This window comes from Actinophytocola sp. NPDC049390 (assembly GCF_044466355.1).
Classification (GTDB): Bacteria; Actinomycetota; Actinomycetes; order Mycobacteriales; family Pseudonocardiaceae; genus Actinophytocola.
On the sequence record NZ_JBITMQ010000011.1, the window covers coordinates 131348 to 187433 of the forward strand.

At 70.4% G+C, this 56086-nt stretch carries 55 protein-coding genes, 1 tRNA gene and 1 pseudogene (2 of these 57 cut by a window edge); 40 read left to right on the top strand and 17 right to left on the bottom strand.

The annotated features are described in order from the left end of the window. Together ACIBVP_RS28520 and ACIBVP_RS28525 are read right to left on the bottom strand one after the other, a co-directional pair. Positions 1 to 979: the 5' portion of a carboxypeptidase-like regulatory domain-containing protein gene (locus tag ACIBVP_RS28520; RefSeq protein ID WP_396109431.1), read on the bottom strand. It extends 728 nt beyond the left edge of the window; only the first 979 of its 1707 coding nucleotides appear in the window; the start codon lies at positions 977 to 979; its stop codon lies off the left edge, out of view. 147 nt (positions 980 to 1126) lie between these two features. Next, positions 1127 to 2590, bottom strand: a complete 1464-nt coding sequence (locus tag ACIBVP_RS28525) for a S10 family peptidase (RefSeq protein ID WP_396109432.1) — start codon at positions 2588 to 2590, stop codon at positions 1127 to 1129. Positions 2591 to 2613: 23 nt separating this feature from the next. Between ACIBVP_RS28525 and ACIBVP_RS28530 the strand changes: the two genes are divergently transcribed. The 15 genes from ACIBVP_RS28530 to ACIBVP_RS28600 all read left to right on the top strand — a co-directional run bounded on the left by ACIBVP_RS28530 (position 2614) and on the right by ACIBVP_RS28600 (position 13006). Then, complete coding sequence (locus tag ACIBVP_RS28530; RefSeq protein ID WP_396109433.1) at positions 2614 to 3330, top strand: uracil-DNA glycosylase; 717 nt, start codon at positions 2614 to 2616, stop codon at positions 3328 to 3330. Positions 3331 to 3461: 131 nt separating this feature from the next. Beyond that, positions 3462 to 3938: an HAD domain-containing protein gene (locus ACIBVP_RS28535; protein ID WP_396109434.1), complete on the top strand. Its 477-nt coding sequence runs from the start codon at positions 3462 to 3464 to the stop codon at positions 3936 to 3938. Between the two features lie 59 nt (positions 3939 to 3997). After that, positions 3998 to 4651: a DUF4129 domain-containing protein gene (locus tag ACIBVP_RS28540; RefSeq protein WP_396109435.1), complete on the top strand. Its 654-nt coding sequence runs from the start codon at positions 3998 to 4000 to the stop codon at positions 4649 to 4651. Next, complete coding sequence (locus ACIBVP_RS28545; RefSeq protein ID WP_396109436.1) at positions 4648 to 5097, top strand: hypothetical protein; 450 nt, start codon at positions 4648 to 4650, stop codon at positions 5095 to 5097. Before ACIBVP_RS28540 ends, ACIBVP_RS28545 begins: the two co-directional genes overlap by 4 nt. Beyond that, positions 5094 to 6068 carry an AAA family ATPase gene (locus ACIBVP_RS28550; RefSeq protein ID WP_396109437.1) on the top strand — a complete coding sequence of 325 codons (975 nt, stop codon included), beginning with the start codon at positions 5094 to 5096 and terminating at the stop codon, positions 6066 to 6068. The genes ACIBVP_RS28545 and ACIBVP_RS28550 overlap by 4 nt, the downstream gene beginning before the upstream one ends. Beyond that, positions 6065 to 7438, top strand: a complete 1374-nt coding sequence (locus tag ACIBVP_RS28555) for a DUF58 domain-containing protein (RefSeq protein WP_396109438.1) — start codon at positions 6065 to 6067, stop codon at positions 7436 to 7438. Before ACIBVP_RS28550 ends, ACIBVP_RS28555 begins: the two co-directional genes overlap by 4 nt. Further along, positions 7435 to 7947, top strand: a complete 513-nt coding sequence (locus ACIBVP_RS28560) for a hypothetical protein (RefSeq protein WP_396109439.1) — start codon at positions 7435 to 7437, stop codon at positions 7945 to 7947. The genes ACIBVP_RS28555 and ACIBVP_RS28560 overlap by 4 nt, the downstream gene beginning before the upstream one ends. Before the next feature lie 79 nt (positions 7948 to 8026). Continuing rightward, positions 8027 to 9352 carry an NAD(P)/FAD-dependent oxidoreductase gene (locus ACIBVP_RS28565; protein ID WP_396109440.1) on the top strand — a complete coding sequence of 442 codons (1326 nt, stop codon included), beginning with the start codon at positions 8027 to 8029 and terminating at the stop codon, positions 9350 to 9352. A gap of 144 nt (positions 9353 to 9496) precedes the next feature. Next, positions 9497 to 9570, top strand: a tRNA-Leu gene (locus tag ACIBVP_RS28570). Between the two features lie 245 nt (positions 9571 to 9815). Beyond that, a complete protein-coding gene (locus ACIBVP_RS28575; protein WP_396109441.1) occupies positions 9816 to 10142 on the top strand; it encodes an ArsR/SmtB family transcription factor in 327 nt (108 codons plus the stop codon). Beyond that, on the top strand, positions 10139 to 10576 hold the full coding sequence (locus ACIBVP_RS28580; protein ID WP_396109442.1) for an SRPBCC domain-containing protein: 438 nt from the start codon (positions 10139 to 10141) through the stop codon (positions 10574 to 10576). Before ACIBVP_RS28575 ends, ACIBVP_RS28580 begins: the two co-directional genes overlap by 4 nt. Beyond that, the gene (locus tag ACIBVP_RS28585) at positions 10573 to 11058 is read left to right on the top strand and encodes a pyridoxamine 5'-phosphate oxidase family protein (RefSeq protein WP_396109443.1); all 486 of its coding nucleotides are present in this window, start codon (positions 10573 to 10575) and stop codon (positions 11056 to 11058) included. The genes ACIBVP_RS28580 and ACIBVP_RS28585 overlap by 4 nt, the downstream gene beginning before the upstream one ends. Further along, entirely contained in the window at positions 11055 to 11708 is a 654-nt protein-coding gene (locus tag ACIBVP_RS28590) for a DUF899 domain-containing protein (RefSeq protein WP_396109666.1), read from the top strand. The genes ACIBVP_RS28585 and ACIBVP_RS28590 overlap by 4 nt, the downstream gene beginning before the upstream one ends. A 41-nt stretch (positions 11709 to 11749) precedes the next feature. Next, entirely contained in the window at positions 11750 to 12562 is an 813-nt protein-coding gene (locus ACIBVP_RS28595) for an alpha/beta fold hydrolase (protein ID WP_396109444.1), read from the top strand. 33 nt (positions 12563 to 12595) lie between these two features. After that, positions 12596 to 13006 carry a PPOX class F420-dependent oxidoreductase gene (locus ACIBVP_RS28600; protein WP_396109445.1) on the top strand — a complete coding sequence of 137 codons (411 nt, stop codon included), beginning with the start codon at positions 12596 to 12598 and terminating at the stop codon, positions 13004 to 13006. A gap of 11 nt (positions 13007 to 13017) precedes the next feature. On the opposite strand, the gene ACIBVP_RS28605 is transcribed toward ACIBVP_RS28600, so the two are convergent. The 3 genes from ACIBVP_RS28605 to ACIBVP_RS28615 all read right to left on the bottom strand — a co-directional run bounded on the left by ACIBVP_RS28605 (position 13018) and on the right by ACIBVP_RS28615 (position 17065). Continuing rightward, the gene (locus ACIBVP_RS28605; RefSeq protein ID WP_396109446.1) at positions 13018 to 13875 is read right to left on the bottom strand and encodes a hypothetical protein; all 858 of its coding nucleotides are present in this window, start codon (positions 13873 to 13875) and stop codon (positions 13018 to 13020) included. A gap of 70 nt (positions 13876 to 13945) precedes the next feature. Continuing rightward, on the bottom strand, positions 13946 to 15940 hold the full coding sequence (locus ACIBVP_RS28610; RefSeq protein WP_396109447.1) for an SDR family oxidoreductase: 1995 nt from the start codon (positions 15938 to 15940) through the stop codon (positions 13946 to 13948). A 15-nt stretch (positions 15941 to 15955) separates the two neighbouring features. Continuing rightward, on the bottom strand, positions 15956 to 17065 hold the full coding sequence (locus ACIBVP_RS28615) for a polysaccharide deacetylase (protein ID WP_396109448.1): 1110 nt from the start codon (positions 17063 to 17065) through the stop codon (positions 15956 to 15958). A gap of 214 nt (positions 17066 to 17279) precedes the next feature. On the opposite strand from ACIBVP_RS28615, the gene ACIBVP_RS28620 reads away from it, so the two are divergent. Then, a complete protein-coding gene (locus tag ACIBVP_RS28620) occupies positions 17280 to 18083 on the top strand; it encodes a Bax inhibitor-1/YccA family protein (RefSeq protein WP_396109449.1) in 804 nt (267 codons plus the stop codon). A gap of 3 nt (positions 18084 to 18086) precedes the next feature. Here ACIBVP_RS28620 and ACIBVP_RS28625 read toward each other — a convergent pair whose 3' ends face one another. Then, positions 18087 to 19067, bottom strand: a complete 981-nt coding sequence (locus ACIBVP_RS28625; protein ID WP_396109450.1) for a DUF5937 family protein — start codon at positions 19065 to 19067, stop codon at positions 18087 to 18089. A 55-nt stretch (positions 19068 to 19122) separates the two neighbouring features. Here ACIBVP_RS28625 and ACIBVP_RS28630 point away from each other — a divergent pair, with 55 nt between their 5' ends. The 19 genes from ACIBVP_RS28630 to ACIBVP_RS28720 all read left to right on the top strand — a co-directional run bounded on the left by ACIBVP_RS28630 (position 19123) and on the right by ACIBVP_RS28720 (position 41133). Then, complete coding sequence (locus tag ACIBVP_RS28630; RefSeq protein WP_396109451.1) at positions 19123 to 20340, top strand: MFS transporter; 1218 nt, start codon at positions 19123 to 19125, stop codon at positions 20338 to 20340. A 520-nt stretch (positions 20341 to 20860) separates the two neighbouring features. Beyond that, a complete protein-coding gene (locus ACIBVP_RS28635; RefSeq protein WP_396109452.1) occupies positions 20861 to 21223 on the top strand; it encodes an NADH-quinone oxidoreductase subunit A in 363 nt (120 codons plus the stop codon). A 15-nt stretch (positions 21224 to 21238) separates the two neighbouring features. Further along, complete coding sequence (locus ACIBVP_RS28640) at positions 21239 to 21787, top strand: NuoB/complex I 20 kDa subunit family protein (protein WP_396109453.1); 549 nt, start codon at positions 21239 to 21241, stop codon at positions 21785 to 21787. Positions 21788 to 21848: 61 nt separating this feature from the next. Next, positions 21849 to 22640 carry an NADH-quinone oxidoreductase subunit C gene (locus ACIBVP_RS28645; RefSeq protein WP_396109454.1) on the top strand — a complete coding sequence of 264 codons (792 nt, stop codon included), beginning with the start codon at positions 21849 to 21851 and terminating at the stop codon, positions 22638 to 22640. A 34-nt stretch (positions 22641 to 22674) separates the two neighbouring features. Beyond that, a complete protein-coding gene (locus ACIBVP_RS28650) occupies positions 22675 to 24048 on the top strand; it encodes an NADH-quinone oxidoreductase subunit D (RefSeq protein WP_396109455.1) in 1374 nt (457 codons plus the stop codon). 60 nt (positions 24049 to 24108) lie between these two features. After that, positions 24109 to 24993 (top strand): NADH-quinone oxidoreductase subunit NuoE, encoded by an 885-nt coding sequence (nuoE, locus tag ACIBVP_RS28655; RefSeq protein ID WP_396109456.1) that lies wholly within the window; start codon positions 24109 to 24111, stop codon positions 24991 to 24993. Then, positions 24990 to 26300 (top strand): NADH-quinone oxidoreductase subunit NuoF, encoded by a 1311-nt coding sequence (gene nuoF / locus ACIBVP_RS28660; RefSeq protein WP_396109457.1) that lies wholly within the window; start codon positions 24990 to 24992, stop codon positions 26298 to 26300. Before nuoE ends, nuoF begins: the two co-directional genes overlap by 4 nt. Beyond that, the gene (locus ACIBVP_RS28665; RefSeq protein ID WP_396109458.1) at positions 26297 to 28789 is read left to right on the top strand and encodes an NADH-quinone oxidoreductase subunit G; all 2493 of its coding nucleotides are present in this window, start codon (positions 26297 to 26299) and stop codon (positions 28787 to 28789) included. The genes nuoF and ACIBVP_RS28665 overlap by 4 nt, the downstream gene beginning before the upstream one ends. Positions 28790 to 28793: 4 nt before the next feature. After that, a complete protein-coding gene (gene nuoH, locus ACIBVP_RS28670) occupies positions 28794 to 30107 on the top strand; it encodes an NADH-quinone oxidoreductase subunit NuoH (RefSeq protein ID WP_396109459.1) in 1314 nt (437 codons plus the stop codon). Beyond that, a complete protein-coding gene (gene nuoI, locus ACIBVP_RS28675) occupies positions 30094 to 30642 on the top strand; it encodes an NADH-quinone oxidoreductase subunit NuoI (RefSeq protein ID WP_396109460.1) in 549 nt (182 codons plus the stop codon). The genes nuoH and nuoI overlap by 14 nt, the downstream gene beginning before the upstream one ends. Further along, complete coding sequence (locus ACIBVP_RS28680) at positions 30639 to 31484, top strand: NADH-quinone oxidoreductase subunit J (protein ID WP_396109461.1); 846 nt, start codon at positions 30639 to 30641, stop codon at positions 31482 to 31484. Before nuoI ends, ACIBVP_RS28680 begins: the two co-directional genes overlap by 4 nt. After that, entirely contained in the window at positions 31481 to 31780 is a 300-nt protein-coding gene (gene nuoK, locus ACIBVP_RS28685) for an NADH-quinone oxidoreductase subunit NuoK (protein ID WP_075127779.1), read from the top strand. Before ACIBVP_RS28680 ends, nuoK begins: the two co-directional genes overlap by 4 nt. 28 nt (positions 31781 to 31808) lie before the next feature. Further along, complete coding sequence (nuoL, locus tag ACIBVP_RS28690) at positions 31809 to 33755, top strand: NADH-quinone oxidoreductase subunit L (RefSeq protein WP_396109667.1); 1947 nt, start codon at positions 31809 to 31811, stop codon at positions 33753 to 33755. A 20-nt stretch (positions 33756 to 33775) separates the two neighbouring features. Further along, positions 33776 to 35365, top strand: a complete 1590-nt coding sequence (locus ACIBVP_RS28695; RefSeq protein ID WP_396109462.1) for an NADH-quinone oxidoreductase subunit M — start codon at positions 33776 to 33778, stop codon at positions 35363 to 35365. A 10-nt stretch (positions 35366 to 35375) separates the two neighbouring features. Beyond that, a complete protein-coding gene (gene nuoN / locus ACIBVP_RS28700) occupies positions 35376 to 36974 on the top strand; it encodes an NADH-quinone oxidoreductase subunit NuoN (protein ID WP_396109668.1) in 1599 nt (532 codons plus the stop codon). Positions 36975 to 37040: 66 nt separating this feature from the next. After that, a complete protein-coding gene (locus ACIBVP_RS28705) occupies positions 37041 to 37403 on the top strand; it encodes a VOC family protein (protein ID WP_396109463.1) in 363 nt (120 codons plus the stop codon). A gap of 94 nt (positions 37404 to 37497) precedes the next feature. Next, positions 37498 to 38523, top strand: a complete 1026-nt coding sequence (locus ACIBVP_RS28710) for a polyprenyl synthetase family protein (RefSeq protein ID WP_396109464.1) — start codon at positions 37498 to 37500, stop codon at positions 38521 to 38523. Positions 38524 to 38668: 145 nt separating this feature from the next. Next, entirely contained in the window at positions 38669 to 40291 is a 1623-nt protein-coding gene (locus tag ACIBVP_RS28715) for a hypothetical protein (protein WP_396109465.1), read from the top strand. Between the two features lie 119 nt (positions 40292 to 40410). Continuing rightward, positions 40411 to 41133 carry a hypothetical protein gene (locus ACIBVP_RS28720; RefSeq protein WP_396109466.1) on the top strand — a complete coding sequence of 241 codons (723 nt, stop codon included), beginning with the start codon at positions 40411 to 40413 and terminating at the stop codon, positions 41131 to 41133. A gap of 36 nt (positions 41134 to 41169) precedes the next feature. On the opposite strand, the gene ACIBVP_RS28725 is transcribed toward ACIBVP_RS28720, so the two are convergent. The 4 genes from ACIBVP_RS28725 to ACIBVP_RS28740 form a co-directional block, all read right to left on the bottom strand. Further along, the gene (locus ACIBVP_RS28725; RefSeq protein WP_396109467.1) at positions 41170 to 42234 is read right to left on the bottom strand and encodes a 2-oxoacid:ferredoxin oxidoreductase subunit beta; all 1065 of its coding nucleotides are present in this window, start codon (positions 42232 to 42234) and stop codon (positions 41170 to 41172) included. Continuing rightward, on the bottom strand, positions 42231 to 44114 hold the full coding sequence (locus ACIBVP_RS28730; protein WP_396109468.1) for a 2-oxoacid:acceptor oxidoreductase subunit alpha: 1884 nt from the start codon (positions 44112 to 44114) through the stop codon (positions 42231 to 42233). The genes ACIBVP_RS28725 and ACIBVP_RS28730 overlap by 4 nt, the downstream gene beginning before the upstream one ends. 134 nt (positions 44115 to 44248) lie before the next feature. Next, on the bottom strand, positions 44249 to 44995 hold the full coding sequence (locus ACIBVP_RS28735; protein ID WP_396109469.1) for an enoyl-CoA hydratase: 747 nt from the start codon (positions 44993 to 44995) through the stop codon (positions 44249 to 44251). Positions 44996 to 45053: 58 nt separating this feature from the next. Further along, a complete protein-coding gene (locus ACIBVP_RS28740) occupies positions 45054 to 45503 on the bottom strand; it encodes an Lrp/AsnC family transcriptional regulator (RefSeq protein ID WP_396109470.1) in 450 nt (149 codons plus the stop codon). 75 nt (positions 45504 to 45578) lie between these two features. Between ACIBVP_RS28740 and ddaH the strand changes: the two genes are divergently transcribed. The 3 genes from ddaH (at position 45579) to ACIBVP_RS28755 (ending at position 47885) form a co-directional block, all read left to right on the top strand. Then, positions 45579 to 46400 carry a dimethylargininase gene (gene ddaH, locus ACIBVP_RS28745; RefSeq protein ID WP_396109471.1) on the top strand — a complete coding sequence of 274 codons (822 nt, stop codon included), beginning with the start codon at positions 45579 to 45581 and terminating at the stop codon, positions 46398 to 46400. A 331-nt stretch (positions 46401 to 46731) separates the two neighbouring features. Continuing rightward, positions 46732 to 47271 (top strand): chloramphenicol phosphotransferase CPT, encoded by a 540-nt coding sequence (cpt, locus tag ACIBVP_RS28750; protein ID WP_396109472.1) that lies wholly within the window; start codon positions 46732 to 46734, stop codon positions 47269 to 47271. A 47-nt stretch (positions 47272 to 47318) separates the two neighbouring features. Next, positions 47319 to 47885, top strand: a complete 567-nt coding sequence (locus tag ACIBVP_RS28755; RefSeq protein WP_396109473.1) for a dihydrofolate reductase family protein — start codon at positions 47319 to 47321, stop codon at positions 47883 to 47885. Here the strand turns inward: ACIBVP_RS28755 and ACIBVP_RS28760 are convergent. Genes ACIBVP_RS28760 through ACIBVP_RS28785 form a run of 6 tightly spaced genes read right to left on the bottom strand, consistent with a single transcriptional unit; the run spans position 47870 to position 54056 of the window. Next, positions 47870 to 48112 (bottom strand): hypothetical protein, encoded by a 243-nt coding sequence (locus ACIBVP_RS28760; protein WP_396109474.1) that lies wholly within the window; start codon positions 48110 to 48112, stop codon positions 47870 to 47872. The genes ACIBVP_RS28755 and ACIBVP_RS28760 overlap by 16 nt on opposite strands. Then, entirely contained in the window at positions 48097 to 50994 is a 2898-nt protein-coding gene (locus tag ACIBVP_RS28765; protein ID WP_396109475.1) for a BTAD domain-containing putative transcriptional regulator, read from the bottom strand. The genes ACIBVP_RS28760 and ACIBVP_RS28765 overlap by 16 nt, the downstream gene beginning before the upstream one ends. 9 nt (positions 50995 to 51003) lie before the next feature. Beyond that, complete coding sequence (locus ACIBVP_RS28770; protein WP_396109476.1) at positions 51004 to 51324, bottom strand: hypothetical protein; 321 nt, start codon at positions 51322 to 51324, stop codon at positions 51004 to 51006. A 28-nt stretch (positions 51325 to 51352) separates the two neighbouring features. Then, the gene (locus ACIBVP_RS28775; protein ID WP_396109477.1) at positions 51353 to 52582 is read right to left on the bottom strand and encodes an amidase domain-containing protein; all 1230 of its coding nucleotides are present in this window, start codon (positions 52580 to 52582) and stop codon (positions 51353 to 51355) included. A 33-nt stretch (positions 52583 to 52615) separates the two neighbouring features. Continuing rightward, positions 52616 to 53728, bottom strand: coding sequence for a polymorphic toxin type 44 domain-containing protein (locus ACIBVP_RS28780; protein WP_396109478.1), 1113 nt, complete (start codon positions 53726 to 53728; stop codon positions 52616 to 52618). A 10-nt stretch (positions 53729 to 53738) separates the two neighbouring features. After that, a complete protein-coding gene (locus tag ACIBVP_RS28785) occupies positions 53739 to 54056 on the bottom strand; it encodes a hypothetical protein (RefSeq protein WP_396109479.1) in 318 nt (105 codons plus the stop codon). A gap of 121 nt (positions 54057 to 54177) precedes the next feature. Between ACIBVP_RS28785 and ACIBVP_RS28790 the strand changes: the two genes are divergently transcribed. Together ACIBVP_RS28790 and ACIBVP_RS28795 are read left to right on the top strand one after the other, a co-directional pair. Further along, on the top strand, positions 54178 to 54738 hold the full coding sequence (locus ACIBVP_RS28790; protein ID WP_396109480.1) for a helix-turn-helix domain-containing protein: 561 nt from the start codon (positions 54178 to 54180) through the stop codon (positions 54736 to 54738). Continuing rightward, positions 54735 to 55790: pseudogene (locus ACIBVP_RS28795) on the top strand (MFS transporter); the annotation flags it as partial. The gene ACIBVP_RS28790 and the pseudogene ACIBVP_RS28795, both read left to right, overlap by 4 nt. 27 nt (positions 55791 to 55817) lie before the next feature. On the opposite strand, the gene ACIBVP_RS28800 reads toward ACIBVP_RS28795, so the two are convergent. Beyond that, a protein-coding gene (locus ACIBVP_RS28800; RefSeq protein WP_396109481.1) for a TetR/AcrR family transcriptional regulator crosses the window boundary here: on the bottom strand, positions 55818 to 56086 show its 3' end. The gene runs 271 nt beyond the window's last position; only the last 269 of its 540 coding nucleotides appear in the window; its start codon lies off the right edge, out of view; it ends in the stop codon at positions 55818 to 55820.

Consider the following 56086-nt stretch of genomic DNA (forward strand, 5'->3'; position numbering starts at 1 on the left):
CCACGATCCCGGTCAGTGGCAGGTCCCCGCTGTTCGTGAGTGTCACGTGGACGACGGGCGCCTCGTCCTTGCCGTAGGTCTCCTTGGCGAACTCGAGGTCCACGACGAGGTCGGTGACCGGGCGCACAGCGCGAACCAGCATGCCGTCCACACCGGACTCGCCGACAACGACCGTGCGGTAGCCGATGTCCAGGCCGTTCGGTGCGGTGCCGTCCATGGCGTAGATGCCGGTGGGCATTCGCGGGATCGAGAACGTGCCGTCCGCGCCGGTGGTCACCGTGAACCTGCTCTCCTGGTGCTGGTCGTTCTGCCAGGTGAGGGTGACGCCCGCGAGCGCCTCGCTGGTGTCGAAGCGGTTGTCGCCGTCCCGGTCGTCGAAGGCCGTCCCGTTCGCGTGGGCGAACCTGGGCGTGACGGGCACGGTGAACTCGAAGAACTTCGTGGCACCGCTGTCGTCCCAGACCGCCAGCCGCAGGCGTGCCGTGGTGATGTCCGGGTTGGCCATCGTGCCGACGAACTTCATCGTGACGGTCGCGCCCGCCGCGATCGGTATGTCGCGGATGAGGTCGCCGATGTCCCGCGGCCGAACGAGATCCGGATCGTCAAGGGTCCACACGCTCGCGCCGACCGTGTCCGCGGCGGCGCCGTTGTTCTTGACGGTGACCGTGACCCGCATGTTCTCGCCGGTCACGTAGGACGGCTTGTCGAAGGTCGCGGACACCGTGAACTCGTCGACGGACACCGTCGCGACGTCCTCGCGTGGTGCCTCGGGTTCCGTTGCCGGCGACTCCGTTCCCGGTGCGGTCGTCCCGGGTGCCGACGTTGTCGTCTCGGTTGTCGTCTCGGTCGTAGTCCCGGTCGTCGTCTCCGTGGTCGTCTCCGTCGACGACTCGGACGACGGTGGTGCCGACGGGGACGTGGTTTCGGCCGGGTCGGCGGCGGCGACCGGGGCCGTGATCAGTACGGCCGCGACAGCCACGCCCAACGCGCGTAAGGGACGCAACACAAGTAACCACCCCAGTGTGCTCAGGGGCGGCCGGATGCCCAGGCCTGTCGACGGTCCCCGCGCCGCGCGAACGGAGCGGGGACCGCGACCGCCATGCGTGACGAATTCGTGGAGTTTAGCTCAGCGGTTCGACGCGGCGCGGACGAAGTCCGCGAGGTCGTCGGACTGCTTGAGCCGGGACGGTTCGTGGGCGTACATCATGTGACCCGCCTCGTAGTAGGCGACCTCGATGTTGGCGCGCAGGTCGGCGGGCAGCTGCAGGTGGGCCAGCACGTGCTCGGTGGCGAAGTACGGCGTCGCGCCGTCGTGGTAGCCCGACGCCACGTGGACCTTCAGGTACGGGTTGGCGCGCATCGCGGCACCGAGCTTGTCGGTGACCGTCACGTGCGAGTTCTCGAACTCCTTGTACGACCATGCCTCGTGCGTCGAGAGGCTCAGCACCTCGTACGGCAGGTCGTTCGGGTACTCCAGTTCGGTGCGCACGTAGTGGTTGAACGCGGCCGTGTACGCACCCATCAACGCGGTGGACGCCGGGTCGTCCTCCCAGTGCTCGCGGCCGTAGTCGGGGTCCCAGCCGGTGAACCGGCCGTCGAGCCTGCCGACGACCTGGCGGCGGTCGCGCAGCAGCTCGGTGTAGAACCGGACGTGCTCGACGCGCATGTCGACGCGGTCGACGTAGTCCTCGGAAAGCCCGGTCAGCGCCGCGTAACGGGCCACGGTCGCCGCGCGGTCCTCTTCGGACAGTCGGCTGCCCTGGGCCAGCGCCCACGGGTAGTCGCGGTGCGCGAACTCCTCCGCGTCGGCGAGCACGTCGGTGAGCGTGCGGTCGCCGTGCAGGCCGTGGTAGTGCGCGATCGCGGCGTACGTCGGCAGGAACGTCACGAACGGGAGGTCGTTGCCGGTGGTGAAGTCCAGCGACGCGAAATCGAGCACGGCGGAGACGAGGATGAGCCCGTTGAGGTACATGCCGTGGCGCTGCTGCAGGTGTTGCGCCAGGCCGCCCGCGCGGGTCGTGCCGTAGGACTCGCCCGCCACGAACTTCGGCGACAGCCACCGGCCGTTGCGCGTCGTCCACAGGCGGATCACCTCGCCGACGGACTCGATGTCGGCCTCGAAACCGTGGTAGTCGGCGGGTTTCTCGCTCTTCGTGGCACGCGAGTAGCCGGTGCCGACCGGGTCGATGAACACCAGGTCGCTGTGCGCCAGCAGCGACTCGGCGTTGTCGGCCAGCCCGTACGGCGGCGGCTCGAGCGCACCGGCGTCCCCGGAGAGGACGCGGCGCGGGCCGAGCAGCCCCAGGTGCAGCCAGACGCTGGACGAGCCGGGCCCGCCGTTGAACGCGAACGTCACCGGCCGGGTCGCGGGGTCGGCGCCGTCCAGTGTGTACGCGGTGAGGAACACCTCGGCCTTGGGCAGGTGCCCGTCGAACTTGCCGTCGGTGAGCACTTCCTTGCGCAGCACGACCCGGCCGGTCGTGGCCGTGTAGTCGAGCTTCGCGCTGCCGGTGGAGAGGGTGTGGGAGGTGCTGACGAGGTCGTCGGTCGGTTCCGGCGGAGTGCGTTCCTCGCCCTGAGTGTCTGCCATGGCCGCACCCTACGCTGGAAAACATGCCCGATCTCGCGGATTTGGATCACCGGGTCACCACCTGCCGGCGGTGCCCGCGCCTCGTCGCGTGGCGCGAGGAGGTGGCCAGGGTGAAGCGCGCGTCCTTCGCCGACTGGGACTACTGGGGCCGCCCGGTTCCCGGCTTCGGCCCGGCGGACGCGTCGATCGCGATCGTCGGTCTCGCACCCGCCGCGCACGGCGCGAACCGCACCGGCCGCATGTTCACCGGCGACCGATCGGGTGATGTGCTGTACGCCGCCCTGCACGCGGTCGGCCTCGCGTCACAGCCGACGTCGACGCACATCGACGACGGGCTCGAGCTGTACGGCGTGCGGATCACCGCGCCGGTGAAGTGCGCGCCACCGGAGAACAAGCCGACGCCGACCGAACGCGACAACTGCCGGCCGTGGCTCGCCGAGGAGCTGTCGCTGCTGGCGCCGACACTGCGGGTGATCGTGGTGCTCGGCGCGTTCGGGTGGCAGGCGTTGCTGCCGGTGCTCGCCGCGGCCGGGTGGCGGATCCCGGCGCCGCGGCCGAAGTTCGGGCACGGGGTGACCGTGCCGCTGGAAGGCCCGGCGCCGTTGACGCTGCTGGGCTGCTACCACGTGAGCCAGCAGAACACGTTCACCGGCAGGCTCACCCCGGCGATGGTGGAAGCCGTCCTGACGAAGGCGAAGGAGATCGCGGCCGCCCATGACGACGTTCGTCACGAAGAGTGAAGCAATCGCCTCGCTTCTGACCTGCTCCAGGTTGACGATCCCGACGTCCTGGCGATGTCGATGGTCGTACTGATCGGCGATGTTCTCGACGCTGTCGCGGCCTGTGCTCCCGCACGAGACGCGGTCCAGCCGTGAGCGGGTTGTTGTTCCTCGACATCGACGGGGTGCTGAACCCGTGGGCGGCGGCCGGGTGCCCGGCGGGCTACGCCGAGCGCCGGTGGCGGCGCAGGAAGGCCTGGCTGTCGGCGGCGCACGGGCCTGCCCTGCTGGCGCTGGCCGCGCGCACCGGGCTCCAGCTGGTCTGGGCCACCAGCTGGGGTGACGACGCGAACCGCCTGGTCGGCAAGGCCATCGGGTTGCCGACGCTGCCGGTCGTCACCTTCGCCGGGCCGCATGCCGACACCGGGCCGGACTGGAAGTTCACCGCCGTCGGGCGGTTCGCCTACGGGCGGCCGCTCGCCTGGTTCGACGACGACTTCGAGTTGCGGGCCGGTGCGCGGGAACGGTTCCTGGCCCGGCGGGACCAGCCCACCCTGCTGGTCCCCGTCGACCCCGCGAGCGGGTTGACCGCCGCCCACCTCGACGTCGTCGCGGGGTGGCGGGCCTAGGTATCGATCCGAACAAGGGCGGTTCACGGGTGCGCGCCGGTCCGGCATGCTTGTTCGGCATGGGGGGCAACCGGACGGCCTTGCTGTTCGCCGCCGCCGCGTCGTTGCTGGTCGTGGTGGTCGCGGCGCGTGGGAGTTCGCCCGTGCCCAGCGAGGTCAACGACTTCCACATCAGTCCGGGGCTGCCCGGTGTGCTGCTCTCGCCGGCCAACGTGGGCGCGCGGGGAAGCCCCGACACCGCCGTGGACCCGGCTCTCGTGGCGAAGATCATCGTGGGGTTGCTGGTCGTCCTGTGTGTGATGGCGGTCGTGTTCTCGGTGCTGAGCTTCCTGCGCGGCAGGCGGCTGCTCGGTGTGGGCCAGGTGGTCGAGGCCGTCGAGGCGCCCGCGGTGGACTCCGTGCCCCGGCTGCGGCTCAAGGACGCCGTCGTGCAGGCACGCGACATCCTCGCCAGGGACGGCGGGCGGCCTCGGGACGCGGTGATCGAGGCCTGGGTGACGCTCGAGAACGCCGCCGAGCACACCCGCCGACCGCACGAGACTGCCACCGAGTTCACCGTCGCCCTGCTGGCGGAGGAGAAGGCCGACGAGGCGGCGCTCCGTGAGCTGCGCACGCTCTACCAGCGCGCCCGCTTCGGTCACGGCGACGTCGACCCCGGCAGCGCCGCGCGTGCCCGTGCCGCGCTCGAGCGGATCCTGGCCACGATCCGATGACGCTGCGCCGCGCTCTGATCCTGACCGTCGTGGTGACGGCCGCCGTGGTGGCCGCCGCCATGTTCGGGATGACCGTGCCGCTGGGCTGGGCCCTCCTCATGGCTCTGCCCGCGGCCGCGCTCACGTTCGCCGGGTGCCTGCTCGCGGGCACCTTCGACGCCGACTGGACCGCGGCGCCCGACCCGCCGTCCGCGAGCGTCACCCTGCACGCCACCTTCCTGACCGAACGCCTTGAGCGGTCCGCGCTCGACCAGTACCGCTTCACGTCCCGGGTGCAGCCGCGCCTGCGCCGGGTCGCGCAGTCCGTGCTCGGGCCCGACCTGAACACCCCGGCGGCCAAGGAGCGGCTGGGTGCCGACCTGCACCGGCTGCTCACCGCACCGGACGCCCAACTGCCGCCGCCGAAGACGTTCGCCGCGCTGATGCGGCACCTGGAGGAGCTGTGACCACCCTGACCATCACCGACATCCGCACCGAGGCCGACGCGGTGCGCAGCGCCGTCGGCACGGTCGTCGTCGGCCGGGACCGGACGTTGCGGCTCGCGCTCGCGGCCGTGCTCGCCGGCGGGCACGTGCTGTTCGAGGACGTGCCCGGCCTCGGCAAGACGTTGATGGCCCGCAGCCTCGCCCAGGCGCTCGGCCTGGAGTTCCGGCGCATCCAGTGCACGCCCGACCTGCAGCCCGCGGACATCACCGGCTCGTTCGTCTACGACCCGGCTGACCGCGAGTTCACCTTCCGCGAAGGGCCCGTGTTCGCCGGGCTGCTGCTCGCCGACGAGATCAACCGCACGCCGCCGAAGACGCAGGCCGCGCTGCTGGAGGCCATGCAGGAGAAGCAGGTCACCGTCGAGGGCCGCACGTTCGCCCTGCCCCGGCCGTTCCACGTGCTCGCCACGTCGAACCCGGTCGAGTACGAGGGCACCTACCCGCTGCCCGAAGCCCAGCTGGACCGGTTCCTGCTGCGCCTGGACATCGGCTACCCGCCCGCCGAGGAGGAGGCCGAGGTGCTGCGGCGGCGCATCGCCCGGCAGCGCGAGGAGACGGTGCTGGCGCCGGTCATCGACGCCTCCCGGCTCGCCGACCTGCAGGCCGCGCTCGAACGGGTCGACGTCGACGACGACGTGCTGCGCTACTGCGTCGACCTCGCGGGCGCCACCCGAACGCACCGCGCGGTCGAGGTCGGCGCCTCGCCACGCGGCTCGCAGGCGTTGCTGCTGGTGGGCAGGGCCCTCGCGGTGCTCGACGGCCGCGAGTACGTGCTGCCGGAGGACGTCAAGGAGTGCGCGGTCGCCGCGCTCGCGCACCGGCTGACGCTGCGTCCCGAGACGTGGGGCAGCGGTGTGACCGCCACGCAGGTCGTGACCGAACTGCTGGGTCAGGTCCCGGGCCCGGCCACCACCCGGCCGGACCCGGCGTGACCACCGGGGCGCCCCCGCGGCCCCGCGAACCGAAGGCCGTCACCTGGCTGAAGGCGCGCCGCGCGGCCAGGAACGAGGGCTGGCGCCGTACCGACGCGCTGGTCCGCGCGCTCGTGTGCGGGGTCGGGCTGATGCTCGTCGGGCTGGTCATGCACCGCGTCGAGCTGGCGCTGATCGGGTTGCCCCTGGTGATCAGCCTGCTGCTCACGCGCACTCCGTCCGGCAACCCGTCGATCGTCTCGAAGGCACGTCCCGACACGGTCGACGCGGGCAACGACGCGGTGGTCGGCGTGACCGTCCGGCCGGGCAACGACGCCGTGTTCACCGCGTTGCGCATGCCGCTGCCCACCACGCCGGGCGTCGGCCCGGTGCACCTGCTGCCCGCCACCGACGGCGAGGTGCGCACCAGGGTCACGTGGAACGCCTGGGGCCACGGCATCTACCTGCGGCCCGACCACCTGTTCGCGGGCCACGACGGCCTGCACGTGTTCGGGCCGGTCGTCGGCGTCGTCGGGCAGCACACGGTCCTGCCGCCGATCGAGCCGCTGCCACCCGGCCCGCTGCCGCCGCGTGCGGCAGGCCTGGTCGGCGCCCACCGGTCGCCCCGGCCCGGCGACGGCATGGAGCTGCGGGACATCCGCCCGTTCCAGTCCGGTGACCGGCTCCGCCGCGTGGACTGGCGGGTGTCGCTGCGCGCGTCCGCGGCGGCGGGCGGCACGCTCGTGCCCGGCACGCTGCACGTCCGCGAACGGCACGCCGAGGCCGACGCCGACCTGCTCCTGGCGCTGGACACGCGTCTCGACGTGGGCCGGGACGTCGCCGAGTGGAACGCCGAGCCGGTCGGCATGGACGTGCGGAAGGGCGGCAGCCTCGACCTCGGGGTGCGCGCGGCCAGCTCGATCGCGGCGGCGCACCTGCGGCACGGCGACCGCGTCGGCCTCATCGACCTCGGGCACCCGCGCGGCGGTGTGCCCGTCGGGTCCGGCCGCAGGCAGCTGCAGCGGATCCGCCACCAGCTCGTGCACTCGTCGCGCCGCGTCGCGGGCAGCGGCGAAGCGGTGCTCAACCACGCGCAGGTGCCGCCGGGGGCGACGGTCGTGGTGCTGTCCCCGTTCCTCGACGACCTGCTCGTGGACCTGACCGTGCGGCTCACCCGCCGCGGCCGGCTGGTGCTCGCCGTGGACCTGATGCCCGCCGAGCTGGCGCCGGACCGGACGACGCCGTGGGGCGCGGGCGTGGTGTCGATCCTGCGTGCCGAGCACCGGATGCGGCTGCGTGCGCTGGAGGAGCACGGGGTCGTGGTGGTGCCGTGGGACGGTGGCGGGCAGATCGCGGCGCTCCTGCGGCAGCTGAGGGGGCGGCGACGGTGAAACCGGACGCGCTCGTCGTCGGCAGAGGTATCCCCGCCTGGCTGCTGCGTGTGGTGATCCTCGTGGTCGGCGCGGCCATCGGGGCGTTGCCGCTGTCCGAGGGCACCACGACCGGCACGCTCTTCGTGCTGCTGCCCGCCGTGCTGGCGTCGGCCTACGCGCCCGCGTCGCCCGCACCCGCGGCCGTGGTCGTCGTGGCGGCGGTGCTGCTCGCGCTCGGGGACGGCGGCCCGCTGCGGGCCGAGGTGCTGATCATGGTGCCGCTGGTGCACCTGTTCCACGTGACGTGCGGGATCGCGGGTTTCCTGCCCGCGTCCGGCCGCGTGCACGCGGGCGCGCTGCGGTCGACGGCCCTGCGGTTCCTGATGGTCCAGGCGGTGACGGCGGTGGTGGCCGTCGCCGTCGCGGTGCTGCCGGAGGGGCGGACCCAGCCGGTGGTCGAGGTGCTCGCGTTGGCCGGGCTCGCCGGGGTTGCGCTGCTCGTCGTGTGGTTCCAGCGCACGGAATGACCTGTGCGGGGCAACACAGCGAGCACTGTCACAGCCGGGGCGGTGGGCGTCCGGGATGCTCGGATGACACCATAGAGATATGGCGCGAGGACTTTCGCAACCGAAGCGGATCGTGATATTGGGCGGCGGGTACGTCGGCCTGTACACGGCTCTGGGTCTCCAGCGGAAGCTCAAGGGCAACGAGGCGTCCGTGACGGTCATCGACCCGCAGCCGCACATGACCTACCAGCCGTTCCTGCCCGAGGCCGCCGCCGGTGCGATCGAGCCGCGGCACGTGGTGGTGCCGCTGCGCAAGACGCTCAAGCGCTGCCACGTGCTGACCGCGCGCGTCACGCAGATCTCCCACGCGAACCGCTGCGTCGAGATCGAGGCGCCGGACGGGCACCACGAGCAGGTCGAGTACGACATCCTCGTCGTCGCGCTCGGGTCGGTCGCGCGCCTGATGCCGATCCCCGGACTCGCCGAGCAGGGCATCGCGTTCAAGACCATCGGCGAGGCGATCTTCCTGCGCAACCACGTCATGTCCAAGCTGGACGCGGCGGCGAGCACAGTGGACCACGAGCTGCGCCGCAAGCTGCTGACGTTCACGTTCGTCGGCGGCGGGTTCGCGGGCATCGAGGCGCTGGCCGAGCTGGAGGACATGGCCCGGTTCGCGACCAGGTACTACGAGAACATCGAGCCGTCGGACCTGCGGTGGGTGCTCGTCGAGGCGGCGGGCCGGATCCTGCCCGAGGTCCGCGAGAGCCTCGGCGTCTACACGGTGCTGCAGCTGGAGAAGCGCGGCATCGAGGTCTACCTGTCCACGCTGGCGAAGTCGTTCGAGCACGGGCACGTGATGCTCTCGGACGGCACCGAGTTCGACAGCGACACGATCGTGTGGACCGCGGGCGTGAAGGCCAACCCCGTGCTGGCCACTTCGGACCTCCCGCTCGACGAGCGCGGCCGTCTCAAGGCGACACCGACGCTGCAGGTCGAAGGCCTGCCGGAGGTGTGGACCGCGGGGGACAACGCGGCCGTGCCGGACCTGTCGCGCGTGGACGAGGACCCGACCGCGCTGTGCGCCCCGAACGCGCAGCACGCGGTCCGCCAGGCGAACCGGATGGCGAAGAACATCGTGGCCGTGCTGCGGGACAAGCAGCCGGTCGATTACTTCCACAAGAATGTGGGGTCGGTGGCGAGCCTGGGCCTGCACAAGGGCGTCGCGGACGTCTACAACGTGAAGGCCAAGGGCTTCATCGCGTGGGGCATGCACCGCGGCTATCACGTCGCGCGAGTCCCCACGTTCAACCGGAAATTCCGTGTGGTAGCCGACTGGTTACTGAGTGGACTGTTACGCCGCGAGGTCATCTCGATGGGCCAGATCAACAATCCGCGCGCCGAGTTCGATCGCGTGTCACGGAGCTGACCAGCGCGATTTCGGTGGACACCGCCAGGTAGCCTTACCCAGCCCGGCCTGGGTAGCGCCAACTGGCGTATCCCGGATTGGGCCAGCGGAAGGATTTTCCGAAAACCGCTCCGTAGCCGTGTGATCACGTCCTAGGCTGCGGCTGCCCCCGTAGCCCAACTGGCAGAGGCAGCCCCCTTAAAAGGGGTGGAGTGCCGGTTCGAATCCGGTCGGGGGCACAGCGTTTCTCAACGTTTTCTCGCCCGTTTCTCGCGACTCACCGCAATTGCGCTGACACGCACTGTGTTCCCATTCCGCGTGCTTTTTTGTGGCAACGTTTGCATCCTTGCAGGTGAGAGCGTGTGCGAACACTGTGGACGCATGATCGATCGCGTTCCGCGACCAGGAAAGCGCTAACCCCGGGGGCTTGACAGCGCTCGTACAGTCAACCTGTTGGTTAATTAACCAGAAGGTTGAGTACCAAGTGGACCAGTTGAGCAGTACGTTCGCCGCCCTGGCGGACCCCACGCGGCGCGCCATCCTGGCGCGGCTCGCGAACGGCGAGGCGACGGTCACCGAGCTGGCCGAGCCGTTCGCGATGAGCCTGCCCGCCGTCTCGAAGCACCTGAAGGTCCTCGAACAGGCGGGGCTGATCTCGCGGACCCGCACCGCGCAGTGGCGGCCGTGCCGGCTGGAGGCGGCGCCGCTGAAGGAGGCGACGGGGTGGCTCGCCGAGTACCGGGCGTTCTGGGAGAGCGGCTTCGACCGGCTGGACGACCACCTCCGCGGACTGCAGGGGAAGGACCGATGACCGACCTGACGATCACCCGGCTGTTCGACGCGCCACGCGACCTCGTGTTCGCGGCGTGGACGAACCCCGACCACCTCGCGCAATGGTGGGGGCCGACGGGCTTCCGCGCCTCGTCCTGCACCGTCCGCCTCGAAGAGGGCGGCCGGTGGCGGACCTGCATCACCGACGGCGCGGCCGAGTACTGGGCCAGCGGCGTCTACCACGAGATCCTCCCGCCGGAGCGGCTGGTGTTCAGCTTCTCCTGGGAGGAGCCGAAGGGCACGCGCGAGCACGACACGCTCGTGACGGTGACCTTCTCCGACCGTGACGGCAAGACCGAGATGACCTTCCACCAGGCGATCTTCCGCACGGCCGACGAACGCGACGGTCACGTGGGCGGCTGGCAGGAGTGCTTCGCCGACCTCGCGGAACACCTCAAGGAGAGCACCGTATGACGATCACCCTGGAGCAGGGCGACCTCCGCCTGCTCGACACCGACATCGCCCGGCGCAGGCTGGCGGCGATCAGCCCGCTGCGGCTCGCGTACACCGCGCTGGACGGCACGCCGCGCGTCCTGCCCGTGCAGTTCCTCTGGAACGGGGAGGAGGTCGTGATGGGCGGGTTCGCGCCGTCGGCCCGCGGTCGCGCGCTGCGTGCCAACCCGAGGGTCGCGCTCACGCTGGACACCGACGACCAGCCGCCCGAGGTCCTGCTCCTGCGTGGTGACGCGCAGGTCACCGAGGTGCGCGGCGTGGTGTCGGAGTACGAGACGTACATGCGCGCGGGCATGCCCGCCGAGGCGGCGGACGCGTACTTCGCGGAGCTGGGGGCCCGGGAGGTGGTCATGGAGCGCATCGCGGTCCGGCCGGTCTGGGCCGCCGTCATGGACTTCCAGACGCGGTTCCCGGCCGCCATGCCCGAATGGCTGCGGTCATGAACGCCGCGCTGCCCGAGGTCGTGTCGCAGGAGGAGTGGGCCTCGGCGCGGGAGAAGCTGCTGGTCGAGGAGAAGGCCGCGCTGCGGGCCCTGGACAGGGTGAACGCGCAGCGCCGTCGTCTGCCGATGGTCCGCTGGGACACCTCGTACGTGTTCCGGTCCGTCGACGGCGAGGCGAGCCTGCTCGACCTGTTCGACGGCCGCCGCCAGCTGATCACCTACCACTACATGATGTTCCCGGGTGACCCGCACCGCTGTTCCGGCTGCGCGTTCCTGGTCGACAACATGCCGAGGCAGCAGGAGGCGCTGCACAACCGCGACGTGTCGCTGGTGGTGACCGCGCCCGCGCCGCTGTCGGAGAGCGAGCCGTTCCGGGAGCGGATGGGCTGGACCGTGCCCTGGTACTCGACGCACGGCTCGACCTTCACGGCCGACTGCGGCGCGGGCCAGGGGTTCGGGGTGAGCGTCTTCCTGCGTGACGGGGACGACGTGTACCGGACCTACTACACCACCGGACGCGGCGGTGACCTGCTGGTCGGCACCCTGCGTTACCTGGACCTGACCCCGTTCGGCAGGCAGGAGGCGTGGGAGGAGTCGGGCCGCGGGACCGACGGCCCGGGAAGTTGGTGGCGACTCCACGACGAGTACTGAGTTACTGTTAATCCGGGTAACACTCAGTGCGGAGGTGGCGTATGGCCCGGCAACCCATCGAGGTCGCGTTCGAGCGGCGGGGCAACGGCGATCCGCTGGTGCTGCTCCACGGCATCGGGCACCGCTGGCAGGCGTGGGAGCCGGTGATCGACACCCTGGCGCGGCGGCACGACGTGATCGCCATCGACCTGCCGGGGTTCGGCAGGTCGCCGCTGCTGCCGGAGGGCCGCGGGTACGACATGGCGAGCGCGGTGCAGGCCTGCGCCGACATCTTCGAGGACATGGGGCTCGGCCGCCCGCACGTGGCCGGGAACTCGCTCGGCGCGGTGATCAGCATCGAGCTGGCCTCCCGCGGACTGGTGTCCTCGGCGACGGCGCTGGCCCCCGCGGGCTTCTGGACGGCCCGTGACCGGGCGTGGGCGCTGCGGGTGCTGACGATGATCAGGAGGAGCGGCCGGACACCGTCGTGGCTGCTGAACCCGATGATCCGCAACCGCCTGTTCCGGATGGCGGCGGGTTGCCTGCTGTACGGCCACCCCTCCCGGATGACCGCCGAGATCATGCTCGCCGACCTGGTGTCGATGGTGGGCGCGGGGGGCTTCGACCTGGTGGCGGCCGCCGGCCGGGACTACGTCTACCGCTCACCCGCGCCCACCGTGCCGCTGACGGTGGCATGGGGCACCCGTGACCGCATCCTGTGGCCCCGGCAAGCGCGCCGTGCCGCGGCGCTCTTGCCGCGGGCGCGGCACGTGTGGCTGCACCGCGCGGGCCACGTGCCGATGATCGACGCGCCGGAGCAGGTCGCGTCGCTGATCCTGGAGACCTGCGCGTCGGTCACCGCGCGTGCCGCTTGATCTCGGGTGCGGTCGAGGTTGCACGATGGGCGCATGGATGATCGACTGCGTGCGCTGCTGACGGACCGCAACCAGGGCGTACTGACCACGCTGAAGCGCGACGGACGGCCGCAGCTGTCCAATGTGAGCTACACGTTCGCGGACGGCGTCGTGCGGATGTCCGTGACCGCCGGGCGCGCGAAGACCAGGAACCTGCTGCGTGACCCGCGGGCCAGCTTCTACGTGTGCGCGCCGGACTTCCGGTCGTACGTGGTGGCGGAGGGCACCGCCGAGCTGACCCCGGTCGCGATGGCGCCGGACGACGCCACTGTGGACGAACTGGTGGACGTGTACCGGACCGTCGCGGGGGAGCACCCCGACTGGGACGAGTACCGGGCGGCGATGGTCGCCGACAAGCGGCTGGTGGTCCGGATCCCGGTGGACCGCCTGTACGGCATGGCCTGACGCGTTGGGCGTCAGCGTTTCGCGTGCTGGCGTTGCGGTGGGACGGCGCCCTTGTCCTGCGGCGCGGCCGGTGGGGTGTCGGCTTCGGCCTCGCCGTCCACCGGCTCCATGAGCGAGCTGGTCCGGTCCAGCAGCTCCTTCGTCTCCCGCAACCGGCCGCTCAGCTGCTCGCGGACCGTTGTCAGCTGCCTGACCTGCGCCAGCGCCGCGTCGATCCGGCGGCGGGACTCCTCGTCGGCGGCCGCCAGCTTCGCAGTCACCTCGTTGTCGGTGTCGTTCTGCGCCTTCTCCAGCTCCCGGCGCAGCGCGTCGCGTTTCGCGGTCATCGACTCCGAGAACTCGCGGTCGATGCGGATCCGGTCGCGTTCCGCCGCCTTGTCGATGGCCTCCTGGCGGCGTTCCGCCTCGGTGGTCATCTTCTCCGCCTGCACCTTGGCCGACGCGAGCATCGTCTTGTGCGTGCGGTTCAGCTCAGCGTGCTGTTCCTCCAGGGCGCGCAGCATCTGCCGGTAGTGGTCACGGACCTCCGCGGACGCCTTCTCCGCGACCGCCCACGTCTCCTCCGCCGCGGCCTTCGCCCGCGCCCGCACCTCCGTCGCCTCGGACTTCGCCACGGCGAGCAGGCGTGCGGCGCTTTCCTCGTCGGCCTGGGTCTCCAGGCGTTCGGTCAGCGCGGCTGTCTCGCGGCGCGCGATCTCCAGCTCACCGCGCAGTTCCGCGACTTGCGCGACGGCCTCGTCGCGCTCCGCCGCGAGGCGTGCCATGGCGGCGTTCAGCTCCGCGACGCGCTGTCTGACCTCACCACGGTCGAAACCGTGGCGCGCCACGGTGAAACCATCTTCTGGGGCGTGGTCATCGACGGCAGCCATGACAAAACCGTACTCGGGTGACCGCGTACCGCAACAGATCGGAATCCGGCCGGGTCCTATGTGGACGAGGTCACCAGTGGAAGCCCCTCGTCAGGCGAGCCAGCGCCATGGCCGCCGCGCCGAGGTGACGGTCACCCTTGCCGATCTTCATGCGGCCGGACCCGCCGGCCGCCGCCGAGTCGGGGAAGATCCGGTAGCCCTGGTAGGCGATCGCGTCGACCAGGCCGGGGGCGACGGTGTACGCGGCCGAGATCATCCGGCCGGTCGGCGTCCCGATGTGCTTGGGGCGCTCGAGCAGCGCGGCCATCACCATGTCCGCCGCCTGCTCCGGCGACTTCGTCGGGAACGCGTCGTAGATCTTGGTCGGCCGGATCATCGGCGTCCTGACCAGCGGCATGTGTACCGTCGTGAACGTGATCCCGGCGCCGTGGGTCTCCGTCGCGACGATCTTGGAGAAGTAGTCCAGCGCGGCCTTCGACGCCACGTACGCCGAGAACCGCGGTGCGATGCCCTGCACGCCGATCGACGACACGTTCACGACGTGGCCGAACCGGCGCTCGATCATGTGCGGCAGCAGCGCGAGGATCAACCGGACCGCGCCGAAGTAGTTGATGGCCATCGCGCGCTCGTAGTCGTGCATGCGGTCGTACGACAGCTGCACGGACCGCCGGATCGACCGGCCCGCGTTGTTCACCAGCATGTCGATGCCCGGCTGCTCCACCAGCATCTGCGCGACCGTCTTCGCCACCGACTCGTCGTCGGTGAGGTCGCACGGGTACACGAACGCCTGCCCGCCAGCGGCGGCGATCTCGGCCCGGACCTCCTCGAGCTCCGTCTGCCGCCGCGCCACCAGCAGCGGCACACCGCCTGCCTCGGCGACCTTCAGCGCGGTCGCCCGCCCGATGCCCGACGACGCGCCGGTGATCACCACACGCCTGCCGTCCAGCTCACCGCGCTGCCCGTGCCTGCGCGCCCGGAACGGGTCGAGGTGCTCGCGCCAGTACCGCCACAGGACGTCCGCGTAGTCCGTGAGCGGCGGGGTGTCGATGTCGGTGTCGGCGAGCGCGAGGCGGGTCTCGGTCGAGTCGAACACCGGCTCGAACGTCAGCGTCGTCAGCAGCACCGGAGGGATGCCCAGCCGGTCGAGCACGGCGTCCCGCGCGATCGTCACGCCCGGCACGTGCTCGGCCAGCTTCACCAGGTTGACCAGCGGCTTCGCCAGGCCCTTGCCCAACTCCACGGTCGAGACCGGGGCGCCCGCGGCCCTGGCGAACACGTCGTAGACCTCGCGCGCGGACTGCGGCGACGGGTTGACCAGGTGGAACGCGCGACCGTCCATGCCAGGGGCGGTCACCAGGTGCGCCATGGCCTTCGCCACGTAGTCGACCGGCACGATGTTGGTGTCGCCGATGTCGGGGAACACCACCGGCACGGTCGGCAGCGCGGCCAGCCGCTGCAGCGCCGGGAAGAAGTAGTACGGCCCGTCGATCTTGTCCATCTCGCCGGTGACCGAGTTGCCGACCACGATCGCGGGCCGGTACACCCGCCACGGCACGTCGGTCTGCGTGCGGACCAGGCGCTCGGACTCGAACTTCGTGCGGTGGTACGGGGTGACGAGCCGCTGGCCCGCGTCGAACATCTCCTCGGTGAACCGGCCGCGGTAGTCGCCGGCGACGGCCACCGACGACACGTGGTGCAGGCAGCCGACGTCCAGCGCGGCCGCCAGGTCGAGCACGTGCCTGGTGCCGTCGACGTTCGCGGCGATGCTCACGTCGTCGTCGGCCGCGATGTCGTACAGCGCGGCGAGGTGCACGAGGTGGTCGATCGTCCCGGTCAGCTCGGCGACCTGCTCGTCGCCGATGCCGAGCCGCTCGGCACGCACGTCACCGATCAGGTTGCGGACCTTGTCGGCGGCGGGCCAGTCCAGCGCCACCTCGGCGAGCTTGTCCTGCGAGCGCTCCCGCACCAGCACCCAGACCCGTTCGGTGTCGGGCCTGGCCAGGATCTCCGCGACGAAGTGCCGCCCGATCAGACCGGTCGCGCCGGTCACCAGGTAGGTCGCCATGCCAAGCTCCTTCCGCTACGACACCTGAGCGTGCGGCTTGCTCCGGTAGGTGTCCAGCACCTTCGGGTCCTGCAGGGTCATCCACTCGATGACCTCGGTGTAGGTCGCGCACACCGTCTGCGGGCGCACGCACACCTCGTTCATGAACTGTTCCGTTGCCCGGCTGAACGCGCCACCCGACCAGTCGTTGAAGTGGTTCCCGACGGTCAGCGGCGCGCGGTTGGTGTTGAACGCCGCCTGGTACGCGGCCCGGTAGGTGTCGAGGGTGACCGCGGTGAACTCCGCGTCACGCGCGGGCTCGTCCTTCGCGCCGTTCAGCGAGTACCAGAGGTTGTAGTCCATCATGATCACCTTCTTGCCGGACAGCGCGGGCACCCGGACCACCGGCACCCAGAACTCCCACACGCCGTCCCGCAGCTCCGGCCAGGCGACGCCCTCCGTGGTGATGCTGGTGTCGTAGGTCATCCCGTGCTCGGTCATGGTGGGGAAGAACGCGTCCGGGTCGCCCTCCAGACACGGCACGCGGCCGCCCTTGATCGCGTCGTCCGGCAGCGCCAGACCCTTGGGCGCCGCGTCGCGCACGATCGAGAAGAACTGGTCGAGTTCGTTGTCCCAGTCGGCCCGCGACCAGCGGGCGCCGCTCGGCTCGTTGCCCGCGCAGAAGTGCCCGTTGTAGTGGGTGCCGATCTCGTGGCCCTGCTGGTAGGCGGTGTTGAGGTCGTCGATCCTCGTGGCCACCTCGGTGTCGGTGCCGCCGAAGCTGATCGACGCGCGGCCCGCGCCGTGGCCGGGGCCGGTGTACGCGCCACGCAGGCTGTCCGGCAGCAGGTAGATGCCCGACAGGAAGCCGGTGACGTGCGCGTTCACCTTCTCGGCGAGGGGGAGGATGCGCTGCCAGTGCGCGTGCGACCCGGCGCCGTCGAAGGAGAACAGGACGAACTGCGGCGGCTTCTCTCCGGGCTCGAGTTCGCGCATCCACTCCGGTGGTGACGGCTTGCCCTGTGCGACGGGTGCCTCGTCCTCGGGTGCCGGGCGGTCCGGGCCGACGGTGCCGAGTACCAGCAGGACCAGGAACGTCAGCGCGAGTGCGACTCCGGTGACGATCGGCCCCGAGCGCCGGCTCATGGCGTCCTCCTGTGATCCTCTGTAAGGCTAACGGAGAGTAGTGCCACAGGTGGGGGACGCTGGCTCGGGTGAGTCCTTGACAGTTAGTGTTTGGCCTGGGTTGGGCATAACGATCACGTCAAAACGGGTAAAGTCGCTTTTACTCGCCGGGAACGGACCGGCATGGTTGTGCGTTGAACCCGGTGCAGGAGCCATACAGGCCCAGGAGGAACAGGTGCGTTCTACCAGTAATCCCGCGTTCCGGAACTTGCCTCAGGGCGGGTTCGGCGGCGGCTACGCGGGCTTCCAGACCCAGCCGCAGGCGAACATGCCGGGATACGGCGGCTACCAGGCACCGCCGACCACGGGTGAGCGCCCGATGACGGTCGACGACGTGGTCACCAAGACCGCGTTGACGCTCGGCGTCGCACTGGTCACCGGCATCATCACCGCCGTCGCGGTGCTGAGCGGTGCCATCAGCCCGTTCCCGCCGATGATCATCGGCCTGATCGTCGGCCTCGTGCTGTCGCTCGTCATCATCTTCAAGCAGATGCCGAAGCCGGGCCTGGTGCTCGGGTACTCGGCCGCTGAGGGTGTCTTCCTCGGTGCCATCACCGGCGTCTTCGAGGCGCTCGTCCCCGGCATCGCGCTGCAGGCCATCCTCGGCACCGCGCTGGTGTTCATCGTCATGCTCGTCGTCTACAAGACGGGCGCCGTCCGCGTCACGCCGAAGCTGACCAAGTGGATCATCGGTGCCACGGTCGCGGCCGCGGGCCTGATGCTGATCAACCTGATCATGTCGCTGTTCGGCGTGAACATGGGCCTGCGTGACGGCAGCACCCTCGCGATCATCTTCTCGATCGTCGTGATCGGCATCGCGGCGTTCAACTTCCTGCTCGACTTCGACATGGCCGACCAGATGATCCGCACCGGCATGCCCGCCAAGTTCGCGTGGCTCGCCGCGTTCGGTCTCATGACCACGCTGGTCTGGCTGTACCTGGAGATCCTGCGCCTGCTGTACTACTTGAACCAGGACTGAGACTCATCCCGGGAAGGGGCGTTCCGCCGTGCGGGCGGGGCGCCCCTTCCGCGCGTCCGGGGTGAGCAGGTGTTCGGCCACCTCGGACCGCGCGTAGAGGACGAACCGCCCGGCCCGGTGCGCCGACACCAGGCCCGCCGCCTTCAGTGCGGTCAGGTGCTGGCTGACCCCACCCGCCGTGAGCCCGGTCCGCGCGGCGAGGGCGGTGGTGGACGCCGGGTTGTCCAGCTCGGCGAGCAGCCGCGCCCGGCTCGCTCCGAACACCCCGACCAGCGCTGCCGACGGCGCGGTGTGCCGTTCGGTCCAGAGGTCCCCGACTCCGCGGGGCGGGTACCGCAGCGTCGGCTGCCACCCGGGCACGGTGATCGAGAAGACCCGCGGCCACACGAACGCCGACGGCACCAGCAACAGCCCCTTGCCGCGCAGCCCGCGCCGCCCCGACACCCGGCGGTGCTCGATGAACAGGCGCTCGTCCCGCCACGTCACGGCCGGGTTGAGGTCGGCGAACAACGCGGACGCGCCGCCGGTGGTGAGCCGCCGGGCCCGGTACTGGACGTCCGCCTCGAGCAACGTCCGCACCCGCGGCCAGAACGGCGCGAGCACGCGGTCCCAGTACCCCTCGATCACCTCGGCCAGCTCGCCCGTGTCGGGCACGGCCGGGATCTCCGGGATCGCGGCCACCTCCCGCGCCACCTGCTCGTCCGGGGTCGCACGCACGGTCGCCAGCTCGTCCGCCAGCTCCGGCAGGGGCGCGGTGGGCGGTGGGCAGAGGAACGCGGGGATCACGTGCGCGGGCACGAGGTCGTGGAGCAGGCGCCAGTCGTACCCCTTGAGCCGATCGCGCGCCTGTGCCAGCCACGGCGCGTGCACGTCGTGTCCGACACCGCCCTTGAGCTGCCACACCGAGGCGACGACCTCCCACAGGGGCGAGAAGGCGAACCGTGTGTAGGCGACGTCCGCCGCGGTGAACGACAGCTCCAGCATTCAGCAGAGACTAAATCAATCGGCGTTCCGCGGCGACGCCGCGAGGCTCGTGCCCGTGAACAGAGACTTCCGGCTCCTCTTCACCGCGGCCGCGGTGAGCCGCCTCGGCACGTCGATCACCTACGTGGCGATGCCGTTGATCGCCGTGACGGCGCTGCGGGCGTCGCCCGGTGAGGTCGGCCTGCTGGCGACCCTGAGCACGGTCGCGTTCCTGGTGATCGGCCTGCCCGCGGGCGCGTGGACCGACCGGCTCCGCAGGCGAGGCGTGCTGATCACCGCGGACCTGGCCAGGGCGGCGGTGCTGCTGTCGGTCCCGGTCGCGGGGTGGCTGGGTGCGCTGACGATGGGACAGCTGTACGTGGTCGTGCTGCTGACGGGCATCGGAACGGTGTTCTTCGACGTGGCGAACCAGTCGTACCTGCCGCAGGTGGTCGGCCGCACCGCGCTGCTGGCGGCGAACACGCGGCTGGTGAGCATGGACGCCGTGAACAACATCGCGGGCCGGGGCGTGGCCGGGTTCGTGGTGGCGCTGGTGACGGCCCCGGCGGCGCTGCTGCTCGACGCCGCGAGCTACGTCGTGTCGGCGTGGTGCGTGTGGCGGATCCACCACCGCGAGCCGCGACCGTCGCGGCCGGAGGGCCGGGGGCTCGTGCGTGAGGGCGTGGTGTTCGTGGCCACGCATCCGGTGCTGCGGGCGCTGGCGGTGGCGGGCGCGGTGAGCAACCTGGGAATCGTGCTGGTGCTGACGATGCTGCCGGTGGTCCTGGTCGACGAGTTGGGCCTGGGCGCGGGCGTGCTGGGGCTGTTCCTCGCGTCGGGTGGCGTGGGGATGCTGGTGGGGTCGTTGCTGGCCAGGGGGTTGGCGGCACGGTTCGGTGCCGGGCGCGTGGTGCTGCTGGCGAACGTGGTGGTCGCGCCGTTCGGGTTCGGGATGTCGTTCGTCGGCCACGGGCCCGCGCTTTGGCTGGCGGGCGTGACGTGGCTGGCGGTGACCACGAAGGTCGGGGTGGACAACGTGCTGAGCGTGAGCTTCCGGCAGCAGGTGACCCCGGACGCGCTGCTGGGGCGCGTGATGGCGACGTTCCGGTTCCTGCTGACCGGCGCGCTGGCGGTGGCGGCGGGGCTCGCCGGGGTGCTGGGCGAGTGGTGGGGGCCGAGGTCGGCGCTGGTGGCGGGCGGGTGCGCGCTGGCGTGCGTCTGGCTCCCGGCGCTGCTGTCCCCGCTCCGCCACATGCGAGAACTGGCGCCCGTCCCGCAGAAGGCCACGTCCTGAACGCAACCCCCGGCGTGCCGAAGGACCCCTTCACCACGCGAGGGGAGCGCCTCCGCGGCCGACGAGCCACCGCGTCGAGATCGACAACGGCCTCCGGCCCCCGGACTCCAGCGTACCGGCGGGCACCGACAAAACCGGCCGCCACCTGCGGAGTTGTCCACAGGACCGTGGCCTCCGGCCCCCGAAATCCAGCCTGGCGGCGGCCACCGACGGAACCGGCCGGCCGGGGCGCGGTCATCCACAGGGCGTAACCGCGCATCCCGTGTCACAGCGCCGTTTTCACGAGTCCTACACTGAGACCCGCCTTGTGAAGCGCTTCACTACAAGCACGCGGGAGCTTGTGAAGATTTTCACAAGCATGGGGTTAGGTATGCCTAACCAGCGACGCCGTCGGCGAGACCCATAGGGTGCCCGACGAGCGGTGTCGATGGTGAGCTCCGCTCACGGGGAAAGGACGGCGAAGGTGTCACTCGCAGCTGTCAGCACATCTGTAGCACAGAACGAGAACGTGTCAGCAGGTTTGGGGAGCTATCTCCCGCTGCTTCTGCTCTTCGTACTGGCGGCCGGCTTCGCGGTGTTCTCCGCCGTGCTCGGTCCGCTGGTGGGGCCGAAGCGGTACAACCGCGCCAAGCTCTCGGCCTACGAGTGCGGTATCGAGCCGTCACCGCAGCCGGTGGTCGGCGGCGGACGTGTGCCGGTGGCGTACTACCTGACGGCGATGCTCTTCATCCTGTTCGACATCGAGATGGTGTTCCTCTACCCGTTCGCCGTCTCCGCGGACGCGCTCGGGTTGTTCGGGCTGGTGGAGATCTTCTTGTTCATCGCGACGCTCGGCTTCGCCTACGCCTACGTGTGGCGGCGCGGCGGGCTCGACTGGAACTGACGGGGAGGCGGACCAATGGGACTCGAAGAACGGCTTCCCAACGGCATCCTCTTGGCCAGCCTCGAGAAGCTGGTCAACTGGGGCCGCAAGAACTCGCTGTGGCCGGCCACCTTCGGCCTGGCCTGCTGCGCGATCGAGATGATGACGACCGGCGCCCCGCGCTACGACCTCGCGCGGTTCGGCATGGAGCGCTTCTCCGCCACGCCGCGCCAGGCCGACCTGATGATCGTCGCGGGCCGGGTGACCAACAAGATGGCACCGGTCCTGCGCCAGATCTACGACCAGATGGCCGAGCCCAAGTGGGTGCTCGCCATGGGCGTGTGCGCCTCGTCCGGCGGGATGTTCAACAACTACGCGGTCGTGCAGGGCGTGGACCACGTCGTGCCGGTCGACATGTACCTGCCCGGGTGCCCGCCCCGCCCCGAGATGCTGCTGGACGCGATCCTCAAGCTCCACGCGAAGATCGCCGACGAGCCGCTGAACGCGCGCCGCGCCGCGCTGCGCGAGGCCGAGGGCAAGCGCACCGAGATGATCGCCTCCTCCGTCAAGTACGCGAAGAAGTGAGCCTGAAAATGAACACTGCAACGCGAAGCGTTTCCATGAGCGGGTGGGGGCGGGGCTGAGGATGGCGGCTGACGAACCCACCACACCCGCGCCCGGCGACCCCGGGTCGAGCGCAGAGCGGCCCGCCGAGCACGAGCAGCGCCCGGCGCCCGGCGACGCACTGCCGAGGCCGAGCGACCCGCTCGTCACCGGCAAGGCCCGCAAGGGCATGTTCAACGTCTCCGGTTCCGGCGACACCTCCGGCTTCGGCGGTCTGCGCCTGCCCGCGCACGTCGCGGCGCCCGCCGAGCGGCCCTTCGGCGGCTGGTTCGACGAGTTCACCGACCAGATGCTCGCCTCCATGCGCGAGCGGGACATCCCGGTCGAGGCGATCCAGCAGGTCACCGTGGACCGCGGCGAGATCACCTACTACGTGCAGGCCGAGCACCTCGTCGCGCTGTGCCAGATGCTCCGCGACGACCCGGTGCTGCGCTTCGAGCTGTGCAGCTCGGTGTCCGGTGTGGACTACGGCGTGGACGTGCCGCAGCGGCTGCACTCGGTCTACCACCTGACCTCGATGACCTACCGCCGCCGCATCCGGCTCGAGGTGGCCATCGACTGGAACGGCGACGCGGACGGCCAGCCGCACTGCCCGTCGGTCGTGGGTGTCTACCCGACCGCGGACTGGCAGGAGCGCGAGACCTGGGACATGTTCGGGATCGTCTACGACGGTCACCCGGCACTCACCCGGATCCTCATGCCGGACGACTGGGACGGCTTCCCGCAGCGCAAGGACTACCCGCTGGGCGGCATCCCCGTGGAGTACAAGGGCGCGGAGATCCCCCCGCCCGATCAGCGGAGGTCGTACTCGTGAGCGGCGACGTACTTTTTCCCGCGGAGGCGCAGTCATGACCGAGAACCTTTCCGACGTCACCACCGGCACCACGCCCGACTCGGGTCGTCCGCACGGCGCCGACGAGGCGTACGCCGCCGAGCGGGAGACCACCGAGGGCCGGATCTACAACGTCACCGGCGGCGACTGGGACACCGCGCTCGACGACGCGATCCACGACGAGCGGATCGTCATCAACATGGGTCCGCAGCACCCGTCGACGCACGGCGTGCTGCGGCTGGTGCTCGAACTCGAGGGCGAGACGGTCACGCAGGCCCGGTCGGTCATCGGCTACCTGCACACCGGCATCGAGAAGAACGCCGAGTACCGCACCTGGACCCAGGGCGTCACGTTCGTGACCCGCATGGACTACCTCGCGCCGCTGTCCAACGAGGCCGCCTACTGCCTCGCGGTGGAGAAGCTGCTCGGCGTCGAGGCGCCGCCGCGCGCGCAGACCATCCGGGTCCTGCTCCTGGAGATCAACCGCATCTCCAGCCACCTGGTCGCGCTCGCGACCGGCGGCATGGAGCTGGGCGCGCTGACCGCCATGACCGCGGGCTTCCGCGAGCGTGAGGAAGCGCTGCACCTGCTGGAGTTCCTCACCGGCCTGCGCATGAACCACGCGTTCATCCGCCCCGGCGGGGTGGCGCAGGACCTGCCCGAGGGCTACGAGATCAAGGTCCGCGAGTTCCTCAAGGTCATGAACGAGCGGCTGCCGCAGTACGACAAGCTGCTCACCGGCCAGCCGATCTGGAAGAACCGGCTCAAGGGCATCGGCTACCTGCCGGTCGACGCGTGCCTCGCGCTCGGCATCACCGGGCCGATCCTGCGCTCCGCCGGCCTGCCGTGGGACCTGCGCAAGACCGAGCCGTACCTGGGCTACGAGGACTACACCTTCGAGGTGCCGACCTCGACCGCGGCCGACTCGTACGCGCGCTACCTGCTGCGCGTCGAGGAGATGCACCAGTCGCTGCGGATCATCAACCAGGCACTGAAGAAGCTCGAGCCGGGCCCGGTGATGGTCGAGGACGAGAAGATCGCGTGGCCCGCGAAGCTCTCGATCGGCGCGGACGGCATGGGCAACTCACTCGCCCACGTCCGCAAGATCATGGGCCAGTCCATGGAGGCCCTGATCCACCACTTCAAGCTGGTGACCGAGGGCTTCTCGGTGCCGCCGGGCCAGGTGTACGTGCCGATCGAGTCGCCGCGCGGCGAGCTGGGCTACCACCTCGTGTCCGACGGTGGCACCCGGCCGATGCGGGTCCACGTGCGCGAACCCAGCTTCGTGAACCTGCAGTCGATGCCCGCGATGTCCGAGGGCGGGCTGGTCGCGGACGTCATCGCGGCCATCGCGTCGATCGACCCGGTGATGGGAGGTGTGGACCGGTGAACGGAGCTTGCGGAGTGAACCAGGAGCACTGTGTCCACTCGGAGCCTGCGAGGAGTGGACATGCCTGAGTCTCTGAGCACCGGCTCTACGTACGGCGGTTCCAGCGTCGGCGCGGGGGAGACCCACGTCGCCGCCGGCCCGGACGTGGACGTGAACGCCGCGTCCCCGCTGAGCCGCGCGGAGAACGAGGCGCTGACCGTCGAGTCCACTCCGGACCTTTCGGTGTTCGGCCCGGACATCGTCGCCAAGGCGGCCGAGCAGAAGGCGCGCTACCCGGAGACCCGGTCCGCGCTGCTGCCGATGCTGCACCTGGTGCAGTCGGTCGAGGGGTTCGTCAGCCAGGCGGGCATCGAGTTCTGCGCCCAGCAGCTGAACCTGACCAACGCCGAGGTCAGCGCGGTCGCGACGTTCTACACGATGTACAAGCGCAAGCCGTGCGGCGAGCACCTGGTGAGCGTCTGCACCAACACGCTGTGCGCGGTGCTGGGCGGCGACGCGATCTACAAGAAGCTCTCCGAGCACCTGTCGGACACCGACCAGCCGCTCAAGCACGAGGACACCGCGGGCGAGCCGGGCACGCCGGGCTCGATCACCATCGAGCACGCCGAGTGCCTCGCGGCCTGCGACCTCGGCCCGGTGCTGCAGGTGAACTACGAGTTCTACGACAACCAGACCGTGGACTCGGCGGTCGAGCTGGTCGACGCGCTGCGGCGGGGCGAGAAGCCCGCGCCGACGCGTGGCGCCCCGCTCACCGACCTGCGCACGGTCGAGCTGGAGCTCGCCGGGTTCTACCCGGAGGACGAGGCGGAGTTCCGCGCCCGCATCGACGGCCCGTCCGCCGCCGTCGAGACGCTGCGCGGCGCGCAGCTCGCGTCGGACCGCGGCTGGACCGCACCGGCGATGCCCGAGAAGGCACCGGCGCTTCCGGAGGTCGAGAAGAAATGACATCCCCAGAAGAGACCCGGCCCGACCCGGTGACCCCGGTGCTCACGAAGCGCTGGCTGTCGCCGAACTCGTGGCGTCTCGACACCTACGAGAAGCTCGAGGGCTACACGGCACTGCGCAAGGCGCTGTCCGGCACCCCCGAGCAGCTGGTCCAGCTGGTGAAGGACTCCGGTCTGCGCGGCCGGGGCGGCGCGGGCTTCCCGGCGGGCGTGAAGTGGTCCTTCATGCCCCCCAACGAGGACAAGCCGCACTACCTCGTCATCAACGCCGACGAGGGCGAGCCGGGCACCTGCAAGGACATCCCGCTGATGATGGCGGACCCGCACTCGCTGATCGAGGGCATCGTCATCGCCTCGTACGCGATGCGCTCCCACCACGCGTTCATCTACGTGCGCGGCGAGGTGCCGCACTGCATCCGCCGCCTCAACGCGGCGGTGCGCGAGGCGCGCAAGGCGGGCTACGTCGGCAAGGACATCCTCGGGTCGGGCTTCGACCTGGAGATCACCGTCCACGCCGGTGCGGGCGCGTACATCTGCGGTGAGGAGACCGCGCTCCTCGACTCGCTCGAGGGCCGCCGCGGCCAGCCCCGCCTCAAGCCGCCGTTCCCGGCGGCCGCGGGCCTCTACGCCGCGCCCACCACGGTGAACAACGTCGAGACCATCGCGTCGGTGCCCTTCATCGTCAACGGTGGCGCGGACTGGTTCCGCACCATGGGTTCCGAGCGCTCGCCCGGCCCGAAGATCTACTCGATCTCCGGCCACGTCGAGAAGCCCGGCCAGTACGAGGCACCCCTGGGCACCACGCTGCGCCAGCTGCTGGACATGGCGGGCGGCATGAAGGACGGCATCCCGCTGAAGTTCTGGACGCCGGGTGGTTCCTCCACGCCGATGTTCACCGCCGAGCACCTGGACGTGCCGCTGGACTTCGAGGGCGCCGTCGAGGCAGGCTCGATCCTCGGCACCACCGCGGTGATGGTGTTCAACGAGACCGTGTCCGTGCCGTGGGCCGTGATGAAGTGGACGCAGTTCTACGAGCACGAGTCGTGCGGCAAGTGCACCCCGTGCCGGGAGGGCACCTACTGGCTCGCCGGGATCCTCGAGCGGATGGTCGAGGGCCACGGCACCGAGTCGGACATCGAGACGCTGCTCGACATCTGCGACAACATCCTGGGCCGCAGCTTCTGCGCCCTGGGTGACGGCGCGGTGAGCCCGATCCAGAGCGGCATCAAGTACTTCCGGGACGAGTTCCTCGCGCTCTGCGAGCAGAACAAGTCCACGGCCCCTGCGCTCGCTGGAGCTAACGCATGACAGCCATCGAAGAAAAGCCGGAGGCAGCGCCCGTACCCGAGGGGCACGTGCGGCTGACCATCGACGGGGTCGAGGTCATCGCGCCCAAGGGTGAGCTGCTGATCCGCACGGCGGAGCGCCTCGGCACCGTGATCCCGCGGTTCTGCGACCACCCGCTCCTCGACCCGGCAGGCGCCTGCCGCCAGTGCCTGGTCGAGGTGGAGATGGGTGGCCGGCCGATGCCGAAGCCGCAGGCCTCCTGCACCATCACGGTCGCCGACGGCATGGTCGTGAAGACGCAGCTGACCTCGCCGGTGGCCGACAAGGCCCAGCAGGGCGTGATGGAGCTGCTGCTCATCAACCACCCGCTGGACTGCCCGATCTGCGACAAGGGCGGCGAGTGCCCACTGCAGAACCAGGCGCTGGCGCACGGCCGCGCGGACTCCCGGTTCGTCGAGACGAAGCGGACGTTCCCGAAGCCGATCCCGGTGTCCACGCAGGTGCTGCTCGACCGCGAGCGGTGCGTGCTCTGCCAGCGCTGCACCCGGTTCTCCGACCAGATCGCCGGTGACCCGTTCATCGACCTGCTGGAGCGCGGCGCGCAGCAGCAGATCGGCATCGCGCAGAACAAGCCGTTCCAGTCGTACTTCTCGGGCAACACCATCCAGATCTGCCCGGTCGGTGCGCTCACCTCCGCCGCGTACCGGTTCCGGTCGCGGCCGTTCGACCTGGTGTCCACGTCGAGCGTGTGCGAGCACTGCAGCTCGGGCTGCGCGGAGCGCACGGACTTCCGCCGCGGCAAGGTGATGCGCAAGCTCGCAGGCGACGACCCGGAGGTCAACGAGGAGTGGATCTGCGACAAGGGCCGCTTCGCGTTCCGGTACGTCACCGCGGGCGACCGGATCACCCGGCCGATGGTGCGCGACGCCAAGACCGGTGAGCTGGCCCCGACGTCGTGGACCGACGCGCTGCGGGTCGCGGCCGAGGGGCTCACGAAGGCCCGTGACGGCAAGGGCGCCGCGGTGCTGACCGGTGGCCGCCTGACCGTCGAGGACGCCTACGCGTACGCCAAGTTCGCCCGTGTCGCGCTGAACACCAACGACATCGACTTCCGCGCCCGTGCGCACTCGGGAGAGGAGCTGGACTTCCTGGCCTCCCGCGTCGTGGGCACCACACCCGAGGACGGGGTCACGTTCTCCGCGATCGAGGCCGCGCCGTCGGTGCTGTGCGTGGCGTTCGAGCCGGAGGAAGAGGCGCCGATCGTGTTCCTGCGGCTGCGCAAGGCGGCCCGCAAGAACCGCGCCAAGATCTTCCACATCGGACAGTGGACGTCACCGGGTGTCGAGAAGACGATCCGGCCGTTCTCCGTCGACAAGGGGTCGATCGGCACGCTGCTCGCCTGCCAGCCCGGCGGCGAGACCGCGGCGGTCGAGGGCCTGGTCACGCACGCCCCGGACGTGTCCGAGGCGCTGTCGCAGCCCGGTGCGGTGATCCTGGTCGGCGAGCGGGCCGCGCAGATCCCCGGCCTGCTGACCGAGCTGGTCAAGCTCGGCGAGGTCACCGGTGCGCGGATCGCGTGGATCCCGCGCCGTGCCGGTGAGCGTGGCGCGCTGGAGGCCGGTGCGGCCCCGACGCTGCTGCCCGGCGGCCGTCTGGTCACGGACATCGACGCGCGGGCCGAGGTCGAGCAGGCCTGGGGCCTCGCGGCCGGTTCGCTGCCCGTGGTCACGGGGCGCGACACCACCGGCATCCTGGGCGCCGCCGCGGACGGACGGCTGGACGGCCTGGTCGTCGGCGGTGTCGAGATCGACGACCTGCCCGACCCGGCGCTCGCCGAGGAAGCCCTGCGCAAGGCGGGTTTCGTCGTCAGCCTCGAACTGCGGGCCTCCGCGGTCACCGAGTTCGCCGACGTGGTCCTGCCGGTCGCCCCGGCCGTCGAGAAGTCCGGCACCTTCGTCAACTGGGAGGGCCGTCGCCGCGAGTTCGGCGCCACCCTCGAGGGCACCGGCTCGCTGCCGGACTGCCGGGTGCTCGACACGCTCGGCGTCGAGATGGACGTCGACCTGTTCACCCAGACCCCGCAGGCCGCCGCCGGTGACCTGGCGAAGCTGCCGTCGGTGCTGCGCAAGGCTGCGCTGCCGGTCGAGTCGGCCGTACCGGCCCCGTCGGTGGGCGAGGGCCAGGCGGTCCTCGCGACCTGGCGGCAGCTGCTGGACAACGGGTCGCTGCAGTCGGACGAGCCGCACCTCGCGGGCACGCAACGCCCGGCGGTGGCCCGGCTCAACGCCGAGACCGCACGGCGGCTGGGTGTGAACGGCACCGCGACCGTCAAGACCGAGCACGGCTCGGTCACGCTGCCGGTCGAGCACGCCGACCTCCCCGACGGGGTGGTCTGGCTGCCAACGAACTCCGGCCCGTCGAAGGTCCGCCGCGTCCTGCGCGCCGGGCACGGCGACGTCGTGACCGTCACGGCCGAGAACCTGCTCACCGGAAGCACAGGAGGCGAGTGAGCCAATGGACAGGGCTGCACTCCTTGCCGACGACCCCCTCTGGCTGATCCTGATCAAGGCCGTGGTCATCCTCCTCATCGGACCGATCATGACCGTGATCCTGATCGTGGCCGAGCGGAAGATCATCGGGCGCATGCAGCAGCGGCCCGGCCCCAACCGGGTCGGCCCGTTCGGACTGCTCCAGTCCGTCGCGGACGCGATCAAGCTCCCGTTCAAGGAGCAGATCATCCCGGAGAGCGCGGACCGGAAGGTCTACTTCCTCGCGCCGGTCATCGCCACGATCCCCGCGTTGATCGCGCTGTCGGTGATGCCGATCGGCCCGGAGGTCTCGATCTTCGGCGAGCGGACGGTGCTCCAGCTGGTCGAGCTGCCCGTCGGCGCGCTGGTCGTGCTGGCCTGCTCCTCGGTCGGCGTCTACGGCATCGTGCTCGCCGGCTGGTCGTCCGGATCGCCGTACCCGCTGCTCGGCGGGCTCCGCTCGGCCGCGCAGGTGATCTCCTACGAGATCGCGCTCGGCCTCTCGATCGTCGCGGTGGTGCTGTACACGGGGTCACTGTCCACCGGCGACATCGTGGACAGCCAGCAGAACGGCTGGTACTTCTACCTGCTGATCCCGAGCTTCCTGATCTTCCTGGTGTCGATGGTCGGCGAGACCAACCGAGCCCCGTTCGACCTCCCGGAGGCCGAGTCGGAGCTGGTCGGCGGTTTCCACACCGAGTACAGCTCGATGAAGTTCGCGCTGTTCTTCCTCGCCGAGTACGCGAACATGGTGATCCTGTCGGCGTTCGCCACCACGTTGTTCCTCGGCGGGTACATGGCCCCGTGGCCGATCTCGCTGATCGGCGACAACTACTTCAACTCGGGCTGGTGGCCGGTCCTCTGGTTCTTCGGCAAGATCCTGGTGCTGCTGTTCGGGTTCATCTGGCTGCGCGCGACGCTCCCGAGGTTCCGCTACGACCAGTTCATGAAGCTCGGCTGGAAGGTCCTGGTCCCGGCCAACCTGGTCTGGATCGTCGCCGTCGTCGCGGTGCGGGCGTTCCGCAACGAGCAGAACATCTCCACCGGTCAGTGGGTGTTCTGGCTCGCCGCCGGGGTGGTCGTGCTGATCCTGCTGGCGCTGCTGCTGCCCGACCGCAAGGTCGAGGACGACGAGGACCGCGTGCCGATCACCGGCGGCGGCTTCCCCGTGCCGCCGCTCGACCTGCAGATCCCAGAGCCACCGAAGCGCAAGGCCGTCCGCGGCCGGGAGCGCAGGCGCCAGCGGGCCACCGTGGCGGCCGCGGCGCAGGAGAAGGAGTCCACCGATGGGGATGTTTGATCCGTTCAAGGGCTTCGGCGTCACCTTCTCGACGATGTTCAAGAAGGTCGTCACCGAGCAGTACCCGGAGGACTTCCGGCCGACCGCGCCGCGCTACCACGGCCGCCACCAGCTCAACCGGCACCCGGACGGGCTGGAGAAGTGCGTCGGCTGCGAGCTGTGCGCGTGGGCCTGCCCGGCGGACGCGATCTTCGTCGAGGGCGGCGACAACACCGACGAGGAGCGCTACTCGCCCGGTGAGCGGTACGGCAAGGACTACCAGATCAACTACCTGCGGTGCATCGGCTGCGGCCTGTGCATCGAGGCCTGCCCGACCCGGTCGCTGACCATGCTCAACGACTACGAGCTGGCCAACGACAACCGGCAGGACCTGATCTGGACCAAGGAAGACCTGATGGCGCCGCTCATGAAGGGCATGGAGCAGCCGCCGCACCCCATGCGCCTCGGTGACGACGAGAAGGACTACTACGTCGACGCGCCGCACCTGGCTCGCAAGTGGGGCTACCCCGATCCGACCAAGGAGGGTGCCAAATGACCGCGGCACTTGAGCTGGCGCAGGGTGTCCAGAACGAGATGTCGACCGGCGAGTCGATCTCGTTCTGGGTGCTCGGGCCGCTCGCGCTGCTCGGCGCGCTCGGCATGATCTTCGCGCGCAACGCGGTGCACTCGGCGCTGTTCCTGGTGCTGACGATGCTGTCGCTCGGTGTGCTCTACATGGTCCAGCAGGCGCCGTTCCTCGGCTTCGTGCAGATCATCGTCTACACCGGCGCGATCATGATGCTGTTCCTCTTCGTGCTGATGATGGTCGGCCGCGAGTCCTCGGACTCCGTGGTCGAGGTGCTGCGCGGGCAGCGGCTGATGGCCGCGCTCCTCGGCCTCGGCCTCGCGGTCCTGGTCGTCACCGCGGTCGCCCGGTCGCTGACCGACGTGACGCCGGTCGGCCTGCAGGGCCAGGAGGCCAACGGCGGCGTCGGCAACGTCGAGAACCTCGGCCGGTCACTGTTCACCGACTGGCTGTTCCCGTTCGAGCTCACCTCGGCGCTGCTGATCACCGCGGCCGTCGGCGCGATGGTGCTGGGCTACGTCGACCGGCACACCCGCGGCCGCAAGACGCAGAAGGAGATGGTCGAGGCCCGCTTCCGCGGCGAGCACGAGCGCCCGTCGCCGCTGCCCGGTCCCGGTGTGTTCGCCACGTCGAACTCGGTCGCCACGCCCGCGCTGCTGCCGGACGGCTCGGTCGCGCCGGAGTCGCTGTCGCGGCTCATCGACAACGCCGCGGCCGAGCGGTTCGACGAGGAGCGCAAGGCCGTCGCGGGCAGCACCCACGCGGCCGACGCCCGCGCGCTCAACCCGACCAGGGAAGGGGAAACCCGGTGACCCCCACGGTCTACCTGCTGCTCTCCGCGCTGCTGTTCACCATCGGCGCGGTGGGGGTGCTGGTCCGGCGCAACGCGATCGTCGTGTTCATGTGCATCGAGCTGATGCTGAACGCGGTGAACCTGTCGCTGGTCACGTTCGCCAGGATCAACGGCTCGCTCGACGGGCAGATCATGGCGTTCTTCGTGATGGTGGTGGCCGCGGCCGAGGTGGTCGTCGGCCTCGCGATCATCATGTCGATCTTCCGTACCCGCCGGTCGGCCTCCGTGGACGACGCCAACCTGCTGAAGTACTGAGGGGTATTCCGTGTCGTCTACATTCCTGCTGGCCCAGGCCCAGGAGGTCCAAGAGGCCAGCGGTGCCGCGGGCAGTGCCTGGTTGCTGATCGCCTTCCCGGTGATCGGTGCGGCCGTCCTGCTGCTCGGCGGCAAGGCCACCAACGCGTGGGGCCACCTGCTCGGCTGCGCCACGGTCGTCGCGTCCTTCGTCTACGGCGTCATCCTGTTCCTCTCCTCGACCGGGTCGCCGGAGGGGGAGCGGGTGCAGAACCTGCACGTGTTCGACTGGATCCCGGTCGGACAGCTGCAGGTGGACATCGGGCTGCGCATCGACCCGCTGTCGATCAGCTTCGTCCTGCTGATCACCGGTGTCGGCGCGCTGATCCACATCTACTCGATCGGCTACATGGCCGACGACCCCGACCGGCGGCGGTTCTTCGGGTACTTCAACCTGTTCGTCGCCGCGATGCTGATCCTGGTGCTGGGCAACAGCTTCGTGTCGCTGTACCTGGGCTGGGAGGGCGTGGGTCTCGCCTCGTACCTGCTGATCGGGTGGTACACGAACCGCCCGTCCGCGGCCACCGCGGCGAAGAAGGCGTTCCTGATGAACCGGGTCGGCGACGTCGGCCTGGCCATCGCGATCTTCATCATGTTCGCCGAACTCGGGACCACGCAGTACACCGAGGTGTTCGCGAACCTCGACCAGCTCTCGCCGGCGTCGATCACCGCGATCACGATCCTGCTGCTGCTGGGTGCCTGCGGTAAGTCCGGCCAGGTCCCGCTGCAGGCGTGGTTGCCGGACGCGATGGAGGGCCCGACCCCGGTCTCCGCCCTGATCCACGCGGCGACGATGGTGACCGCGGGCGTGTACCTGATCGCGCGGGCGAACCCGATCTACTCGCTGTCCGAGGACGGCAGGCTGGTCGTGATGATCGTCGGTGTGGTCACCCTGCTGTTCGGGTCGATCGTCGGCTGCGCGTACGACGACATCAAGAAGGTCCTCGCGTACTCGACGGTCAGCCAGATCGGCTACATGATGCTGGCCGTCGGCCTCGGTCCGTTCGGCTTCGCGCTCGGCATCGCCCACCTGCTCACGCACGGCTTCTTCAAGGCCGGGCTGTTCCTCGGCGCGGGCTCGGTCATGCACGCCATGAACGACGACGTCGACATGCGCCGCTACGGCGGGCTGGCGAAGGTCATGCCGATCACGTTCGTCACGTTCGGGCTCGGCTACCTCGCGCTGATCGGCTTCCCGTTCCTGTCGGGCTGGTTCTCGAAGGACGCGATCATCCACGCGGCGCTCGGCGAGGAGGGCTGGCGCGGCTGGGTGTTCGGTGGCGCCGCCCTGCTCGGCGTCGCGCTCACCGCGTTCTACATGACGCGGCTGATGTTCATGACCTTCTTCGGCAAGGCCCGGTGGAAGGAGCTGAAGTCCGAGGACGGCCGCGACTACCACCCGCACGAGGCGAAGCCGGTCATGTGGGTGCCGATGGCGATCCTCGCGATCGGCTCGATCGGTGCCGGCGCGTACTTCTCGCTCGGCGACCGCCTGGTCGGCTGGCTGTCCCCGTCGCTCGGCGAGCTGCGGGAGAGCGAGCACCACGTGATCCCCGAGGGCCTGCTGCCGGTCCTCGTCATCGGGCTGATGGTGCTCGGTGTGCTGGCCGCGTGGCTGTTCGTCGGCCGCCGCGACGTGCCGGTGGTCAAGCCGGAGCCGGTCAGCTTCCCGGTCCGCGCGGCACGCAAGGACCTGTACGGCAACGCCCTCAACGAGGCGCTGGTCGCCCGCCCGGGCACCTGGCTCACGCGGGCGCTGGTGTACGTGGACAACAAGGGCGTCGACGGGCTGGTGAACGGGATCGCCGCCGGGTTCGGCGGTAGCTCGGGCCGGCTGCGCAGACTCCAGACCGGGTTCGTCCGCTCCTACGCGGCGTCGATGCTCGCCGGTTCGATTCTGGTACTGATTGCCTTCCTGGCGGTGAGGTACGCGTGAGCACTACATCCTCTGCGCAGATGCTCGAGCCTGCGAGCAGCTCTTCGGGAGGGGCGGCCCTGCTCGTCGCCCTCCTGTTGATCCCGCTGGTCGGCGCCATCGTGGTGGCGTTCCTGCGGGACAACGACCGCCTCGCCAAGCAGGTGGCACTCGGCTTCTCGCTCGTCGAGTTCGTGGTCATGGTGATCTCCTGGATCTCCTACGACCCGTCCGGCGCGCGGATGCAGCAGGCCTTCTCGGTCGACTGGATCCCCGCGCTCGGCGTGCACCTGTCGTTCGGCATCGACGGCATCGCGCTCGTGATGATCGCGGCGCTGGCGCTGCTGGTGCCGGTCGTCATCGGTGCCGGGTGGACGGACAAGCTGCCCGCCGACCGCAGCTCGGGCGCGTACCTGTCGCTGATCCTGCTGCAGCAGGCGATCACGATGGGCGCGTTCGCCGCGACCGACGTGTTCGTGTTCTACGTGCTGTTCGAGGTCATGCTGATCCCGATGTACTTCCTCATCGGGCAGTACGGCGGTCCGCGGCGCCAGTACGCGGCGGTCAAGTTCTTCCTGTACTCGTTCCTCGGCGGCATGATCATGCTGGCCTCGGCGATCGGCGCCTACGTGCAGGCCGCCGACACGCTCGGGGAGGGCACGTTCGACTGGGCCACGCTCGTCCAGGTGGTCTCGGACGCGCCGCTTACGAACCAGATCTGGATCTTCCTCGGCTTCTTCCTCGCGTTCGCGGTGAAGGCGCCGCTGGTGCCGCTGCACACGTGGCTGCCGGACGCGGCCGCCGAGGCGCCCATCGGGGTCTCGGTGATCCTGATCGGTGTCCTCGACAAGGTCGGCACGTTCGGCTTCCTGCGCTACCTGCTGCCGATGACCCCGGAGGCCAGCAAGACGCTGGCGCCGCTGGTGCTCGTCATGGGTGTCGCCGGTGTCATCTACGGCGCGCTGCTCGCGACCGGGCAGCGGGACATGAAGCGGTTCGTCGCGTACGTGTCGGTCGCGCACTTCGGGTTCATCGCGCTCGGCATCTTCGCGTTCTCGGCGCAGTCCGAGACCGGCGCGGTGTCCTACATGCTCAACCACTCGATCTCGACCGGCATGCTGATCCTGGTGATCGGCATGGTCGTCGCGCGCGGCGGTTCGTCGCTGATCGCCGACTACGGCGGCCTCGCCAAGATCACCCCCGCGCTCGCGGGCGTGTTCCTGGTCGCCGGTCTCGCGTCGCTGTCGCTGCCGGGCACGAACTCGTTCATCTCCGAGTTCCTGGTGCTGATCGGGTCGTACGGCAACGAGCCGGTGTACACGGTCATCGCGACCGTCGGCATGATCTTCGCCGCGCTGTACATCCTCTGGCTCTACCAGCGGGTGTTCCACGGCCCGGTGCGCGGTAACGCCCTCGTGGACGTCGCAGGCGGACCCGGCACGGCGGTCGCGCCGGAGGTCGGCGCACGCAAGGCCATCCTCGACCTGAGCGGCCGGGAGAAGCTGGTGCTCGCACCGCTCCTGGTCCTGGTGGTCGGCATCGGCTTCTACCCGAAGCCCGTGCTCGACGTGATCACCCCGACCGTCGACGCGACACTCCAGTCCGTCGGCATCTCGGATGGAGGCAACTGAGTTGTCCGCACTGGTTTTCCTGGCCCAGGAGGCCCCGGGCAAGGAGACGCTGCCCCCGGTCAACTACCCGGCGATCCTGCCGGTGCTGATCATCCTGGGCGCGGCGTGCGTCGGGGTGCTGGTGGAGGCGTTCCTGCCCAAGCACCAGCGGTGGCAGGCGCAGGTGTTCCTGACGCTGCTCGCGGTGGTCGCGTCCGGTGCGGCGCTGGCGTTCTACCTGGCCGACGCGCCCGAGTCCGGTGAGACGACCCTGTCGGGCACGATCGCGGTCGACGGCCCGGCGCTGTTCCTGTGGGGCACGCTGCTGGCGCTGTCGCTGGGCGCGGTGCTGATGATCGCGGACCGGTCCGTGGAGCCCGGCGGTGCGTTCGTGGCCACGGCCGCGATCCGCCCGGGCACCGTCCAGGACCGTGAGCAGCGGCTCGGCGCACACCCGGCCCGCCGCGACGCCGCCCGGTACGGCATGCAGACCGAGGTGTTCCCGCTGACGCTGTTCGCGCTCGGCGGCATGATGGTCTTCTGCGCGGCGAACGACCTGCTGACCATGTTCATCGCGCTCGAGGTGCTGAGCCTGCCGCTGTACCTGATGTGCGGTCTCGCCCGCCGTCGCCGTCTCCTGTCGCAGGAAGCGGCGGTCAAGTACTTCCTGCTCGGCGCGTTCGCGTCGGCGTTCTTCCTGTACGGCCTCGCGCTGCTGTACGGGTACGCGGGTTCGGTGCGGCTGGAGGACATCGCGAACGCGGCCGCCGGTTCGGACCGGTCCGACGCGCTGCTGTTCGGCGGCATGGCGCTGCTGGTCGTCGGCCTGCTGTTCAAGGGTTCCGTCGGCCCGTTCCACGCGTGGACCCCGGACGTGTACCAGGGCGCCCCGACGCCGATCACGGCGTTCATGGCGGCGTGCACGAAGGTCGCCGCGTTCGGCGGCATCCTGCGCGTGCTGTCGGTGGCGCTGGAGTCGACACAGTGGGAGTGGCGCGGCGTCATGTGGGGCGTCGCGATCGTCTCGATGATCATCGGCGCGGTGCTCGGCCTGACGCAGACCGACATCAAGCGGATGATCGCGTACTCGTCGATCGCGCACGCGGGCTTCCTGCTGATCGGCGCGATCGTGCTGTCGCCCGAGGGCGTCTCGTCGACGATGTTCTACCTGCTGGCGTACGGCTTCACCACGGTCGCCGCGTTCGGCGTCATCTCGCTGGTCCGTGACGCGGACGGCGAGGCGACGCACCTGTCGCAGTGGGCGGGCCTCGCGAAGCGGTCGCCGTTGGTGGCCGCGGTGTTCACGTTCCTGTTGCTGGCGCTGGCGGGCATCCCGCTGACGTCCGGCTTCATCGGCAAGTTCGTGGTGTTCTCGGCGGCGCTGTCGTCGGGCATGGCGCCGCTGGTGGTGATCGCACTGATCGCGTCGGCGATCGCGGCGTTCTTCTACCTGCGGGTGATCGTGCTGATGTACTTCAGCGAGCCCGCACCGGACGGCCCGTCGGTGACCGTCCCTGGCGCGTTCACGACGGCGGCCATCACGCTGGGTGTGGTGATCACGCTGCTGCTCGGCATCGTGCCCGCGTTCGCGCTCGACTGGGCGGGCGCCGGTACGTTCGCGGTCCGGTAACTCGCTTGTGCGGAACGGCGTCCACTGCTTCGGTGGGCGCCGTTCTTCGTTTCACAAGGGGGTGTCATGCGAGTCCAGCACATCACCGTCGACTGTGCCGAACCGTACGAGCTGGCGCGGTTCTGGAGCGTCGTGACCGGCTGGCCGATCAGCGAGATCGACAAGCCGGGCGACGACGAGGTGCTGATCGAGCCTCCGGACCCGGCGATGACGGAGCTGCTGTTCATCCGTGTGCCGGAGCCGAAGTCGGGGAAGAACCGGGTGCACCTGGACCTGGTCCCGACCGAGCGCACGCGGGACGAGGTGGTGACCCGTCTGCTCGACGCGGGCGCCACCCTGGTCGCCGACCACCGCACCCCCGGGGGCCGCGGCTGGGTCGTGCTGGCCGACCCGGAGGGCAACGAGTTCTGTGTCGAGAAGGAGCGCTGAGCCGTCAGGTGCGTCACACGCCTTCGTGACGTGCGGGAAAAGGCTGGACATTAGGCTGTAGCCAGCGATTTCCAAGTTGGGGAGCGATGTCGACGTGACTGCAGACCAGACCGTGCCGGGGCTACCGGCGTCGCTCGGGCTCGATCAGGCCGACCCAGCGCTCGTCGACACCATCACCAACGGCCTCACCAGGGTGGAGACCGTGCTGCGGTCCGTCGTGCAGAGCGACGTGGACTTCGTGGAACAGGCGGCGCTGCACCTGGTCAAGGCCGGTGGCAAACGCTTTCGTCCGCTGTTCACCCTGCTGTCGGCGCAGTTCGGTCCCGACGAGTCCACCGGCACCTCCGACGACGTGATCACGGCGGCCGCCGCGGTGGAGCTGGTGCACCTCGCGACGTTGTACCACGACGACGTGATGGACGAGGCGACCATGCGCCGTGGCGCGAAGAGCGTCAACGCGCGCTGGGACAACACGATCGCGATCCTCACCGGTGACTTCCTCTTCGCCCACGCGTCGGGGCTCGTCGCGCGGCTCGGCAGCGACGCGGCGCGGATCATCGCCGAGACGATGGGCGAGCTGGTCACCGGGCAGATGCGGGAGACGGTCGGGCCCGGCCCGGACGACGACGCGGTGCGGCACTACCTGTCCGTCATCGGGCAGAAGACCGGGTCGCTGATCGCCACGTCCGGCCGGTACGGCGGGATGTTCTCGAACGCGGCGCCCGCGCACACCGAGGCCCTGCACCGGTTCGGCGACCTGATCGGCACCGCCTTCCAGATCTCCGACGACATCATCGACATCGCCTCGCCGGCGGACGAGTCCGGCAAGACCCCGGGCACGGACCTGCGTGAGGGCGTCAAGACCCTGCCGATGCTGTACGCGCTCGCGCAGGACCCCGACCCGCGGCTCGCCGCGCTGCTCGCCGGTCCGATCACCGACGACGACGATGTGGACGAAGCACTGACCCTCCTGCGCAAGTCCCCAGGGCTGGAGCAGGCGGTGCGCACGCTGAGTGACTACGCGGACCGGGCGCGAGCCGAGCTCGCCACGCTCCCGCCCTGCTCAGCTCGTGACGCACTGGACATGCTGGCACGCTACGTGGTGGCTCGTACACGATAGGCGATGATCTAGGCCCCACGCAGCGTGTCGGCTCGCGAAAACCGACAGCCAAATCGACCGGGTGGTTCTTGCGGCTCGTCCAGCCGCAGTAGCCTGAGGGCCGCCCTGCTATGCGTTCGCGCGGTGCGCGGAGGGAGTTCGATCGATGCCGATCTTTGGCCAGGTCTGGTTGTGGAGCTCACTGGCCTTCCTGCTCGGCGCAGTGCTCTGCTGGTTGCTGGTGGCCCGCCCGGCCCGCAGCCGCGTCGGTGAGCTGGAGGCCCAGCTCGCCACGCGAGCGCGCCGTCAGTCGGCCGTCGAGCACCCGGAGCCGCCCCGGCGCCGACACGACGAGGAGGCCGAGTTCTCCCGTTCCCTGGTGCCCGGGCTCAGCGACCGGCCTGTCGGCGAGGACTCCGAGTACCTCACGCGTTCCTACGCGCTGCGCGACAACCCTCCGCTGCCGCCTGAGCGGGATCCGCTGGGGCGGTACGAGGAACCGGAGCCCGGCAGCCCCGGCCGCGACTTCGCGCCGCTGCCGCCCGAGCACGCGCCCGAAACGGCGCAGACGACGACGTTCAGCGGTCTCTCCGCACCGCCGGAGCCGGGCGCCGAGGTGACCCAGAGCGGGCCGAGCGCGGCCGCCACCCAGTACCTCGACGTGTCCGCGGGTTCGCTGACCGCGCCGCCCGAGGTGCCGTCGATGTCGCCGCCGCCGTCGGACCGCGGCTGGTTCGACGACGAGCTGGAGGGCGACGCCGCCAACCAGGCGCCGGAGGAGCAGCCCGCGCTGCCCCGCAACCGCCACCAGCTGGACGAGTCGCTGGAGCTGAACGACTCGCGGCTCGTCGACGACGACGTGGACGCCATCGGCGACGCGCTCGACGCCCAGGAGCCGGCGGAGCCGCGGTCCGCCATCGAGGACGACTCCGGCGGCACCGTCTTCACCCAGCGCACGCACCCGATCCCCGGCGAGCTGATCCGCCAGATCGACGAGGCGGGCAAGGCGGAGCGTGCGGAGGCCGAGAGCACCTACGCGGAGAGCACGGACGACGGGCTGGTCGACGACCTCGCCGACGAACCGGGTGACGAGGTCGCCAAGTACGAGCGGACCGTCGAGTCCGAGCCGGTGGCACCGGTCGTGCCGCCGCCCGCGCAGGAAGTCGAGACCACCGGCGCGTCGCACGCACTGGTCGAGCCCGAACCCGAGGTAGCGTCGGCCCCGGAGCTCCCGCAGGAGCGGACGGAGGTCGTCGCGGCGGTCACCGAGAAGCCCGCGAGCGATCTCCCGCGTCGGGTGCCGAAGCAGAACAGGATCACACCGGGGGTGGCGGTGCGAGTCGAACCAACGCCGAGCGCGTCCGCGCTGCCCAAGCGGGTGCCCGGCAAGCCGAGGCACCAGGTGCCGTTCGGGGTGCAGCCCTCGTCGACCCCGGAGCCGGCTCCGGAGCCCGCTCCGGCGGCGGCCGCCGCCGTCGACGAGGTGCCGGACTCGCCGAGGTCGCTGTTCGAACCGATCGTCCCGGCCGCCGACGAAGGCACGTCCACTCCGCCGCCCCCGCACCGTCTGCGGCAGGGGAGCGGCGGTGGCCGTGGCCCGTTCGGTCCCGGCTCCGCGATGCCGTTGCCGGGTGGGGCATCGCCGTCGCCGGAGTTCACGATCAAGGCCAGCGTCGCCGCGTTGCGGTACTGCACGCCGGAGTCACCGCAGTTCGGCCGTACTGTCGCCGAGGTCTGGTTCCGCACGGCAGCCGACGCCGAACGGGTGGGATTCCGCCCCGTTGGCTGAGTTTTGACCGTAACTTGACGGGCTGACTTGACAGCCGGTCATCGACCGGTTTCGCGGTTGCCCTATTGTTCTCGCCTATCGGTGATCGTTACCGCGTCATCCGCGAGGAGGCAGACGCCGTGAAGTGGTTGAAACAGCTCATCGGGAAGCTGAAGTCGATCGGCGGCAGCAAGCAGGCCAAGGACACCACCGCGACGGCACCCGCCACGGTGGCCACCACGACCGAGCCGGACGAGAAGGCCGAGGCGGCGGAGGAAGCCGCGACGGAGAACGCCAAGTCCGCGGCCGCGGACGCGGCGAAGGCGGAAGCAGAAACGGTTGCGGCGACCGAGGAAGCCGCCACCGAGGAGACCGCCGCCGAAGTCGCCACTGAGGAAGTCGCCACCGAGGAGCCCGCGGTCGAGCAGGCCGAGCCCGAGGTGGCACCGGTCGCCGAGGAGCCGGTCGCGGAGGCCGCGCCGGAAACCGTTTCGGCGGTCGACGAGGTGGTCGACGAGCCGGAAACGGTTGTGGCGAACGAGGACGTCGCGGCCGAGGAGCCCGACAAGGCCACGCCCGCGGGTCCGGCGCTCAGCACCCTCGACGAGGGTGCCATCACCGCCGAGCTGACGGCGGCCGGTGGCCCCTACGGCCCCGGGTCCGCGAAGCCCGCCGCCGACGGCGCCGCGCCGTCGGCGGAGTTCGCGGTGAAGGCCAAGGAGTCCTCGAAGTTGTTCCACAGCGAGAAGTCGCCGTACTTCGGCCGCACGAAGGCCGACGTGTGGTTCAAGAGCGAGGCCGATGCCGAGAGCGCCGGTTTCCAGGCGTGGGACCACAAGAAACGCGCGGCGGCGAAGAAGTGACAAGCGAAAGGCCCGGGAACTTCCCGGGCCTTTCCGCTATCCGACCGTCCAGGTGTCGTTGCCGTTGAGCAACGCCTGCAGGTTCGGCGGTTTCGTCTCCGCGGCCGTGGTCACCTGGTGGCGGGCCAGGTCGTCGTAGGTCGGCCGCTGCACGTTCCGGTAGACGCCGGTGACCGTGTGGGCCAGGTCCTGCGTCGACAGCCGCGACAGCGCGAACGCGTACGACGGGTCGTCGATCGACGAGTCGTGCACCACGACCCGGTCCTCGCCGACCTCGCTGACCTTCGCCACCTCGAACCCACCGAAGTCGGTCCGCACCACACCGAACTCGCCCTCGGGTCCGAACCGGACCGGCTTGCCGTCCTCCAGGGGAATGAGGCGTTGTTCTTTTTCGCCGGGTTCTTTGAGGACGTCGAAGGCGCCGTCGTTGAAGATGGGGCAGTTCTGGTAGATCTCGACGAGTGCGGAGCCGCGGTGTTGGGCGGCGGCGGTGAGGATCGAGGTCAGCTGGGCGCGGTCGTTGTCCAGCGTGCGGGCCACGAAGGTGGCTTCGGCGCCGATGGCCAGCGAGAGCGGGTTGAACGGGTGGTCCAGCGAGCCCATGGGCGTGGACTTGGTGAGCTTGCCGGTCTCCGAGGTGGGGGAGTACTGGCCCTTGGTGAGCCCGTAGATCCGGTTGTTGAACAGCAGGATCTTGAGGTTCACGTTGCGGCGCAACGCGTGGATCAGGTGGTTGCCGCCGATGGAGAGCGCGTCGCCGTCACCGGTGACGACCCACACCGACAGGTCCTCGCGCGTCACGGCGAGCCCGGTCGCGATCGCCGGGGCGCGGCCGTGGATGGAGTGCATGCCGTAGGTGTTCATGTAGTACGGGAATCGTGAGGAGCACCCGATACCGGAGATGAACACGATGTTCTCGCGTTTGAGGCCGAGGGTGGGCAGGAACGACTGCATGGCGTTGAGCACCACGTAGTCCCCGCAGCCCGGGCACCAGCGCACTTCCTGATCCGACTTGAAATCCTTCGCCTTCTGCGGCGCGTCGTCGGTGGGGACAAGGTCCAGCCCCCCGAGCGACGGGAGCCCCAGATCGACCGCGGTCATGCTCGAACCCCTTCAACGTGTTCGGTGAAGACGTGCTGCAGCTCCTCGGCCTTGAACGGCAGCCCGGCGACCTTCGTGTACGACTGCACGTCCACGAGGTACCTGCCGCGCAACAGGAGCGCCAGCTGTCCCATGTTCATCTCGGGCACGACGACCCGGTCGTAACGCGCCAGCACCTCGCCCAGGTTCGCCGGGAACGGGTTGAGGTGCCGCAGGTGCGCCTGCGCGATCGCCATGCCCTGCCCACGCACCCGCCGGACGCCCGCGCCGATCGGCCCGTAGCTGGAGCCCCAGCCGAGCACCAGCACCCGCGCGTCGCCGGTCGGGTCGTCGACCTCGAGGTCCGGCACGTCGATGCCGTCGACCTTCGCCTGGCGCAGCCGGACCATGCGGTCGTGGTTGTCCGGGTCGTAGGAGATGTTGCCCTTGCCGTCGGCCTTCTCCAGCCCGCCGATGCGGTGCTGCAGACCGGGTGTGCCCGGGATGGCCCACTCGCGGGCGAGCGTCTCGGTGTCGCGGACGTACGGCCAGTGCTCGTCGCTGCCGTCGAGCGCGTTCGGCTCGGACGCGAACTCCACCGACAGGTCCGGCAGGTTCTCGGCCCGCGGGATGAGCCACGGCTCGGAGCCGTTCGCGATGGCGCCGTCCGACAGCAGCATGACGGGCGTCCGGTACTTCAGCGCGATCCGCGTCGCCTCGAGGACCGCGTCGAAGCAGTCGCCGGGGGAGTGAGGCGCGACGATCGGCACCGGCGACTCGCCGTTGCGGCCGAACATGGCCAGCAGCAGGTCGGCCTGCTCGGTCTTGGTCGGCAGACCGGTCGACGGCCCGCCGCGCTGCACGTCGATGATGAGCAGCGGCAGCTCGGACATCACCGCGAGGCCGATGGTCTCGGACTTCAGCGCGATGCCGGGCCCGGACGTGGTCGTGACGCCGAGCGAGCCGCCGTAGGACGCGCCGAGCGCCGTGCCGATGCCCGCGATCTCGTCCTCGGCCTGCACGGTCGTGACGTTGAAGTTCTTGTGCCTGGACAGCTCGTGCAGGATGTCCGACGCCGGCGTGATCGGGTACGCGCCCAGCAGCACCGGCAGCTTCGCGCACTGCCCGGCCGCCACGATCCCGTACGCGAGCGCCGCGTTGCCGGTGATCTGGCGGTACGTGCCGGCGGGGAACTCGGCGGGCGGCACCTCGTAGGTGACGGCGAACGCCTCGGTGGTCTCGCCGTAGTTCCAGCCCGCGCGGAAGGCCAGGACGTTGGCCTCGGCGATGTCGGGCTTGCGGGCGAACTTCTCGCGCAGGAACCGTTCCGTGCCCTCGGTGGGCCGGTGGTACATCCAGGAGAGCAGGCCGAGCGCGAACATGTTCTTGCTCCGCTCGGCGTCCTTCTTCGACAGACCCGTGCCCTCCAGCGCACCCTGCGTGAGGGTGGCCATGGCGACCTTGTGCACCTGGAAGTTGGACAGCGAGTCGTCCTCGAGCGGGTTCGCGTCGTAGCCGACCTTGCTCAGGTTGCGTTTCGAGAACTCGTCGGTGTTGACGATCAGCATGCCGCCAACAGGCAGCTCGCCGATGTTGGCCTTCAACGCCGCCGGGTTCATGGCGACGAGCACGTCCGGCCGGTCGCCGGGCGTGAGGATGTCGTAGTCCGCGAAGTGCAGCTGGAACGACGACACGCCGGGCAGCGTGCCTGCTGGTGCGCGGATCTCGGCGGGGAAGTTGGGCAGCGTGGCGAGGTCGTTGCCGAACGCGGCGGCCTCGGAGGTGAACCGGTCACCGGTGAGCTGCATACCGTCACCCGAGTCGCCGGCGAACCTGATCACGACCCGGTCGAGCTTGGTGACCTGGGTGGCCCGACCGCCCCCGTTGACGCTGGTGCTCATGCTCTGGTGGTCCCTCTCTCGCACGACTGCGTGCCTGTCTGTAAGGGTAGTCGTGCCTAACTCAAGGTTTCCCTGGTGCACAGGGTATTCGCGTTGGACGTCACAGTCCGGCTTTCCACATGGTGGAAGCCGGGTCACGCCTGGCGGGATATCCGTTCCCGCATGGCGGACAGGAGCTCGGCGAACGCGGGGGTCTCCATCGACGCCACCTGTGCGACGAGCTCAGTCTCCACGGCGTCCTCATGTCGATGGTAGGTGGCCGTCGTCCGCAGGGTGCGCTTGGTGGCCACCACGAGGTCGCGCGGAGCTTTGGCGGCGGCTCCGCAGAACTCGACCGACGCGGCGACGACGTCGTCCACCTGCCGGAACGCGAGCCCGGTCCGGACGGCTTCGTCCGCGTCGAGCACCTGCCCGAACAGCGTCATCGCGGCGGCCGTCTGCGGCCCGACGAGCCGCTGCGACAGCCACGTCATCCCACCACCGGGGTGGATCCCGAGCTGGAGGAACCGCGCGTCGAACCGCGCCTTCGGCCCGACGAGCCGAACGTCACACGCGAGCGCGAGGTTCAGGCCCGCGCCGACCGCGGGCCCGTCGACGGCGGCGACGGTGGGCAGGGAGGCGGCGGCCACGGCCAGGAAGCCCGCGTAGATGGCCCGGAGGCCTTCCTCCTGTGCTTCCCCCAGCGCGGTGAGGTCGGCGCCCGCGCAGAAGGCGGGCGGGGCGCCGGTGACCACGATGGCGTGGGTGTTCTCGTCCTGCTCGCAGGTGCGGACGTGCTCGACGAGCTGCGCGGACATCGGCAGGGTGAGCGAGTTCCGCCGTTCGGGAAGGTTGATGGTGATGACCCCGACCCCGTCACGCCGGTCAAGCAGAACAGACATGGTCGGGACAGTAGCCCCGGACGAGGCGCTCGATGCCCTGAAAGCATCTTTCAGGGCATCAGCTGACGTCGGGGGCTGGTGGGCGTTCCAGCAGCGTCGACAGCACGACCGTCGACACCGTCCGGTCGATCATGTCGACCGCGCGAAGTCGTTCGAGGGCGTCCTCGAGGTGGTGGATGTTCGCCGCGCGCAGGTGGACGATCGCGTCCGCCGCGCCGGACACCGTGTACGCCGCGACGACCTCCGGCAGCGGCAGCAGCCGTGCGCGGATGCGGTCCGGCGTGACGTTGCCGATGCAGTGCACCTCGACGAACGCCTCCGTGCCCCAGCCGAGCGCCTCCGGGTCGACCACGGCCGTGAAGCCGCGCAGCACGCCCGCGTCGAGCAGCCGGTCCACTCGTCGCTTCACGGCTGGTGCCGACAGTCCGACGACCTTTCCGATCTCGGAGTAGCTACTGCGCGCGTCCGACACCAGTTGCGAAATGATTCGCTGATCTATCGTGTCCACACGCAACATTCTGCCGCTTTGAGGGTGCCATTGCGACATTGATCGATGGTCGGCCGCGACCGCACAATGTGCATCATGACGGGCACCTCCCGACGCGAGCCGACGCCGCGCCGCTACCTGATGTGCGAGCCGAAGTACTTCACCGTGGAGTACTCGATCAACCCGTGGATGAACCCGGACGAACCGGTCAGCGCCGAGCTCGCCGTCAAGCAGTGGACCGAGCTCGCCGACACCTACCGCGAGCTGGGCCACCGCGTGGACACCATCACCCCGGTCCCCGGCCTGCCCGACATGGTGTTCGCCGCCAACTCCGGCACCGTCGTCGACGGCCGCGTGCTCGGCGCCCGCTTCCGCAACCCGCAGCGCACCGCCGAGGCCGACCACTACCGCCGCTGGTTCCTCGACCACGGCTACCGCGACGTGGTCATGCCGACCGCCGTCAACGAGGCCGAGGGCGACTTCGCGTGGACCGGCACGCTGCTGCTGGCGGGCACCGGCTTCCGCACCGACCCGCGCGCACACGGGGAGGCGCAGGAAGTCCTGGGCGTGCCCGTGGTGTCGCTGCAGCTGGTGGACCCGCGCTTCTACCACCTCGACACGGCGCTGTTCGTGCTGTCCGACGACCACATCGCGTACTACCCGGAGGCGTTCTCGCCCGGCTCGCAGCGCGTGCTGGCCCGCCTGTTCCCCAACGCGATCATCGCCAACGCGGCGGACGCGGAGTGCCTCGGCCTGAACGGTGTCTCCGACGGCCGCAACGTGGTCCTCCCGATCGAGGCCACCCACCTGGCCGAACGCCTGGTGCACGCGGGCTACGAGCCGACGTTCGTGGACATCTCGGAACTCCGCAAGTCCGGCGGCGGCCCCAAGTGCTGCACGATGGAACTCAGGGACTAAATCAGTCACGCTGAGTAAAGACTCCTCGGCCAGCGTCAGGCCCGAAACCGCAGCGAGAGGACGGTTTCGGTACACCGGCGCTGGCCGAGCCGTCTGTGACGCTCTGTCGACGATCGCGGTCGTTGGGCAGCCTTCCTCGACATCAGGGACTCGGCTGTCCAACGCCGGTTCGGAGGCCTCACGGCCCTCCGCGACGGGCCCGCAATTCGTCGGCCGGTTACGAGGGAGCGGGCCGGGACCAGGCCAGGTTCACACAGCTCAGCGCAAATAAGCAGCTCAGAGCCGCAATGCCGCACGATCGAGCTGCGCGACTGACCTCTACTGTGGCCGCGTGACACAGGTGATCGTGCTCAACGGCGGGTCCAGTTCCGGCAAGTCCGGCATCGCGCGGTGTCTGCAGGCCGTCCTGCCGGATCCGTGGCTCTCCCTCAGCGTGGACACGTTCGTCGACGCGTTGCCCGCCGCCATGCGGGCCTCGACCGACGGGATCGACGTCGCCGATGACGGCGGGGTGCACGTCGGCCACGAGTTCCGTGCGCTGGAGGCGACTTGGATCGCCGGGATCGCGGCCATGGTGCGCGCGGGCGCGCGGGTCATCGTCGACGAGGTGTTCCTCGGGCAGGCCGAGTCGCAGCGCCGGTGGCGGGACGCGCTGGACGGTGTCGACGTGCTCTGGGTCGGGGTCCGGTGCGCGCCCGAGGTCGCGGCCGGGCGGGAGACCGCGCGCGGTGACCGGGTGGCGGGCATGGCGGCCGCCCAGGCGGAGCTGGTTCACAAGGGGGTCTCCTACGACCTGGAGGTCGACACCACCCACGACGAGGCGTTGACCTGCGCTTACGCCATCGCGGCCGCCGTCGAAAGGAAACCGTAAGGGACGGGCCGCAAGCTGGTGCCACCACAGAGCAAGGGAGCACCGAAATGCGCAAGATCATCGAAAGCACGTTCGTCTCGCTCGACGGGGTCATCGACGACACCCGGCCGTCCACCGCCTCGCGGGCCGAGCCGCAGCGCTGGGGCCAGCCGTACTGGGACGCCGACCACAACGGCTACGCCGCCAAGCTCATGGAGGGCGTCGACGCCATGCTGCTCGGCCGGGCCACCTACGAGGGCTTCGCCGAGGCGTGGAGCGCCCAGGAGGGGCCGTTCGCCGACGTCATGAACGCGATGCCCAAGTACGTCGCGTCGCGGACGCTGACCGAGACCACCTGGAACGCCACGCTGCTGGGGGCCGACGTCGCCGAGGAGGTCGCGAAGCTCAAGGAGCAGCCCGGCGGGAACATCCTCAAGTACGGCACCGGCGAGCTGGACCGCACGCTCGTCGAGCACGGCCTCGTCGACGAGTTCCACTTCTGGTACTTCCCGGTCGTCGTCGGCGCGGGCAAGCACCTGTTCGAGGGTGCCGGGTTCGACACGACCCACCTGAAGCTCGCCGACATCAACCGGTTCGAGTCGGGGATCGTCGTCCACATCTACGCACCCAAGTAAGCCACCGCCTCCTGCGGCGTGAGTTCGGAACCGCGTGCGAAGTGGTGGTCGAACTGGGGGTCGGCGAGCTGGACCGTCGAGGTGACGCGGTCCAGCTCGCTGCGATCCGCCGTGGACAGCGGCTGGTCCGCGCGTGCGGTCGCGGCGGCGCCGAGCAGGTGGGCGGCGACGGCGGCACGGTCGTCCAGCACGAGCGCCCCGGCCATGCCCGTCAGCGCCTGGGCCATGCCGTGCGGCGCGTTCTGGTCCCGGTAGACGTCGAAGGCCTCACCGTGCCACCGCAACGCCAGGGCCGGCGCGCCCGCTGCTCGGCCAGCAGGCCCAGCTCGACGAGCACCATCGTCAGGTACGGCGGGTTGCCCTCGTCGGACTGTTGCTCCCGCGCCGTCGACAACAGCCATCGCAGGTGCTCCTCCGCCACGTCCGGCTCACCGGCGCGGCGGGCGGCGAACGCGAGGCTGATCGTCGCGAACACCTCGCCGACCCGCTGCTCCTGCTCGATCGTCAGCTTGCGGGCCTGCGCCGCGTACTCCTGAGCGGCCGCGTAGTCCGCCGTCTGCACCGCGGTCCAGGCGAGCCACGAAAGCCTGCCCGCCACGTCCGCCCACAGCCCGAGGTCCTCGGCGATCCGCAGGCCTTCGCGGCTCAGCCGCTCCGCCTCCGCGTGGTCGCCGGTCATGTCGGCCAGCCCGATCAGCCAGTCCGTCGCCTGAAGGACACCCCAGTCGTCGCCCAGCGCGCCGAACAACTGGGCGCTGCGGCGGGCGTCCTGTTCCAGCGCGACCGGGTCGGCCCGCATGTGTGCGAGCATGGCGCGGGTGCTCAGCACCGCCGCCTCACCCCAGCGGTCGCCCGCGTCACGGAACACGTCCAGGGCCTGGGCCAGCAGCTCGCCGGTCAGGGCGGTGTCCCCGAAGTCGATGATCGTCGCGGCCAGAAACCACCGCGCACCGGCCAGTTCGACCGGGCTCGCCACCTTCTCGTACGTCCGCAGCGCCTCCGCCGCCAGTTCCGGGCTCGCCTGGCCCTGCCGGATCGTCATGCCCGCGTGCAGGAACTCGGCCGCGGCCCGGACCTCGGTCGGCGCGTCGCCCGTGATCTCCAGCGCGGTCGCCAGCATCCGCCGCCCCTCGACGAGCCTGCCGCGCAGCAGCCAGTACCAGCCGAGGGCCGTGGTCAGCCGCAACGCCGCCGCGGCGGCACCGGCACGCCGGAACGTGTCCAGCGCCGTCCGCATGTTCGCGGCCTCGGCGTCCAGTCTGCGCAGCCACTCCCGCTGACCGGGGCCACGCAGCTCCGCCTGCTCCGCGAGCGCCAGGTAGTGGTCGGCGTGCCTGCGCCGCACCTCCTCCTCGTCGCCCGCGTCCCGCAGCCGGTCGACGCAGTACGCGTGTACTGACTCGAGCAGGCGGTACCGGGACCCGTCGACACGGGCCACCAGCGAGCGGTCCACGAGCCCGGACAGCAGGTCCAGCACTCCGTCCACGGCACAGACGGCCTCGGCGGCGGCCAGGGTGCAGCCGCCGACGTGGACGGCCAGCCGCCGCAGCACGGTCCGCTCGTCGTCCGTGAGCAGCTGCCAGCTCCAGTCGATCACGGCCGCGAGCGTGCGCTGCCGTGCCGGGGCGTCCCGCGGGCCCGCGCCGAGCAGCCCGAACCGGTCGTGGGGTACCTGCAGCCGGGCCGCCAGGTCGGCCACGCCCAGCGCGGGCACGCGGGTCGCCGCCAGTTCCAGCGCGAGTGGCAGCCCGTCGAGCCGCCTGCAGATCTCCGCGACCCCGGTGGTCACCTCGGGGTCGGCCGTCAGACCCGCCCTGACCAGGAACAACCGCACGGCGGCGGTGTGTGCCAGCCGTTCCGGGTCATCGGTATCGGGAACGTCCAGCGGCGGCAGGTCGAAACGCGCCTCACCGCGCAGCCGCAGCGGTTCGCGGCTCGTGGCCAGCACGCGCACGCCGGATGCGGCGGGCAGCAGCGTCCCGAGCAGGTCCGCGACGGGGTCGAGCACGTGCTCGCAGTTGTCCAGCACCAGCAGCGTCCGGTGCTCACGCAGCGCGGAGGCGGGCTGCTGCGCGCCCGGGATCGACAGCACGGACAGGACCAGCTCGCCGAGGTCACCGGAGCCGTCCCAGGTGGTCAGGTCGATCAGCCAGGCGCCGTCCGGGAACACCTCGGCCGCGGCGAGCGCGACGGCACCGGCCACGCTCGTCTTGCCGACACCGCCCGGCCCGGTCAGCGTGACCAGGCGGCTGCCCGTCAGCAGCTCCCGCACGCGTGCGATCGCGTGCTCGCGGCCGATCAGCTCGGTCACCGGCGCGGGCAGGTTGGTCGTGCGCCGCATCGGACGCGGGGCCGGGGACGGCGCGTCCTCAGCCGGGTCGCCCGACAGCATGGCCTGGTGCAGCGCGGTCAGCTCAGGTCCGGGGTCCAGGCCCAGCTCGTCGGCGAGGCCGCGGCGCAACGACTGGAAGCTGTCCAGTGCCTCGCCGGTCCGGCCCGCGCGGTGCAGGGCCCGCATGTGAGCGGCTCGCAACCGTTCCCTGTACGGATGACCTGCCACCTGCTCGCCGAGCTCGCCGACCAGCTCGCGGTGTTCTCCCAGCGCGAGGCGGGCCTCGGCGTGTGCCTCCACGGCGGCCAGGCGAAGCTCCTCCCAGCGGGCTCTGGCGGCCTCGGTGAACTCGTCGTCGGCGAAGTCGGCGAGCACCGGACCGCGCCACAACGACAGCGCCTCGGCCAGCACCCCGGCGCGGGCCCTGGGGTCTGCCGTGGTCCCCGCCCGCTCGACGAGTGCCGCGAACCGGACCGTGTCCACCGCGTCGGTCCGCAGCACGTACCCGGGCGGCTGCGAGACCACCAGCTCGCGCCCACCCGGTTCGGCGTTCGCCAGCGCCCGCCGCAGCTGCGAGACCCGGACGTGCAGGGCCGCGGTCGGGTCGGCGGGCGCCGCCGCGCCCCACAGGTCCTCGACGAGCCGGTCCACCGACATCGGGCGACCCGCGTTGACCAGCAGGTTCGCGAGCAGTGCCCGCACCTTTCGGCCAGGTACGGTCACGGGCTCGCCGTGGTCGGTCCACACGGCGAGCGGTCCCAGCAGCCCGAAACGCACGGGCACAGGCTACGACTCGAGGCCGCCCAGGACCGAGGCCATGTTCTCGCTGGTCCTGGCGTCGACCTGCTGGGTGGCGTTCGCGCTCTGGTCCAGTTGCCAGCCGATCCACGCGGTCTGGTCGACGAGCGTGGTCAGCTCCTTCCACCACGTGTGACCGCACTCCCGCAGCGCCGCGGCGGTCTCCCACCCCGCGTGCGCCGCGCTCGCCTCGTTGCCGCTGTGGAACAGCGAGCCCATTCGGTCCTTCGCCGTGTCCGCGCTCTCCCGCAGCTGTGCGGCGACACCCCGCACCCCCTCCGGGTTCATGTCGATGTCGGGCGGTTCCATGACCCCTCCTGGCGGTCTGTGTCGTGGATCAGCGGAAACCGGGACGGACGACGAGGATCTGGTCGTCGTTGCCGGAGTAGATCCGGCCGGCTTCCACGCGGTCGACGACGTTGACGTCGGTGTGGTTCGGGTTGTGCTGGGTGACCATGACGTCGCCGCCCGGCGTGACGGCCGTGACGAGCGCGGTGTGGTGGATGTCCCCGGTCTGGTCCTTCAGGTAGACGATGTCGCCCGGCCGCGCCTGCGCGGTCGGCACGGACTGGCCGCCGTTGTCGAGCACGTACTGGTGGTGGGCCTTGGCGAGCTGCCACTCACGGCTGCCGAGGTGGGCATCCACCTTCCCGGTCGGGTCCCAGCCGGTTCGCTTCTCGTTCCAGCTGCCGGTCTCGTCGAGCCCGCCGCCGTCGTGCATGGCGTGCGACACGAAGTTGGTGCAGTTGTTCATGCCCTTCACGTCGGTGTTGGTGCTGCTGCCGTTCTCCTGGGCCCACCGCAGCATCTCCATGCGGTTCAGCGGACCGTCGCCCGCGAGCTCCTTCTTGGTCTGCTCGGGAATTCCCGGCATGTCGTACAGTTCGAGCGGCGCGGCACGCATGTACTCGTCCCGCTGCGCGGGGGTCAGCGAGTTCCACCAGGCGGTCTGGGTCTGCTTGTCCGCGTTGAACGGCATGGTCTGCTTGAGCATGTTGAGGCTCGTGTGCCCGGCGGCCTTCACGGCGCCGTTCGTGGTCTGGTCCGCGAGCTCCTGCTGGGACAGGTTCCTGGTTATGTGCGCGGGCTGGATCAGCTTCCGCAGGCTGGCCGCCGCCTGCTCGTCGATCTTGGTCGCGTCGTTGACCGCGTCCCAGATCAGCCAGCCGGCACGCTTCGCGTCGTCCGCGGTCCGCGGGTCCGTCGCGCCCTGCGGCACGGTCACCTTGCCGTTCGCGTCGACGGCCAGCCCCCTGGACGTGGCGAAGTGGACCGCGTCCTCGAGGTTGCGTTTGGCCAGGCGCAGGGAGTCGGCGAAACCGTCCAAAGTGGTCACCACGCCGCGGATCGTCATGCCGGCGGCCTGGTAGTCCTGGCCGAGCTTGCGGACGTGTCCCTCGACGAGGTCCGCGACGCCGTCCGCCCAGTTCTCCCTGAGCGCTTTCCCGCCCCGGTCGTAGATGTCCTCGGCGGCCGTGTCGGCCTCCTTGGCGATCTTCATCCAGTCGTCGGCGGCGGTGGCGAACCCGTCCGGGTCGGCGTCTTTCAACTGCTGGAAGGAAACCATGGTCGCGCCTCCTTCTGGCGTCGGTGGGGGAGGTCATGGCGCCGGCTTCAGCTTGCCGCCGATCTTCTGCCGTTCCATCTCGTCGAGGGCCTTCCTGACCTCCTGCTGGAACTGCTGCTCGGTGATGTTGGGCCCGTACTTGTCGTAGATGTCCATGCCCACCTTGACGGTGTAGACGTCGCCCGGGTCGGTCTTGCCCGCGATGATCGGCACCTGAGCGCCCTCGTCGAGATCCGACCGGTCGAACCCGGCCGCGCGGCCGACGTAGCCGTAGTGGATGTTGGACCAGATGTCGTAGTAGACCTGACGCTTTCCGTTGGGGTCCTTGAAGTAGTAGTCGTTCTGCCCGTCGAGCCCGAGGCGCTTCTCGAGGATCGGCTTGTGGTCCCATGCCATGTTCGGTGCGACCTTGGCGCCCCACAGCGCCATGGCGTGCGCGCGGTCCACCGCGCTCCCGCTCGCGAGCAGCTCACGGATCTTCGCGACCGTCGCGGAGTCCTTGTTGCGCATCATCTCGTCGAAGATGAAGCTCTGCGCCCCGGTGAAGTTCCCCTGGCTGTGCGCCAGCCACGCCTGCCCGAGGTTGGTGTGGGTCGGCGCCGAGAAGTTGTGCGGCTGCCCACCGAGGTTGGTCCCCAGCGCCTCGGCCGCCGTCCGGTCCGCCTCGCTGGCGTTGACCAGCGCCCGGTCGACGCGGAGCTGCAGCTCCTTGATCTTCTTCTCCAGGTCCTCGTCGCCGGGCACCTTGTCGCCGATCGGGGTGTTGGACAGGAAGTCGGTCCACGACGCGGCGACGACCGTCCCGTCGTCCTTGACCTTGCAGTCGGCGGCCGGGGCGTCGGTGTCCGCGATCCGGTGCAGCTCCGCCTTCTGCGCGGAGAAGCGGAGGAGGGTCTCGTTGAGGATGTCGCGGATCCCGGTCGCTTGCCTGATCGCGTCGTCGAGTTCCTTCCCGGTCTCGGCGACGAAGCCCATCGAGAGCGTGGCGGCGTCGCCGGACCAGCTCGACGACGTGAGCGGCGCCGCGACGCGGTCGGCGAACTCCCCCTTCGCCCGGGCGAGCTTCCCGATCATCTCGGTCCACTCCGCCACGTTGGCCGTCATCTTGTCGGTCGGCGCGTGGTAGAGGCTGTCGTAGCTCAACACGACACGCTCCTCACTCGAAGTGGTTGCCTATTTCCCGCATGACCGTCTCGGTCCGCTTCTCCTGCGCCCGGTAGTCGTGGGCGTTGGCGTTGAGGTTCTGCTCGATGGTGTTGACCGCGCGGATGAGCGTGCTCATCTGCTGGTACCACAGGTCGGCCGCGGTCTTGAGCGCCTTGCCGAGCTGGAACTGTTCCTGGGACAGCGCGGCGGCGGTGGCGTTGTTGGTGTCGTCGACGATGCGCCCGTCCTTGTTGACCATGTCGAACACCTGAGCCGCGGCGTCAGCGGCCTTCGTCAACGTCGCGGGCGCGACGGTGTAACCGGTCATTGCGGTCCCCCAACCCGAGCACGGCTTTCACATGTTCAGGACGCTATGGCTTTCTCGCGAGCGCGGTGACGGTCGTTCGACCCACTTGTGAAAGAACTCTTTCGAAAGTAACCTTTCAGGTATGGCACAACGGCACCGCGTCACCGACGTCGAGCTGATGACCGCCCTCGCGCACCCCCTGCGTGGCGAGCTGCTCCGCCACCTCCTGGCCCACGGCCCGCGCACCGCGAGCGAGTGCGCCGAGGCGGTCGGCTCCACCGCGTCGAACTGCTCGTGGCACCTGCGTCAGCTCGCCAAGTTCGGCCTGGTCGAGCCGGTCGACGGACCCGACGGGCGGCAGCGGCCGTGGCGCGCCACCGTCGTCGGTCTCGAGCTGGGGGAACTGGCCGACGACGACACCATGCGCACCGCCCAGCTCGCCGTCCTCGGCAGCGCGCTACGGCAGGACCAGCAGCTCACGCAGCGCTTCCTCGACCACGCCGACGAGGTCCCGCCGGAGTGGCGGCACGCGGGCGCGCTCGACAGCTACGCGCTCACGGTGACGCCCGGCGAGCTGACCGAGCTGGCCGCGAAGGTCGACGCGCTGCTCCGGCCGTACGTCACCACGATCCGCGAGGGCGCGCCGCCCGAGGCCCGCACCGTGCACGCGGCCTTCCGCGCCTTCCTGTGGCTGACCAGGTGAAACGCCTCCTGGTCGCTTCTCTCTGCTCCGAGACCGCGGAGTGGATGCTCCAGATCGCGTTGCCCGTGCTCGTCTTCCAGGCCACCGGCTCGGCCGCGTCGACCGCGCTCATGATGATCCTCGGGCTGGCGCCGATGGTGCTGCTCAGTCCGGTCACGGGGCTGGCGGCGGACCGCGTGCACCGGCCGCGCCTGCTGCTGGTCGTCTGCCTCGGACAGGCCGTCGTCGCCGCGCCGCTGCTCGCCGACGACGCGATGTGCTGGGTCGTCATGGCGTCGCAGACCAGCCTCGCCGCGTTCTTCGAGCCCGCACGCAACGCGCTCGTCGCCGACCTCGTGCCCGTCGAGCGGCGCACCGCCGCCAACGGCCTGCTCGCCGCGGCCGCCAACATCGCGCGGCTCGTCGGCGCCTGGCTCGGCGGCACGCTCCTCACGGTCGGCGGGATTCCGCTGGTCTACGCCGTGTACGCGGCGATCCTCGTGGTCGGTGCGGCCGCGATGTGCGGGCGGTTCCCGGTCACCCGACCTGTCAAGGCCGTCACGCCGCCGCCGCTGCGGGTCGACCGGCGCCTCCTGCCGATCGGGATCGCGCTCACGCTCATGTGCGTGGCGCAGGGGATCTTCCTCGTGCGCTTCGTGCCGTTCGTACTGGAAACCCTCGACGCGGGTGCCGGCGGCGTCGGCCTGCTGCGGGGCGTGCAGGCGATCGGCGGGCTCGCCGCCGGGTTCGCCGTCGCGACGGTCGCGAGGCGGGTCGCGCCGACCGGCCTGTTCGCGTGGGGCGCGGTCGCGTTCGGGCTGGTGTCGGCGTGTATCTGGCACGGGCCCGCGCTGACCACGGCCATCGGCGTCTACGTCGGGATGTTCGTCGCCGTGGGTGCGCCCGGGGTGGTCGCGAACTCGGGGCTCGCCGCCGTGCTGCAGTCGGCGGTCCCGCCCGCGGCGACCGGCAGGCTGCTCGCCGCCGCGTTCGCGCTCATGACGCTCGGGACCACCGCCGGGATGCTCGTCGCGGGGGCCGTCGAGTCGCCGGTTCTCCTTGACGTACAGGCGTTTCTGCACGTCGCCGCCGGTGGGCTGCTACTCGCGCACCAGCATCGTCACCGCGTCCGCGATGCTCGTCGGGCCGGGTTCGCCGGTGGCGAGGCGGCGCAGCTGCAGGCCGGTGAGGAGCGCCACGACCGGGCCGGCGAGCCGGTCCGGTGACGGGACGCCCAGCCTGGTCAGCACCGTGATGGCGATACGGTCGTATGCCTCGAAGCAGGCTGCGGCCGCGTCCCGCAGCGACGGGTCCCGTCCCGCCTGGATGTACAGCTCCAGCGGCGCGATCTGCTCGTGCCCGAACCGGG

Bases quoted from the DNA above. Each gene is read 5' to 3' on its own strand.
- ACIBVP_RS28785 (WP_396109479.1), bottom strand. From the start codon at position 54,056: ATGACCGGTTACACCGTCGCGCCCGCGACGTTGACGAAGGCCGCTGAC.
- ACIBVP_RS28725 (WP_396109467.1), bottom strand. From the start codon at position 42,234: ATGACCGCGGTCGATCTGGGGCTCCCGTCGCTCGGGGGGCTGGACCTT.
- ACIBVP_RS28615 (WP_396109448.1), bottom strand. From the start codon at position 17,065: ATGAGCCGGCGCTCGGGGCCGATCGTCACCGGAGTCGCACTCGCGCTG.
- ACIBVP_RS28735 (WP_396109469.1), bottom strand. From the start codon at position 44,995: ATGTCTGTTCTGCTTGACCGGCGTGACGGGGTCGGGGTCATCACCATC.
- ACIBVP_RS28605 (WP_396109446.1), bottom strand. From the start codon at position 13,875: ATGGCTGCCGTCGATGACCACGCCCCAGAAGATGGTTTCACCGTGGCG.
- nuoH (WP_396109459.1), top strand. From the start codon at position 28,794: ATGGACAGGGCTGCACTCCTTGCCGACGACCCCCTCTGGCTGATCCTG.
- ACIBVP_RS28650 (WP_396109455.1), top strand. From the start codon at position 22,675: ATGACCGAGAACCTTTCCGACGTCACCACCGGCACCACGCCCGACTCG.
- ACIBVP_RS28580 (WP_396109442.1), top strand. From the start codon at position 10,139: ATGACCGACCTGACGATCACCCGGCTGTTCGACGCGCCACGCGACCTC.
- ACIBVP_RS28525 (WP_396109432.1), bottom strand. From the start codon at position 2,590: ATGGCAGACACTCAGGGCGAGGAACGCACTCCGCCGGAACCGACCGAC.
- ACIBVP_RS28705 (WP_396109463.1), top strand. From the start codon at position 37,041: ATGCGAGTCCAGCACATCACCGTCGACTGTGCCGAACCGTACGAGCTG.
- ACIBVP_RS28540 (WP_396109435.1), top strand. From the start codon at position 3,998: ATGGGGGGCAACCGGACGGCCTTGCTGTTCGCCGCCGCCGCGTCGTTG.
- ACIBVP_RS28600 (WP_396109445.1), top strand. From the start codon at position 12,596: ATGGATGATCGACTGCGTGCGCTGCTGACGGACCGCAACCAGGGCGTA.
- ACIBVP_RS28695 (WP_396109462.1), top strand. From the start codon at position 33,776: ATGCTCGAGCCTGCGAGCAGCTCTTCGGGAGGGGCGGCCCTGCTCGTC.
- ACIBVP_RS28645 (WP_396109454.1), top strand. From the start codon at position 21,849: ATGGCGGCTGACGAACCCACCACACCCGCGCCCGGCGACCCCGGGTCG.
- ACIBVP_RS28565 (WP_396109440.1), top strand. From the start codon at position 8,027: ATGGCGCGAGGACTTTCGCAACCGAAGCGGATCGTGATATTGGGCGGC.
- ACIBVP_RS28530 (WP_396109433.1), top strand. From the start codon at position 2,614: ATGCCCGATCTCGCGGATTTGGATCACCGGGTCACCACCTGCCGGCGG.
- ACIBVP_RS28715 (WP_396109465.1), top strand. From the start codon at position 38,669: ATGCCGATCTTTGGCCAGGTCTGGTTGTGGAGCTCACTGGCCTTCCTG.
- ACIBVP_RS28755 (WP_396109473.1), top strand. From the start codon at position 47,319: ATGCGCAAGATCATCGAAAGCACGTTCGTCTCGCTCGACGGGGTCATC.
- nuoF (WP_396109457.1), top strand. From the start codon at position 24,990: ATGACATCCCCAGAAGAGACCCGGCCCGACCCGGTGACCCCGGTGCTC.
- ACIBVP_RS28730 (WP_396109468.1), bottom strand. From the start codon at position 44,114: ATGAGCACCAGCGTCAACGGGGGCGGTCGGGCCACCCAGGTCACCAAG.
- ACIBVP_RS28760 (WP_396109474.1), bottom strand. From the start codon at position 48,112: ATGGCCCAGGCGCTGACGGGCATGGCCGGGGCGCTCGTGCTGGACGAC.
- ACIBVP_RS28665 (WP_396109458.1), top strand. From the start codon at position 26,297: ATGACAGCCATCGAAGAAAAGCCGGAGGCAGCGCCCGTACCCGAGGGG.
- ACIBVP_RS28770 (WP_396109476.1), bottom strand. From the start codon at position 51,324: ATGGAACCGCCCGACATCGACATGAACCCGGAGGGGGTGCGGGGTGTC.
- ddaH (WP_396109471.1), top strand. From the start codon at position 45,579: ATGACGGGCACCTCCCGACGCGAGCCGACGCCGCGCCGCTACCTGATG.
- ACIBVP_RS28595 (WP_396109444.1), top strand. From the start codon at position 11,750: ATGGCCCGGCAACCCATCGAGGTCGCGTTCGAGCGGCGGGGCAACGGC.
- nuoI (WP_396109460.1), top strand. From the start codon at position 30,094: ATGGGGATGTTTGATCCGTTCAAGGGCTTCGGCGTCACCTTCTCGACG.
- ACIBVP_RS28625 (WP_396109450.1), bottom strand. From the start codon at position 19,067: ATGCTGGAGCTGTCGTTCACCGCGGCGGACGTCGCCTACACACGGTTC.
- ACIBVP_RS28590 (WP_396109666.1), top strand. From the start codon at position 11,055: ATGAACGCCGCGCTGCCCGAGGTCGTGTCGCAGGAGGAGTGGGCCTCG.
- ACIBVP_RS28790 (WP_396109480.1), top strand. From the start codon at position 54,178: ATGGCACAACGGCACCGCGTCACCGACGTCGAGCTGATGACCGCCCTC.
- ACIBVP_RS28640 (WP_396109453.1), top strand. From the start codon at position 21,239: ATGGGACTCGAAGAACGGCTTCCCAACGGCATCCTCTTGGCCAGCCTC.
- ACIBVP_RS28680 (WP_396109461.1), top strand. From the start codon at position 30,639: ATGACCGCGGCACTTGAGCTGGCGCAGGGTGTCCAGAACGAGATGTCG.
- ACIBVP_RS28585 (WP_396109443.1), top strand. From the start codon at position 10,573: ATGACGATCACCCTGGAGCAGGGCGACCTCCGCCTGCTCGACACCGAC.
- ACIBVP_RS28545 (WP_396109436.1), top strand. From the start codon at position 4,648: ATGACGCTGCGCCGCGCTCTGATCCTGACCGTCGTGGTGACGGCCGCC.
- ACIBVP_RS28610 (WP_396109447.1), bottom strand. From the start codon at position 15,940: ATGGCGACCTACCTGGTGACCGGCGCGACCGGTCTGATCGGGCGGCAC.
- ACIBVP_RS28775 (WP_396109477.1), bottom strand. From the start codon at position 52,582: ATGGTTTCCTTCCAGCAGTTGAAAGACGCCGACCCGGACGGGTTCGCC.
- nuoE (WP_396109456.1), top strand. From the start codon at position 24,109: ATGCCTGAGTCTCTGAGCACCGGCTCTACGTACGGCGGTTCCAGCGTC.